The organism is Pseudomonas umsongensis (assembly GCF_002236105.1).
Classification (GTDB): domain Bacteria; phylum Pseudomonadota; class Gammaproteobacteria; order Pseudomonadales; family Pseudomonadaceae; genus Aquipseudomonas; species Aquipseudomonas umsongensis.
Map to the genome: position 1 here is coordinate 1 of NZ_NIWU01000012.1, position 44,176 is coordinate 44,176.

A 44,176-nucleotide genomic window follows, 5' to 3' on the forward strand; every position below is an offset into this window, starting at 1 on the left:
GGCGCTTCGATGAACTGAAGCAACCTGCTGCCGAAAACTGCGTAACTCATTGTTTACCAAGGAGTTTTCCGTTTCGACTGCGCCGGAAGTGGGGCGAATTATAGGCTTCCAGAATCTGCCGTCAACCGCTATTTTCACAAAACTGTCATATAGGTATAAAAGCCCACAAAACAAAAGGCCGACCCTATGGGTCGGCCTTCTTTACCCTTCTACTTACAAGCTAGGGAAAGCGAACTGCGAAGCTTCATGGCTCGCACGCTGCGGCCAGCGTTGAGTGATGGCCTTGCGACGGGTGTAGAAACGCACACCATCCGGACCGTACGCATGCAGGTCACCGAACAGCGAACGTTTCCAACCACCAAAGCTGTGGTAAGCCACCGGCACCGGCAGCGGTACGTTGACGCCGACCATGCCCACTTCGATCTCGTCGCAGAACAAGCGTGCCGCTTCTCCGTCACGGGTGAAGATGCAGGTGCCGTTGCCATACTCGTGATCGTTGATCAGCTGCATCGCTTCTTCCAGGCTGTTGACCCGTACGACGCACAGCACTGGCCCGAAGATCTCCTCCTTATAGATACGCATTTCTGGCGTGACGTTGTCGAACAGGCAACCGCCCAGGAAGAAACCTTCCTCGTGACCATCAACGGTCAAGCCACGGCCATCCACCACCAGTGTCGCACCGGCGGCTACGCCGTCTTCTACATAACCGCTGACCTTGTCGCGTGCCTGGCCAGTCACCAGTGGGCCCATGTCCAGGCCGCAGCTGGTACCTGCACCGATTTTTAGTGCCTTGATCTGCGGCACCAGCTTGGCAACCAACGCATCCGCCACCTGGTCGCCGACGCACACGGCTACCGAGATCGCCATGCAACGCTCGCCGCAAGAACCGTAGGCCGCGCCCATCAGTGCGCTGACGGCGTTGTCCAGGTCTGCATCCGGCATCAGCACCGCGTGGTTCTTCGCCCCGCCCAAGGCCTGCACGCGCTTGCCGCGCTTGGTACCTTCGCTATAGATGTATTCGGCAATCGGCGTAGAACCTACGAAGCTCAGCGCCTTGACTTCCGGTGCCTCGATCAAAGCGTCCACCGCCGTCTTGTCACCGTGCACCACGCTCAGCACGCCTTTAGGCAGACCAGCCTCCAGCAGCAACTGCGCGATCAGCAGCGTAGAGCTTGGGTCACGCTCGGACGGCTTGAGGATGAAGCAGTTACCGCAAACGATCGCCAGCGGGTACATCCACAGCGGCACCATGGCCGGGAAGTTGAACGGCGTGATACCGGCTACAACACCCAACGGCTGGAAGTCGGACCATGCATCGATATTCGGGCCAACGTTGCGGCTGTATTCGCCCTTGAGGATTTCCGGCGCCGCGCAAGCGAACTCGACGTTCTCGATACCGCGCTTCAGCTCACCTGCCGCGTCTTCCAGCGTCTTGCCGTGCTCTTCACTGATCAGTTGAGCAATACGTGCTTCGTTCTGCTCCAGCAGTTGCTTGAAGCGGAACATTACTTGGGCACGTTTGGCCGGCGGCGTGTTGCGCCAAGCCGGGAATGCAGCCTTCGCGGCATCAATAGCGCTCTGGATGGTTTCGCGGGTGGCCAGCGGCAGTTTGTGGATAGCCTGGCCGGTAGACGGGTTGAACACATCAACCGCGCGACCGTTCTCGGTGACCAGTTCGCCATTGATCAAATGCGGAATAACGCTCATGGAAGCTCCTGAAAAGTTGTCCACAGGCGCGCCCAAATCGCGCACCCGTTTCTTGTAGGTATATAGAAGAAGAAATCAGTCGATCTTGCCCAGCACTTCGCCGACTGCGTCGAACAGACGATCCAGGTCCTGCGGCTTGCTGTTGAACGTTGGGCCGAACTGCAGGGTGTCGCCGCCGAAACGCACGTAGAAACCTGCTTTCCACAAGGCCATGCCCGCTTCGAACGGGCGCACGATGGCGTCGCCGTCACGTGGCGCGATCTGGATCGCCCCCGCCAGGCCAAAGTTACGGATGTCGATGATGTTCTTGGTGCCCTTTAGGCCGTGCAGCGCGTTTTCGAAATGCGGTGCGACTTCGGCGACGCTCTGTACCAGGTTTTCCTTTTGCAGCAGGTCGAGTGCCGCCAGGCCCGCTGCGCACGCCACCGGGTGCGCGGAATAGGTATAGCCGTGGGGGAATTCCACCGCGTATTCAGGCGTCGGCTGATTCATGAAGGTCTGGTAGATCTCGGAGCTGGCAATCACCGCGCCCATCGGGATCGCGCCGTTGGTGACTTGCTTGGCGATGCACATCAGGTCTGGGGTAACGCCAAAGGTGTCGGCACCGAACATGTTGCCGGTACGGCCGAAACCGGTGATCACTTCGTCAAACACCAGCAGGATGCTGTGCTGATCGCAGATCTCGCGCAGGCGCTTGAGGTAACCCTGTGGCGGCACCAGTACGCCAGCGGAACCGGCCATGGGCTCGACGAACACCGCCGCAATGTTCGAGGCATCGTGCAGTTCGATCAGCTTGAGCAGTTCATCAGCCAGGGCGATACCGCCCTGCTCCGGCATGCCACGGGAGAACGCATTGCTGGCCAGCAAGGTGTGCGGCAGGTGATCGACGTCCATCATCGCCTGGCCGAAGAGCTTGCGGTTGCCGTTCACGCCACCGAGGCTGGTGCCAGCGATGTTCACGCCGTGATAGCCACGGGCACGGCCGATCATCTTGGTCTTGGTCGACTGGCCTTTGAGGCGCCAGTAGGCTCGCACCATCTTCACTGCCGTGTCGGCGCACTCAGAACCGGAGTCGGTGAAGAACACGTGGTTCAGGTTGCCCGGCGTCAGGTCGGTGATCTTTTCCGCCAGCTGGAACGACAGCGGATGGCCGTACTGGAAGCCTGGCGAGTAGTCGAGTGTACCCAGTTGCTTGGCCACCGCCTCCTGGATTTCCTTGCGGGTGTGCCCGGCGCCGCAGGTCCACAGGCCAGACAGCGAGTCATAGACTTTGCGGCCCTTGTCGTCGATCAGCCAACTGCCCTCGGCGCCAACGATCAGGCGTGGATCGCGCTGAAAGTTACGGTTGGCGGTGTACGGCATCCAGTGAGCATCGAGCTTGAGCTGGCTGGCCAGGGATGTCGGGGCGTTTTCAGGCAAGTTCATGGGTGAAACCTCGCAAGGCAATAAGCGCGTAGGGATTAAAAACCGCTGTTGCAGCTAAGTTGCCACGGGGATAAAGTCGGTGAAATCCAACTTTTGTAACCTTCAGTCAGCCAATCACTAAACTATCGAGTAAGCGCATGAGCACCCGTCGTCCCGATCCACTGGCACAAGTCAGCGACTTCGATATCCGTCTGCTGCGGATCTTTCGCAGCGTGGTCGAATGCGGCGGCTTCTCCGCAGCTGAAAGCGTACTCGGCATCGGTCGATCAGCAATCAGCCAGCAAATGAGTGACCTGGAACAGCGCCTGGGTTTGCGTCTGTGCCAACGCGGGCGCGCCGGATTTTCCCTGACCGAAGAAGGTCGCGAGGTTTATCAATCGGCGTTGCAACTATTGAGCGCACTGGAAAGTTTCCGCACCGAGGTCAACGGCCTGCACCAACATCTGCGCGGCGAGTTGACCATCGGCCTGACAGACAACCTGGTGACGCTGCCGCACATGCGCATTACCCATGCCCTGGCGCAATTGAAGGAGCGCGGACCGGATGTGCAGATTCAGATCCGGATGATCGCGCCCAACGAAGTGGAGCAAGGCGTTCTCGACGGTCGACTGCACGTCGGTGTGGTGCCACAGGCAAGTGCGCTGTCCGGGCTGGAGTATCAACCGCTCTACAGCGAACGCTCGCTGCTGTATTGCGCGGTGGGCCATCCGCTGTTTTATGTCGATGACAGGCAACTGGACGATGCACGCCTCAATAGCCAGGACGCGATTGCCCCGACCTTCCGTTTGCCGGCGGACATCCAGGCTCATTATCAAGCGCTCAATTGCACCGCCAGCGCATCGGATCGTGAAGGCATGGCCTTTCTGATCCTGACCGGGCGCTATATCGGTTATCTGCCGGATCACTATGCGAGTCTTTGGGTGCAACAGGGACGCTTGCGGGCGCTGAAAGCCAAGACGCGTTTTTATGACCTGAGTCTTGCCTCGGTCACGCGTAAGGGGCGTCGTCCGCACCTGGTGCTGGAAAGCTTCCTGGAGAGCCTGGCCGCGACACGCTGACAGGGGTTTTTCTTAACGGGACTTGTCTGGAACCTGTGGGTGCGCTATCAACGTCAAGGCCCGCAACCCCTCTTGATCGGAAGTGCCCATGACCTTTGAAGTCCCAGCTCACAGCGGCAAGCCCGCCAGCCGCATTCGTCAGAAAAACGAAGAGACCATCATCAAGGCCGCCGAGGACGAGTTCGCCCGTCACGGGTTCAAGGGCACCAGCATGAACACCATTGCCCTGAATGCCGGCTTGCCCAAAGCGAACCTGCATTATTACTTCACCAACAAACTCGGTTTGTATGTGGCGGTGCTGAGCAACATCATCGAGTTGTGGGACAGCACCTTCAATACCCTGACCGCGCAAGACGACCCCGCCGAAGCCCTGACCCGCTATATCCGCGCGAAGATGGAGTTTTCCCGGCGCCAGCCGCAAGCGTCCCGAATCTTCGCCATGGAGGTCATCAGTGGCGGCGAATGCCTGACCGAATATTTCAACCAGGACTATCGCACCTGGTTCCAAGGCCGTGCAGCGGTGTTCCAGGCGTGGATTGACGCTGGCAAAATGGACCCGGTCGACCCGGTGCACCTGATTTTCCTGCTGTGGGGCAGCACCCAGCATTACGCCGACTTCGCCACGCAGATCTGCCGGGTCAGTGGACGCAGCAAGCTGACCAAGCAGGACATGGAAGACGCCGGCAACAATCTGATCCGTATCATTCTCAAAGGCTGCGGCCTGACACCTTCCCTCTAAGACCACTATGCCTTTTACCCTCAGCGACTTTTGCGAATACCGCGAAGAGATTCGCAAAAGCCGCTTCATCACTTTTGCCACGCCGATCGGCAGCCCCGCCGACGCCCAGGCCTTCATCGCCCAACACAGCGATCCAAACGCTACGCACAATTGCTGGGCGTGGAAGCTCGGCGATCAATACCGCAGTACCGACGACGGCGAGCCTGGCGGCACGGCTGGCCGACCGATTCTGGCGGCCATCGAGGCCCAGGATTGCGATCAGGTCGTCGTGCTGGTCATTCGCTGGTATGGCGGCATTCAACTGGGCACCGGCGGACTGGCCCGGGCCTATGGCGGCGGTGCCAACAAGTGCCTGCAAGCGGCGCCAAAGGTTGAGTTGATCAGTCGGGTGCCGGTGCGATGCGCTTGTGCGTTCAGTGAGCTGGCGTTGGTCAAGCTGCGCGTCGCGGAACTCGACGCACTGGTGGTGCAGGAGGATTTCACGGCCAATGGCGTTGAATTGCAGTTGGCGGTGGGTGCGGGGCAGATCGCCACATTGCAATCTCTACTCGCCGACTTAAGTCGTGGACGGATTTTGTTGCAGCGCTAGCAAGATCAAAAGATCGCGGCCTGCGGCAGCTTCTACAGGGAGAACGCTATCCCGTGTAGGAGCTGCCGCAAGCTGCGATCTTTTGGAGCACTGCGCTTTTTGCACTTATCGCCTAGTTGCCCACATCTGCTGTGCACCCGCCTGTGGATAACCTGAGCACATACCGCTGTAACCCTTCTGTCATGCGGCTTTGCGGGCTTTGCTCATTTTTCGTCCATTTCCTCTTTAAAACTGCTAAATACAAATGAAAACAATCAGTTAGGTTGGTTTAGCACTTTTAGAAGAAAGCCGCCCCGCGCTTATGCCCACCCTTTGAGCTTGCGCACAAATACTGTGGAACAATCTGTGGATAACCCGTTCATGGCTGGCGCGGCTGCATATCGGGCATGGCTTGCGGTCATGTGCTCATTTTTTGATCAAAGGCAGATGCGCAAAACGGGAGCGGATCAACGGCGTTGCACTCAAGTGGTGCCTGGCTCGCGATCAACTCAAACCCGGCACCGAGCGCAATGCCCAGACACAAGGACTTCCAGAATATTTCCTGACCTGATGGCCAGAAAATTGCTTTATCCACAGGCATCAATTCAATCGAATCGAGCCTGTCATGCCCACCGCCGATCCAACGCCCCGTCTGCAACTGAGCAACATCAGTAAACGCTACCCCGGCTGCCTGGCCAACGATGCCATCGACCTGACTATCGCCCCCGGTGAAATCCACGCGTTGCTCGGCGAAAACGGTGCCGGCAAAAGCACCTTGATGAAAATCATCTACGGCGTCGTCCATGCCGATGCTGGCGAGATTTTCTGGCATGGCCAGCCCGTGAACCTGCGCAATCCGGCCCAGGCTCGCGAACTGGGGATCGGCATGGTGTTCCAGCACTTCTCGCTGTTCGAAACCCTGAGCGTGGCGCAGAACATCGCACTGGCCATGGGGGCGGCGGCAGGCTCGCCCAGCCAGCTTGAACGCAAGATTGATGATGTGTCACAACGCTACGGCATGTCGCTGGAGCCGCAGCGACTGGTGCACAGCCTGTCCATCGGCGAACGGCAACGGGTGGAAATTATTCGCTGCCTGATGCAGGACATCCGCTTGTTGATTCTCGACGAACCGACCTCGGTGCTGACTCCGCAGGAGGCCGAGGACTTGTTCGTGACCCTGCGTCGACTGGCCGCCGAGGGCTGCAGCATTTTGTTCATCAGCCACAAACTCGCCGAAGTGCGCGCGCTTTGCCACAGCGCTACCGTGTTGCGCGGCGGGCGAGTCGCCGGGCATTGCGTACCGGCCGACTACTCGGATCGGCAACTGGCGTGCCTGATGGTTGGCGAAGCGGCGGAGTTGATCGACGATTACACGAAGGTGGCCGGCAGCGATGTTTTTTTGAACATACAAGGTTTGTCGTGGCACAACCCGGACCCGTTCGGTTGCTCGCTCAAGGCCATCGACCTTGCCGTGCGCAGCGGTGAAATCGTCGGCATCGCCGGTGTCGCCGGCAATGGTCAGGACGAGCTGCTGGCGTTGCTCAGCGGCGAAGAACGACTGAGCCGCAATGAGGCTGCAACCATCAGCTTTGGCGGCGAACCGGTTGCGCATCTACGTGCCGATGCCCGTCGCCAACGCGGAATGGCTTTCGTTCCGGCCGAACGACTGGGGCATGGCGCCGTGCCGGATCTGAGCCTGGCGGACAACGCCCTGCTCAGCGCATTCCAGCACGGTCTGGTGAGCAAGGGGCTGATCCAGCGCAGCAAGGTCCAGGCGCTCGCGCAAGAGATCATTCGCCGCTTCGGGGTCAAGACTTCCGGCCCCCATGCACCAGCCCGCAGCCTATCTGGCGGTAACTTGCAGAAATTCATTCTGGGCCGGGAAATACTTCAACAACCGAAATTGCTGGTGGCTGCGCACCCGACCTGGGGCGTGGATGTCGGCGCGGCCGCGACCATTCACCGGGCGCTAATTGCTCTGCGCGATGCCGGCGCGGCAATCCTGGTGATTTCCGAAGACCTCGAAGAATTGTTCCAGATCAGCGACCGCCTCGGCGCCTTGTGCAGCGGCCAGTTATCACCGCTCAAGGCCACAGTCGACACTCGCCTGACCGATGTCGGTGGCTGGATGGCCGGCCAGTTCGACGCCCCTCAATTGCCCGCCTACGCCACACGCTAACGGAGTTCACATGCTGCTTTCTCTTGAACCACGTGGCCAGCAATCGAGCCTGATGCTGTGGTGCTCGCCGTTGTTGGCGGCGGCCCTGACCCTGGGCAGTGGCTCATTGCTGTTTATCGCCTTGGGCCACGATCCATTGCTGACTTTGCATACGCTGTTGGTCGCGCCGATCAGCGACCTGTACGGGCTCTCCGAGTGGCTGGTCAAAGCGTTACCAATTCTGCTCTGCGCGCTGGGCCTGGCCGTTGCCTACCAGGCGCGGATCTGGAACATCGGCGCCGAAGGCCAACTGCTGCTCGGCGCCTTGGCCGGCAGCGTGCTGGCGGTGAACTTCATCGAGGTGCAAAGCCGCTGGGCACTGTTCGTGATCCTGCTTGCCGGAACCCTGGCCGGTGCCGCGTGGGCAGGGCTGACAGCGTGGTTGCGAACTCGCTTCAACGCCAATGAAATCCTCACCAGCATCATGCTCAACTACATCGCGTTGAACCTGCTGTTGTATTGCGTCCACGGTCCGCTGAAAGATCCGCAGGGTTTCAATTTTCCGCAGTCGGCGATGTTCGGTGACGCCAGCCGCTTGCCACTGTTAATGGAAGACGGTCGAATTCACGCAGGCGTGTACTTCGCCCTGCTCGCCCTGGTGGCGGTGTGGGTGCTGTTGCACAAAAGCTTCGTCGGGTTCCAGATCAAAGTGCTTGGGCTGGACAAGCGCGCGGCTGGCTTCGCCGGCTTTCGAGAAAAACGCCTGGTCTGGCTGGTGCTGTTGGTCAGCGGTGGCCTCGCGGGCTTGGCGGGTGCATGTGAGGTGACCGGGCCGATCGGGCAATTGGTACCGCAAGTGTCCCCGGGCTACGGCTACGCAGCGATCACCGTAGCGTTTCTCGGGCGCTTGAACCCGGTTGGCATTCTCGTTTCCAGCTTGTTGATGGCGTTGCTTTACATCGGTGGCGAGAGTGCGCAAATGAGCTTGAACCTGCCGCAAGCGATCACCCAACTGTTCCAGGGGATGATGCTGTTTTTCCTGCTGGCCTGTGATGTGCTGATTCTCTACCGCCCCCGCTTGAACCTGCGCAGGAAACGCCGTGCACTCGCCACTGCCGTACAACAACAAGTAGGGGCCCTGTGATGGATATCGATCTGCTGAGTAACATTTTCTACGCCATGGTTCGCTGCGGTACACCGCTGTTGCTGGTGGCGCTGGGCGAACTGGTCTGCGAGAAAAGCGGCGTACTCAATCTGGGCCAGGAAGGGATGATGCTGTTTGGCGCGGTGATGGGGTTCATCATCGCGTTCAGCACCGGCAACCTGTGGCTCGGGGTATTGCTGGCGATGTTCGCCGGGATGCTGTTGTCATCGTTGTTCGCTCTGGTGGCGCTGGTCTTCAATGCCAACCAGGTCGCCACGGGGCTGGCCCTGACGATCTTCGGCGTGGGGTTGTCGAGCTTTGTCGGTGCGGCGTGGGTTGGCAAACCGCTAACGGGCTTCGAGCCGGTGGCACTCCCTTATTTGAGCGAGATACCGCTGATCGGACGAATGCTGTTCGCCCAGGATCTGCTGGTGTACCTGTCATTCGTGCTGTTTGCGCTGGTGGCCTGGGTGACGCTGCAGACCCGCGTCGGGCTGATCATCCAGGCGGTCGGGGAAAACCCGGATGCGGCCAGCGCAATGGGTTTGCCGGTGTTGGCCGTGCGCGCATTGGCGGTGTTGTTTGGCGGCGCGATGGCGGGACTTGCCGGCGCGTACCTGTCGCTGGCCTACACACCGATGTGGGCGGAAAACATGAGCGCCGGCCGCGGCTGGATTGCCCTGGCGCTGGTGGTATTCGCCAGTTGGCGGGTATGGCGCTTGCTGCTGGGCGCGTACCTGTTCGGACTCGCCAGTATCCTGCACCTGGTGGCGCAAGGGCTGGGGCTGGCGATTCCATCAAGCTTGCTGGCGATGCTGCCGTATGTGGCGACCATAGTGGTGCTGGTGCTGCTGTCCCGGGACAAGGTGCGCACACGATTGTATGCGCCGGTTTCATTGGGGCAGCCGTGGCAGGCTGGGCATTAGCAGTTGTCTGGTCTGGCCTCTTCGCGGGCAAGCCCGCTCCCACATATGCGCGTGCGCCGCTATTAATGTGTCTGGCGCAGTCCCTGTGGGAGCGGGCTTGCCCGCGAAGAGGCCCGCACTGGCAACACTTGAGCAATGCCCCACATCAATTCAAACACCAGAAAAATCACCAGCAGCGAACTCACACCATGGATCAGGGCATAAGCCTGCCAAGCCGAGAACAGGAATCTGGCCACGGCGTCATACCGCCCATAAACCTGCTGCGGATCACGAATGCGCAGCACCGCCCACACGCAGACTATCGAGCCCAATAGATTCGCCATCAACACGTGCATCGGTTCGAACGGCGGTAGCTCGCCTGATAGATTGAAAGCCTGGCTCAAGCTCAACAAAAGCCCGTGCACCGCGGCAAAACTCCATGGCGTGGCAAACGCTGCCATAACGATCAGGTCATACCAGGCACTGCCGCGAACCAAGCGGCGATATTGCATTGAAGTCCACATCGATATTGCTCCATCAATTTCCGGGAGCAACCAGGCTAAAGCCTGGAGTATGCTCCAGGGTCAAGCCCTCGAAGATACGTGATGATGCGCATCGGTGAATTAGCCCAGGCCAGCGCCGTCAGCCGCGACCCGGCAGACAGGGTGCAGCTGGTGCAGTACATCAAGACCGCTCAACGGCTGGGCTTTAACTTCGGCGAGATCGGCCACAGCGTCGGCGCCATCTGGCAGTCGCCCGATCCGGACAGTGCCATCACACGATTGCTGCAAGACAAGCTCAAACTGATCGAAGCGCGCATGTCCGAACTGGGCGCATTGCGCGATGAGTTGCAACAACGGCTTGGACAAGATTGTCCATTGAATCCACGTCCCTGAACCTCAAGGAAGCCACACATGTCCAGAACCGCACTGATCATCGGTGCCTCCCGCGGCCTTGGCCTCGGCCTGGTGAAAACCCTGCTTGCCGATGGCTGGCAAGTGACCGCCACTGTGCGCAATCCGCAAAACGCCGAGGCCCTCAAGGCATTGGGCAAGGTGCGGATCGAGAAACTCGACATGGACGATCAGCAAGCGGTGATCATGCTGAGCCAGAAACTCAAGGACGAAGTGTTTGACCTGCTGTTCGTCAACGCCGGGGTGAAAGGCCCTGAGGTGCAGACACCAAACGGCGGCGCGACCCTGGCCGAGGTTGGCCAACTGTTCTTCACCAATGCCGTTGCGCCGATCAACCTGGCGCAACGCTTTGTAGGGCAAATCCGCCCGGACAACGGCGTGCTGGCCTTCATGAGTTCGGTGTTGGGCAGCGTGACCATGCCAGACGCGCCGGAACTGGCGCTGTACAAGGCCAGCAAGGCTGCACTCAATTCCATGACCAACAGCTTCGTCACGCAGTTGGGCGAAACCAGCCTTACCGTACTGTCGCTGCATCCGGGCTGGGTGAAAACCGACATGGGCGGTGAAGGTGCTGACATCGATGTGGACACCAGCACACGCGGACTGATTGACCAGGTGAATGCGTATGCCGGCAAGGGCGGGCATCACTTCATCAACTACAGGGGTGAAACCATTCCCTGGTAACCACCGCCGTCCACTGTAGGAGCGAGCCTGCTCGCGATGGACGCCAAAGATGACGCGGGCTTTCTGGATGCCCGCGTTGTCTGGACGTTTTTCGCGAGCATGCTCGCTCCTGCAAGGGTTTTACGTTGTCTGGTCGGACCGGGCTTGCCCGCGACACCGTTTTGATTAAAACTTGGCACCTCGCCTCCCCGGCGACCCTGGATCAGCAGACAGGGCAACACTGAGCTGGCAACCCTGAACCCAACTTTCAGAGGAGCCGGCCAACATGCCTGCGACCCGTACCTGGTTAAAAAATCCCCTCGCCATTTTTACAGCCAACGACCTCGACGCCCGTGGCGGCCTGGTGCTGCAAGACGGTCTGATCGTCGAAGTACTTGGCCTCGGCCAACAGCCCTCCGCGCCGTGCAATGAAGTATTCGATGCCCGCGAGCATGTGATCCTGCCGGGGCTGATCAACACCCATCACCACTTCTATCAAACCCTGACCCGCGCCTGGGCACCCGTGGTCAACCAGCCTTTGTTTCCGTGGCTGAAAACCCTGTACCCGGTCTGGGCACGCCTGACACCGGAAAAGCTCGCCCTCGCCACCAAAGTCGCCCTGGCTGAACTGCTGTTGTCCGGTTGCACCACGGCCGCCGACCACCACTACCTGTTCCCCGAAGGCCTGGAAAATGCGATCGATGTACAAGTCGAGAGCGTTCGCGAACTGGGCATGCGCGCCATGCTGACGCGCGGCTCCATGAGCCTGGGTGAAAAGGACGGAGGCCTGCCGCCGCAGCAAACCGTGCAGGAAGGTGAAGTGATCCTGGCCGATAGCCAGCGCTTGATCGCCGAGTACCACGAACGTGGCGAAGGCGCGCAAATCCAGATCGCCCTGGCGCCCTGCTCCCCCTTCTCCGTCACCCCGCAAATCATGTCTGCCAGCGCCGAACTGGCGAACAACCTCGACGTGCGCCTGCACACGCACCTGGCGGAAACCCTCGACGAAGAAGATTTCTGCCTGCAGCGCTTTGGCCTGCGCACCGTCGATTACCTGGACAGCGTCGGCTGGCTCGGACCGCGTACCTGGCTGGCACACGGCATCCACTTCAACCCGGATGAAATCGCCCGCCTTGGCGCCGCCGGCACGGGTATTTGCCATTGCCCGAGCTCGAACATGCGCCTGGCCTCCGGCATCTGCCCGACCATCGAGCTGACCGATGCCGGCGCGTTGCTCGGTCTTGGCGTGGACGGTTCTGCCTCCAACGATGCGTCGAACATGATGCTCGAAACCCGTCAGGCGTTGTACATCCAGCGCCTGCGCTACGGTGCCGAGAAAATCACACCAGAGCGCGTACTGGGCTGGGCGACCAAAGGCTCGGCCAGTTTGCTTGGGCGCAGCGACATCGGTGAAATCGCCGTGGGCAAACAAGCTGACCTGGCGCTGTTCAAACTCGACGAGTTGCGCTTCTCCGGCAGCCACGATCCGGTATCGGCACTGCTCTTGTGCGGCGCGGACCGTGCGGACCGGGTGATGGTCGGCGGCAAGTGGCGAGTGATCGACGGGCAGGTCGAGGGGCTGGACCTGAAGGGATTGATTGCCGATCACAGCCAGGCGGCTCGGCAGTTGATCGCGGGCGTCTGACCCAACAACGACAACATGATGAACGTCGCAAACAGCACAAAGTGAGTCATCCCTTCGATGGCGTTGGTTTCGCCATCGTTGAGGTTGATCGCACTGACGATCAGGGTGATGAAGATCATCACCGTCTGCACCGGGGTCATCGCCATCTGGAACGGCTGCCCGGTATAGAGCGCCATTGCTTCCATCACCGGCACCGTCAGGATCACCGTCGACAGCGACGCCCCCAACGCGATGTTGACCACCGACTGCATGCGGTTGGCCAATGCTGCGCGCAATGCCGTCAGAATTTCCGGGGCAGCCGAAATGGCCGCCACCAGAATCGCCGTGATCACCGGCGGTGCGCCCGTCCCTTCCAGCCCCAGGTCGAGGGTCTTGGACATCACTTCGGCCAGGGCACCGATCACCACCACACCGAACACCAGGATGCCGATCGACAATGTCAGGCTGATCGGTGCCGGCTCCTGCTCCAGCGGTTCTTTCTTGCGGCGTTTTTCCGGGTAGCTGTAGCTGAAAAAGTAACTGTGCGGCCCGACCTGCATCCGCAGGAACAAGGCGTAAAGCACCACCATCGCGCCAATGGTGAACGCCGAATAGAGCTTCCAGTCGCCTTTGGGAATGAACTCCGGCACCACCATCGACACACCCATCGCGGTCAGGATCATCACGCTGTAGCTGCGCGCCGAATCGTCGTTGTAGGACTGTTCGCCATGCTTGAGCCCACCCATCAACGCCGCCAGGCCGAGGATGCCATTGATGTCGAGCATGACGGCTGAGTAAATCGTGTCGCGCACCAGCGTAGCCGACGCTTCGTTGCTCATCATGATCGCCAGGATCACCACTTCCACCAGCACCGCGGCCAAGGTCAGGATCATCGTGCCGTAAGGGTCGCCGACCTTTTCCGCGAGCAGTTCGGCTTGATGGGCGACACGCATGGAGGCGGCGACGATGAATGCGATCAGCACCAGCCCGCCAGCCAGCGCGATCGCCTGGCCGCTGTGCAGCAACCAGTGCTCAAGCGGGAAAGCCACGAGTGCGGCGATCAAGGCCAGTAGCAGAAAGGTTTCTTGCTTGAGAATCGTGAGCATGTCGGGCCTTTGCCGAGGAGGTGCGATATGCGACTGACTGCAACGCGGCGATAACGTTTCGTTTCACCTTAGCGCACCAGTGGATGGCGCCTCTTTAAGGTCATGCACTTTTTTCGACCTTGCAGCCCTCATCGCGAGCAGGCTCGCTCCCACAGGTAATCGCGTTTCCATGTGGGAGCGAGCCTGCTCGCGATAGCCATCACACGGTTTCCCTGGCATTTGTTGTCCGGTTGGTCAGGCTTTTGCATTGACCCTCTCCACACACAACAAAAGGGAGTTCGAATTCATGCAAATACGTCCACTGCACACACTGCTGTGCGCCGCCATCGGCCTCGGGATCAGCCTCGGCGCCTTTGCCGCTGAGCCACTGAAAGTAGGCTTTGTCTACATTGGTCCTATCGGTGACCACGGCTGGACGTACCAGCATGAACAGGGACGCCAGGCACTGGCGCAAAAGCTTGGCGACCGAATCACCACCAACTATGTGGAAAACGTTGCCGAAGGCGCGGACGCCGAGCGAGTGATCCGCAACATGGCCAAGGACAAGTACGACCTGATCTTCACGACCTCATTCGGCTACATGAACCCGACACTCAAGGTCGCCAAACAGTTTCCCAATGTGACGTTCGAACACGCCACCGGCTACAAGCAGGACAAGAACCTGGGCACCTACCTGGCGCGCACTTATGAAGGTCGCTACGTCGGCGGTTTCCTTGCGGCAAAGATGACCAAAAGCAAAAAGATCGGCTACGTCGCCTCGTTCCCGATCCCGGAAGTGATCCGCGACATCAACGCCATTCAACTGGCCCTGAACAAGTACAACCCGGGCACTGAAATCAAAGTGGTGTGGGTCAATTCCTGGTTCGATCCGGGCAAGGAAGCCGATGCCGCCAACGCGCTGATCGACCAGGGCGTGGACGTGGTGTTCCAGCACACCGACAGCCCGGCGCCGATCCAGGCCGCGGAACGTCGCGGCGTGTATGCGGTGGGCTACGCTTCGGACATGGCGCACTTCGGCCCCAAGGCGGTACTGACCTCCATCGTCAACGACTGGGCGCCGCATTACCTTCAAGCAACCCAAAGCGTGATCGACCACAGCTGGAAAACCCAGGATTACTGGGGTGGCCTCAAGGAAGGCACCGTTGAACTGCCGATCAGCGACCTGGTACCGGCGGCGGTGAAGACTGAAGCGGAGCAGATCATCGCCGACATCAAGAGCGGCACGTTGCAGCCGTTTACCGGGCCGATCAAGGACCAGGCCGGGGTCGAGAAAATACCGGCGGGTGTCAGCGCGACGAATACGGAACTGGCATCGATGAATTATTACGTGGAAGGCATGAAGGCGGAGATGCCCAAGTAGTACCCCACCCCGTGTAGGAGCTGCCGCAGGCTGCGATCTTTTGATTTTTATCAGATCAAGATCAAAAGATCGCAGCCTGCGGCAGCTCCTACAGGGATTTTCAACGCTCTCAGGATTGTGTATGAACAGTCTTCCCATCATCGACATCGCCCCGCTCTACACCGACGACCAAAGCGCCTGGGCAACCGTGGCAAAGCAAATCGACCACGCCTGCCGCGAATGGGGCTTTTTCTACATCAAGGGTCACCCGATCAGCGCCGCGCGCATCGACGCCGTGCTCGACAGCGCCAAGCGTTTCTTCGCCCTGCCAACTGCCGAGAAGCTCAAGATCGACATCACCCAGACCCGCCACCATCGCGGCTATGGCGCTATTGCCACCGAACAACTGGACCCGAGTAAACCCAGCGACCTGAAAGAAACTTTCGACATGGGCCTGCACCTGCCGCTCGACCATCCCGATGTGCTGGCAGAAAAACCGTTGCGCGGCCCCAACCGCCATCCATCAATGCCAGGTTGGGAGACGCTGATGGAGCAACACTACGTCGACATGCAGGCACTTGCGCAAACCTTGTTGCGGGCAATGACGTTGGCGCTGGGCATCGAGCGGGATTTTTTCGACACGCGCTTTCGTGAACCGGTCAGCGTATTGCGCATGATTCACTACCCGCCGCGACACACCGCCACTTCCCGGGAGCAACAAGGCGCCGGCGCTCACACCGATTACGGCTGTATCACCCTGCTCTACCAGGATGCCGCCGGTGGCTTGCAAGTCAGGAACGTAAAAGGTGAATGGATCGATGCCCCGCCGATCGAAGGGACGTTCGTGGTCAATCTCGGTGACATGATGGCGCGCTGGAGCAACGACCGTTACCTGTCAACGCCGCACAGGGTGATCAGCCCATTGGGCGTGGATCGTTACTCGATGCCATTCTTTGCCGAGCCGCACCCCGATACCCGCATCGAATGCCTGCCCGGATGCCAGGATGAACAGCAGGCGGCGAAATACCCGGCCACCACTTGCGCCCAGTTCCTACTCTCACGTTTCGCCGATACCTACGCTTATCGACGGGAACAGGAGGCGGTGGAATGAACCGCCTGGTCAGGTTTTATCAATTGTTGCGACGAGCATCTGTAGAATGGCGCCATTGCACCTGATGAGAACAGAATTATGTACGACTGGCTGAACGCCCTGCCCAAGGCCGAACTGCACCTGCACCTGGAAGGTTCGCTGGAACCCGAACTGCTGTTTGCCCTGGCCGAACGCAACAAGATCGCCCTGCCGTGGAGCGATGTCGAAACCCTGCGCAAGGCCTACGCCTTCAATAACCTGCAAGAATTCCTCGACCTGTACTACCAGGGTGCCGACGTGCTGCGCACTTCCCAGGATTTCTACGATCTGACCTGGGCCTATCTCTTGCGCTGCAAGGCGCAGAACGTGATTCACACCGAACCGTTCTTCGACCCGCAGACCCACACCGACCGTGGCATTCCATTCGAAGTGGTGCTCAATGGCATCGCCGCAGCGTTGAAGGACGGTGAGCAACAACTGGGAATCACCAGCGGTTTGATTTTGAGCTTCCTGCGCCATTTGAGCGAAGAGCAGGCGCAGAAGACCCTCGACCAGGCGCTGCCGTTCCGCGATGCGTTTGTCGCCGTGGGCCTGGACAGCTCCGAGATGGGGCACCCACCGAGCAAATTTCAACGCGTGTTCGACCGCGCCCGTGGCGAAGGTTTCCTGACGGTCGCCCACGCCGGTGAAGAAGGCCCACCCGAGTACATCTGGGAAGCCCTCGACCTGTTGAAAATCCAGCGCATCGACCATGGCGTGCGCGCCATCGAAGACGAGCGCTTGATGCAGCGCATCATCGATGAGCAGATCCCGCTGACCGTGTGCCCACTGTCCAACACCAAGCTCTGTGTGTTTGATCACATGTCGCAGCACAATATTCTCGACATGCTCGAGCGTGGCGTGAAAGTGACCGTGAACTCCGATGACCCGGCGTACTTCGGCGGTTACGTCACCGAAAACTTCCATGCCCTGTATACCGACCTGGGCATGACCCAGGACCAGGCCAAACGCCTGGCGCAGAACAGCCTGGATGCCCGGTTGGTCAAACCCTGATATCTACCGGGTCTCCTACAAGGCCATTTCCAGCTCGGTCTGCCTGGCGAAACGGTGAATTTCTTTCTGCCCGGCGGCGGTAAGCTGCAGGGCACGAGAATCCACGGGCAAGTTCAGCCAACCGGACTGCATGAACAGCTGCAGCAACGCCGCACCCAAGGCACCGCCCAGGTGCGGCCGTCTTTCGCTCCAGTCGGGACACGCACAGGCAACCTTGCCGTTGCGATGGGCCAGCGCCTGAATGAAGACACCGCGTGACGCCAGCTGCGTCGAGCCCTTGAGGGTGATCGTGACCCGCTGGTCGAACTGCTCGATCCAGCCGGCCTCCAGCAGGCGCTGGTACAGATCGGCGGCCAGGGTGCCACCCAAGTGGTCCTCACACAGCCGCGCACGCAACAGCGATGAACCCCTCGGCTGAGGTTTGGCCAAGGGGGCGGCGCGTTTGAATATGTCCGGGATATCCTGCGGTGTGCTGGCCAGCGTGGCGCTGGCCAGGGCTTCGATCGCGGCACCGATTTCGGGTGCTGTCAGGCGGAAGAAGCGCTTTCGCCCACGGGTTTCTACTTTCAACAGGCCTCCGGCGGACAACCGCGCCAGGTGCGCACTCGCCGAAGACGGTGACAGCCCGGCCATCAATGCCAATTCTTCAGTATGTCGAGCCGATCCGTCCATCAAGGCCCACATCATTGCGCTGCGCTTCGGGTCAGCCAGCAACGTGGCTATCTGGCTGATGCAAGGTGCATGTTCCATGTATTCACTCCCTGTTGAATCGTATCGTCCTGCTGCTCAGAGATATCTTGACCCGTCATGTGCTGTCGGCCAAACGTGGAAACTGCCATAAACCGGGCTCGCCCTTGCGATCGGTGGTGCGTTCACCAGGCAAGCATCAGTATAGGCCGGTTAGCCGCCAGATCCTGCCCCCCGCAAACCGCCGATGCTGATAGTTCCTGAGGGAAATTTCGCTTTTTGCCTGAGACTAATGATCGAAACCCGATAATCCCGGAAAATGACTACTCAAATGGGCGCATCGGCTGGCAAGCATTTCCCGCAAAAGGTTCACCGGCTTACTCAACTGTGCGCGATGGGCGCACAACAGATTCAGCGGTGCGCGCTCACAGAGCAGTTCCGGCATCAGCACTTTCAAGCGCCCCGCTAACACATCGTTGGCCACATCAAGCCAGGATTTGTAAGCGATCCCGGCCCCTGCCAGCGCCCACAGGCGCACGACATCGGCATCGTCACTGAAACGATCGCCACCGACGGTCAGGCCGACCTCGCGCTTGCCGTCATGAAAACTCCAGTGATCGTGAACCCGGCTGCCCAGCATGAACAGCAGGCAATTGTGCTGGGCCAGTTGCTCCAGTTGGCGTGGCTCGCCACGCCGGGCGAGGTATTCGGGCGCGGCACACAGCACTCGACGATTGTGTGGGGCGATGGGTAGCGCCACCAGGCTGGAATCTTCCGGCTCGCCGTAGCGCAGGGCGATGTCCACTGGCTGGCGGAACAGATCGGCGATGCGGTCGCCCAGCAGCAAGCGCACGGTTAGCTTCGGGTGCTCGCGCTGAAACTCATCCAGCCAGGGCAGCAGCAGGTTGCGCCCAAAGTCCGAAGGCGCGGACAACTGCAAGACGCCGCTGACCTGATCCTGACCGCTGGCCAACAGACGCCGGCCTTCGTCGAGATGACTCAAGGCCGCCCGAGCGTACTCCAGAAAACCTTCGCCTTCTGCGGTCAGGCGCAGGCTGCGGGTCGAGCGGGCCAGCAGGCGGGCGCCCAGTTGCTGTTCGATGCGCTTCAACGCCGCGCTCGCCACTGCTGCCGACATGTCCATGCCCCGTGCGGCCGCGGACAGGCTGCCCAGGTCCGCCGCACGGACGAACAACTGCAAATCATCGAACCGCAGCATGTGAGCCTTCATTATCAAAAAAACATTGAAAGAGACTGCTCTTTTAGCGGGTTTTATCTTCCTTAGAAATAGCCAATCATCCATCCCATCGAATCTTAATTCAGATAGTTATTTGGGAGCCTTCCAATGAAAGCCGTTGCCTACTACGCCTCGTTGCCGATCAGCGATGAAAACGCCCTGCAAGACATCGAACTGCCGGAGCCAGTCGCTGGCCCCCGCGACCTGCTGGTGGAGGTCAAGGCCATCTCGGTGAACCCGGTGGACACCAAGGTCCGGCAGAACGTCCAGCCTGAAGCCGGCGCGGCTAAAGTGCTGGGGTGGGACGTGGCCGGCGTGGTCAAGTCGGTCGGCAGCGAAGTGACATTGTTCAAGGCCGGCGACAAGGTCTTCTACGCCGGCTCCATCGCCCGTGCCGGCGGTAACAGCGAGCTGCACGTGGTGGATGAACGAATCGTCGGCCATATGCCGAACACCCTGGGTTTCGCCGAGGCCGCCGCCCTGCCGTTGACGGCCATTACCGCGTGGGAGTTGCTGTTCGAGCGCCTGCAGGTGCACGAAGGCAAGACCGTTGAAGGCCAGAGCCTGTTGATCGTCGGTGCGGCCGGCGGCGTCGGTTCGATCCTCACGCAACTGGCCAAACAGCTCACGGGCCTGAATGTGATCGGTACCGCTTCGCGCCCGCAGACCCAAAGCTGGGTGAAAGCGCTGGGAGCCGATCAGGTGATCGATCACAGCCAGCCACTGGCACAGGCCCTCAAACAGGCCGGCATCGATCAGGTGACCCATGTCGCCAGCCTGACCCAAACCGATCATCACCTGGATCAACTGGTCGAGGCGTTGGCACCACAAGGCAAGCTGGCACTGATCGACGACCCGAAAAGCCTCGACGTGACCAAGCTCAAGCGCAAGAGCCTGTCACTGCACTGGGAGTTCATGTACACCCGCTCACTGTTCGAAACCGCGGACATGATTGAACAGCACAAATTGCTCAACCGGGTAGCCGAGCTGATCGACGCCGGCACTCTGAAAACCACGGTTGGCGAACATTTCGGCATCATCAACGCGGCGAACCTGCGGCGTGCCCATGCACTGCTGGAAAGCGGAAAATCCAAGGGCAAGATTGTGCTGGAAGGGTTTTAAGCGACTGCAGGAGCTGCCGAAGGCTGCTCTCGGACTGCGATGTTTTTTGTTACAAACCGTCAGTCCGAGAGTTGAGCCTTGTCACAATCGCGCTCGTATTCAGGACTACAATCGAAGCCTCTGCGAGAAATCTTTTACTTGAGGAGGTCAGTAATGAAGATCCTGATAAAAGAATTGGCAAAGTCCCAGTGGCAGGTTCGCCTGGATCAACATGCCGTCACCTTCCGCAGCGAAGCCGAAGCCCGCGCCTTCACCAATACCCTTGAAGCGCGCCTACACGCCCCGCACCAGATACCCGACCGCCAACAGCGCGCTGTTGGCTGAGTCAGTCCTCAAACCTGGACTTGCACCAACGCCCGGGCATTTTGTATACGTCGGGTGAGCAGCGCCGCGCTCACCACCAGAATCCCGCACAGGCTGATGACCATGGCCATCGGCATGGCGGTGCCGTCGTGCAACACACCGACCAGCGCCGCAGCGCCTGCTGCGACACTGAATTGCAGGCACCCGAGCATGGCCGAAGCACTGCCGGCGCGGGCACCCTGGCCGTTCATCGCGCAGGCCGAGGCATTGGGAAGAATGCAACCGAGGCTGGCGATACAGACGAATAATGGAATCAGCAGCGGCCAAAGCTGTGCGGTGTGCAGCGCACTGACGGCGAGCAACGCCAGGCCGGCTCCGAGGTAGATCCACACTGTGCGTGTCAGCAGGAACGCCGGACCACGCTTGGCCAACAGTCGCGCGTTGACTTGGGCCACGAGGATGAACCCCGCCGCGTTGGCACCGAAGAACCAGCCAAAATGTTCAGCCGGAACGCCATAGAGCTTGATGAAGATGAACGGCGACCCGGCGATGTAGGAGAACATGCCGGCGATGGCGATACCGCCCGTCAGGGCATGGCCGAGGTATACCGGGTCCTTGAGCAAACGTGCGTACTGGCGCAACGCCCCCGCCAAGGGTTGGCGTGGCAAATGGGCGGGCATGCTTTCTGGCAGGCCCAGTGCCACGGCCAGCCCTGCCAGGGCACTGAACCCAGTCAGCGCGAGGAAGATCGACTGCCAGCCAGTGGTGTTGACCAGCAAACCGCCGAGCATCGGTGCAAGAATCGGCGCCAACCCCATCACCAGCATCAATTGCGAAAAGACTTTTGCCGAGCCCACCGCATCGCATTTGTCGCTGACCACAGCCCTCGAGATCACCATCCCTGCGCAACCACCCAGTGCCTGGATGAACCGCGCACCGATCAGCCACTCCAGGCTCGGTGCATACGCGCACGCCAACGAAGCGGCGGTAAACAGCCCGACCCCGATCAGCAACGGCATGCGTCGCCCGAAACGATCAGCCACCGGGCCGTAAGCCAGCTGACCAATGGACAAGCCGAGGAAATAGGCGGCCAATGTCAGCTGAACGTGTTTTTCGTCGGTGCCGAAGGCGAGCGCCATTGCCGGGAACGCCGGCAGATAAAAATCGATCGCCAGCGGACCGAAAGCGCTCAAGGCGCCAAGAATCAGGATTGTGCGAAAATTCATCAGGCATCCAATGGGACAGAAGTCGGCAGCCCGACAGTCTAGCCGCGCATGGACGCCTTGAACATTAAGTTAGCTCGCTAACTATTAAAAAATTCAGGCCAGCTTCACGCGGTAGCCTTCTTCACTGATGAGCTCGATCACTTGCTCGGCGCTCAATGCACTTTCTACGCCGACTTCCCTGGCCGCCAGGTCGACCCGCACACTCGCGGCCGGGTCCTTGGCCTGCACAGCCTGGGTGATCGCCTTGACGCAGTGACCGCAGGACATGCCTTCAACGTTAAACACTTGCATGGATGACTCCTTTACTGAGGTGTTTGAATGAGGTGAGCTACAGTCTCGAGCTTGCCCCCATGGCAAGGTCAAGTTCCGAAGTGACCTGCCGGGCTGGCAATCGGCTTCGCGCTCGGCCAAGCTGCGTGCATCTACGACTTGATTCCAGGAGATTCAGCCATGCGCTGGTCAGCTTTCAGCCTGTTAGGCCTGCTCAGCCTTTTCACCGCCACAGCCCCGGTCAATGCCGCCGGTGAGGATTATGGCGTGCTGATCATTTCCCGCGAGCGCCTGGAAGTCGCAACCAGCTGCGAAATCGGCGTGTACATCCAGGACCAGCTGGCGGCGCGGCTGTTCCAGGAGCAGAGCACCTCGTTCAACTTGCCACCGGGCAATGTGTCGCTGCGCTTGAAGTTGCTGCCGGGCCAGGCGCCGGGGTGTAACCCGGGCATGTTGGCGCCGGGTTCGCAAGACATCCAGCTCAGGGCCGGTGATATGTTGAAATACCGGATTGCGATGACACAGGATGGGATGTATCTCAAGCGCGCAGGCCTCGGATACTGAAACATCCCCCTGTAGGAGCGAGCATGCTCCGGGCGGCGTTCCGACGAAGGTCGTCAACGATAACGCTGGAAACCTGACACCCCGCGGCGCTCTCGGGTTCATCGCGAGCAGGCTCGCTCCTACAAGGTTGATATCGCACTTTGATCTTGGTGCTTGACCTTGCCAGCATGGCAAGGTTGATCCTGTAGGCAACTACTACAGGGAGCGTGACCGATGTCCGAATCCATTACTTTCGATCTGCCAATTGCCGGCATGACCTGTGCCAGCTGCGCCGGGCGTGTCGAGCGCGCCTTGAGCAAAGTCGTCGGCGCCAGTGCCGTCAGCGTCAACCTGGCCACCGAGCAGGCCCGGGTTCAAGCGCCGGTCGACAGCCTCCCGGCCTTGATGGAGGCCGTGCAAAAAGCCGGTTATAGCGTGCCGCAGCAGCGCCTGGAATTGAGCATCGACGGCATGACCTGCGCCTCCTGTGTCGGCCGGGTCGAACGGGCACTGAGCAAGGTGGCGGGGGTCAAGAGCGTCAGCGTTAACCTGGCCAATGAACGCGCTCATGTGGAACTGTTCGGGCAAGTCGATCCGCAAGCCCTGATCGGTGCCGTGACCAAGGCCGGTTACGTCGCCAGCGTCTGGCAAGACGATCAGCCACATATCGACACGCAGCAAACCCGACTGTACCGCGAGCGCTGGGCCTTGATCGCAGCCATCGCCCTCGCCTTGCCCCTGGTTTTGCCGATGTTGCTGCAACCGTTCGGCGTGCACTGGATGCTTCCGGCCTGGGCGCAGTTCGCCTTGGCCACGCCGGTGCAATTCATCTTTGGCGCACGGTTTTATGTAGCCGCCTGGAAAGCCGTGCGTGCCGGCGCTGGCAACATGGATCTGCTGGTCGCGCTGGGCACCAGTGCCGGTTATGGCTTGAGCGTGTACGAATGGGCCACCGCCGCCGGGCGCATGCCGCACCTGTATTTCGAAGCCTCGGCTGTAGTGATTGCCCTGGTGTTGTTGGGCAAGTACCTGGAAAGCCGCGCCAAACGCCAGACTGCCAGCGCCATTCGCGCCCTGGAAGCGCTTCGCCCGGAGCGGGCGATCCAGGTCGTCGACGGCCGTGAGCAGGAAGTCGCCATCAGCGCCTTGCGCCTCAATGACCTGGTACTGGTCAAACCCGGCGAACGCTTTCCGGTGGACGGTGAAGTGGTCGACGGCCAGAGCCATGCCGACGAAGCGCTGATCAGCGGCGAAAGCCTGCCGGTGCCCAAGCAACCCGGTGACAAGGTCACGGGCGGCGCGATCAATGGTGAAGGTCGCCTGCTGGTACGCACTCAGGCACTTGGCGCGGAAACGGTGCTGGCTCGCATCATTCGACTGGTTGAGGACGCTCAGGCGGCCAAGGCCCCGATCCAGAAATTGGTGGATAAAGTCAGCCAGATCTTCGTGCCGGTTGTGCTGCTGCTGGCACTCGCTACCCTGATTGGCTGGTGGCTGTACGGCGCGCCACTGGAAACCGCGCTGATCAATGCCGTGGCGGTGCTGGTAATCGCCTGCCCTTGTGCCCTGGGCTTGGCCACGCCGACGGCGATCATGGCCGGCACCGGGGTGGCGGCGCGGCATGGGATTCTGATCAAGGACGCCGAAGCGCTGGAACGTGCCCATGAAGTCAGTGCAGTGGTGTTCGACAAAACCGGAACCCTGACCTCTGGCACCCCGCGCATCGCCCACTTGAGCGCCATCGACGGTGACGAAACCGCCCTGCTGCAACTGGCCGGCGCCTTGCAACGTGGCAGTGAGCATCCGCTGGCCAAGGCTGTGCTGGATGAGTGCGCACAACGCGGTCTGATCGTGGCCGATGTCAGCGACAGTCAGTCCCTGACAGGGCGCGGCATTGCCGGCAGTCTTGAGGGCCGTAGGCTGGCACTGGGTAATCGACGTCTATTGGAAGAAAGCGGATTGCGCGCAGGTGAATTGGCCGATTCGGCAACTGCCTGGGAAGCCGAAGGCCGGACCCTGTCCTGGCTGATCGAGCAAAGCCCGGCACCGCGAGTACTGGGATTGTTCGCTTTCGGTGACACGCTCAAGCCTGGCGCGCTGCAAGCCGTGCAACAACTCAGCGCACGCCATATCAGCAGCCACTTGCTGACCGGCGACAACCGAGGCAGCGCCAAAGTGGTCGCCGATGCACTGGGCATCACGAATGTACACGCCGAAGTGCTGCCGGCAGACAAAGCCGCCGAAGTCGCCATGCTGAAGAAAACCGGTGTGGTGGCGATGGTTGGCGACGGCATCAACGATGCGCCGGCACTGGCCGCGGCGGATATCGGCATTGCCATGGGAGGCGGTACCGACGTGGCCATGCACGCCGCCGGGATCACCCTGATGCGCGGCGATCCGCGATTGGTGCCCGCGGCGCTGGAAATCAGCCGCAAGACCTACGCGAAGATCCGCCAGAATCTGTTCTGGGCCTTTGTCTATAACCTGATCGGCATTCCGCTGGCGGCCTTCGGATTCCTCAACCCAGTACTCGCCGGTGCGGCAATGGCGTTGTCGAGTGTGAGCGTGGTGAGCAATGCGCTACTGTTGAAAACCTGGAAACCCGAGGATCTGGAGGACAAGCGATGAACATCGGCCAAGCGGCCCGCCATAGCGGCCTGAGCGCAAAGATGATCCGTTACTACGAGTCCATTGGCTTGCTCAAGGCGGCGCATCGCACCGACAGCGGTTATCGGGTCTACAGCGACGACGACCTGCATACGCTGGCGTTCATCAAGCGCTCTCGGGACCTGGGGTTTTCCCTGGAAGAAGTCGGCAAGCTGCTGACCCTCTGGCAGGATCGCCAGCGGGCCAGTGCCGATGTGAAGGCCCTGGCCCGCCAGCATATCGACGAGTTGAACCAGAAAATCCGCGAGTTGGGGCAGCTGCGCGATACGTTGCAGGATCTGGTCGAGCATTGTCAGGGCGATCATCGGCCGGATTGTCCGATTCTCAAGAGCCTGGAGTCAGGGTGTTGTGCAGAACCGTCGAATATTTAAGCGCCTGTGACACACCGTATCGCCCACGATCGTTCCCACGCTCTGCGTGGGAATGCATCCCGTGACGCTCTGCGTCACATTCAGAAGCGGAACGCGGAGCGTCCCTGGCGGCATTCCCACGCAGAGCGTGGGAACGATCATGTGCACCTACAAAAAACCGATCACTGCATCCAGGGCGGAGGCGGCTCTTCGGTTTTGCCCGGTGGCGTGTCGTCTGCGGCACGCGCCGCTTGCTTGCGCTCTTCATCCAGGCGCGCGGCCTCGATCTCGCGCATGATGCCGCCGACGTCGGCCAGCTCTTCCGGCTCGTCGAATTCGCCAGTCAGGACGCTGGCCGGGTGCAAAGTGCCCGCCTCGTACAAAGCCCACATTTCCTTGGCGTACCGAGTCTTTTTCAACTCTGGCGCAAACCGTCCGAAATAGGACGCCATGTTGCCCACGTCCCGCTCCAGCATGCTGAACGCGTGGTTGTTGCCCGCCGCGTCAACCGCTTGCGGCAAGTCGATGATCACCGGGCCGGTCGGGGTCAACAGCACGTTGAACTCGGACAGGTCACCGTGCACCAGGCCGGTACACAGCATCAGCACGATCTGCGAAATCAGGAACGCGTGATACTCGCGCGCCTGATCCGGCTCCAGCACCACGTCGTTCAGGCGCGGTGCCGCATCGCCATACTCGTCGGCCACCAGTTCCATGAGCAGCACGCCCTCAAGGAAGTCATAGGGCTTGGGTACCCGCACACCGGCATTGGCCAGGCGAAACAGCGCCGCCACTTCGGCGTTCTGCCAAGCGTCTTCGGTTTCCTTGCGACCGAACTTGGAGCCCTTGGCCATGGCCCGGGCCTGTCGGCTGTTGCGCACCTTGCGGCCTTCCTGATACTCGGCCGCCTGACGAAAACTGCGTTTATTCGCCTCCTTGTAGACTTTCGCGCAACGTAACTGGTTGCCGCAGCGCACCACATAAACAGCTGCTTCTTTACCACTCATGAGTGGGCGCAGCACCTCGTCGACCAGACCGTCCTCGATCAGGGGTTCAATGCGTTTTGGAGTCTTCATCAGCTTTTATTGTGGGTCCTTTATTACCAAACACGCGAAAGTCCTTCGTTATACGGCAATCCATCCATTCGGGGGAGGGGGTGCCGACGTACCGTTCGTGTCATTTTTCAAAACAGCCCTCAATTTCCGCAGGCAACAGCCGAAGTCCTAAGTGACAAAGTGATTTGTCCGACAATCGTTTTTACAACAATAACGATGCCGCATTCAGGGAACAGGGATCCATTACGTTTACGGCTGCCAAAAAACCGCGAGTCATCTGCACTGCGTGGGCCTACAAGAAAATCTGGAGCGCGGATGAACATCAAACAGAAACTGACCTGGGCGTTTGCAATCATCGCCTGCTTGCCGGTGGTGCTGGTCGCCACCCTCGTCGTGCTGAACTTGCGCAGCGATGCCAAGGACGAATTCGTCGACAACAGCGGTCGCGAAATCCGTCAGGTCAGCAATGCGATGCAACTGTTTTTCGACGGCATCAGCCAGAACGTCGAATACCTGGCCAGGCAACCGCTGATCACGAACTCCGACGACAGCCTCAAGACCTACATGAACGCCAACGCCGCCAGCATTCCCCAAGGGGAAATGGACAAAAAAGTCTTCGGCTTCCTGCAGGACCTGGGCAACGCCCATCCGTCATACGCCTACGCCATCCTCGGCACCGCGGCCGGTGGTTACGTGTCGTGGCCGGACGATGCCAAACTGGCCAACTACGACCCGCGCCAGCGCCCCTGGTACAAGGCCGCCCAGGCCAAACCGGGCAAGCCATTCCGTACCGAAGCCTATTACTGGGCCGAAAACGATACGTCCTACGTCAGCACCGTGCGCACCATCGACAACAAGCTGGGCACCAACGGTGGCGTCGTCAGCATCGACGTGTCGCTCAAACAGCTCACCGAACTGGTCAAGCAGATCAAGCTCGGCGAGACCGGCTACCTGATGCTGCTGGAAAATTCCGGCACCGTGCTGGTCGACCCGAAACAACCGGAACATAACTTCAAAGCCCTGGGCAGCCTCGGCGAGGGCTACGCGCAACTGGCCAAGGCCGGCAAAGGCCTGGTCGAGGTTGAACTCAATGGCGAGCGCTACATGGCCAACGTCTGGCCGTCCGAGCAGTTGGGCTGGACCTTCATCGGCTTGATCAAGCAGAGCGATGTGATGAGCACCGCCACCCAACTGACCTGGTTGATCGCCATCATCGCCGCGGTACTGGCCGTGGTTTTCGCCGTTGTCGGCGCCAGTTTCGCCAGCGTCATCGTGCGACCGATCCGCAGCGTGGCCGACGGTCTGGAAGGCATCGCCCAGGGCGAAGGCGACCTGACCAAGAGCCTGCAAATCCGCGGCAGCGACGAAACCGCGCAACTGGCCAACTGGTTCAACCAGTTCCTGACCGCGATTCGCAACCTGATCCAGAGCATCGGTGGAGCCGCGACCAGCATCCTGGCCACCTCCAAGAGCTCGACCCAGGTCTCCAGCGACATGGCCGAAGCCGCTGGGCGCCAGCGTGAAGCGGTGGACATGGTGTCCACGGCATTCCATGAAATGGTCGCCACCGCCAACGAAGTGGCGCGCTCCTGCAGCCAGGCGGCCGAGTCCGCCGACAGCGGGCAGCGCCAGGCCCGCGAAGGCCAGCAACAGATTGACGCGGCCGTCAGCAGTGTCGATCGCCTGAGCCAGGAAATCGAACAGTCGGCGCAGTCGATGCAACAGCTGGAACGCGACAGCAATGATATCCAGTCGATCCTGGGGACCATTCGCTCAATCGCCGAGCAAACCAACCTGCTGGCACTGAACGCGGCCATCGAAGCGGCGCGGGCCGGTGAACAGGGTCGTGGTTTTGCGGTAGTAGCCGACGAAGTACGCGCGCTGGCCAAGCGCACGGCCGACTCCACCGCAGAAATCGACGGGCTGCTGGGCAACCTGGCCAAGCGAACCAGCCAGGTGACCCAGCAGATGCATGCGAGCCTGGAGGTGTCCCAGCAATCGGTGACGCGCATCGGCGAAGCGCGCAACAGTTTCGGGCAGATCCGCGAGTCGGTGGATGTGATCCGCGACATGAACACCCAGATTGCCACGGCGGCGGAACAACAGCATCAAGTGGCCGAAGACATCAACCGGCACATCAGCCAGATCCATGGCGATGCGCAATTGGTGGCGGAACTGGCGAACTCGGCGCGCCTGGATTCCCAGAGCCTGGCCGGGTTGTCGAATGAGCTGGATGGGTTGGTGCGCCGCTTCCGTACCTGATTGAAATCCCGGTGCCCGCTTCGCGACCATTCGCGAGCAGGCTCGCTCCCACAGGGTTTTGCACTGCCCTTGTGGGAGCGAGCCTGCTCGCGAAGCGGCCCTCACTGTCGGAACAGCTCTCCCGGGGTAAATCCGAACAGGCTCTTGAACGCCGCAATAAACGCTGACGTCGAGTCATACCCACAGGCCAGCGCGGCGTTGGTCACGCTGTCGCCCTCCTCCAGCAGACTTAACGACGACAACAGCCGCATGCGCTGGCGCCAACCGCGGAAACTCAACCCGGTTTCCCGCTGGAACAGGCGCATCAGGGTTTTCTCCGATGTACCCAGGCGCTCGGCCCACTCGTGCAAGGTCACATTGTGCTCGGGATTTTCGATCAGCTCGTTGCACAAGCCCAACAACCTTTCATGACGGGGCAACGGCAGGGAAAACCCGACTTCCGGCAATGTCGCCAACTGATCGAGCAATACACTCACCAGCCGCGCTTGCGGGCTGTCGCCCTGTGGATATTCCACTGGCAGCAGGCAAAAACTCTTGATCAGCTCCCGGGCCAGCGGCGTCACTTCCAGTACCCGGCAACGCCCGTCCGCCCACTCGCAATCTTCGCGGCGCACATACAGGCTGCGCATCTCGGCACGCATTGAGGTCACGACCTGATGATCGAGATCCGCCGGAATCCAGATTCCCCACTGGGGCGGCGCGAAGAAACTGCCCTCGGCGGTGTGCACCCCGAGCACACCACTGATGGCATAGGAAAACTGCACCCAGTCGTGTCGATGGGACGGCGTCCACGACCCGGCATTGAGGCTCTCCACCCGGGCATACAGCGGACGTGGCAGTGTGATGAGCGGTGGAATGCTGCGTTCGAGGGAAACCTGTCCGTTAGTCGGCATTGAACGGCCTTGTGTTGCGAGATGGCTGATGGGGCGACGTTAGGCCATGCCTCGGATCTATTCAACACTAAACCTATCTGTAGGAGCCGGCTTGCTGGCGATGGCGTCCGTGGGATCGCCATCGCCAGCAAGCCGGCTCCTACAGGTATCGTCAACGTTCGACGATGGCGGTTACCCCCTGGCCGCCTGCGGCGCAGATCGAGATAAGCCCACGCCCCTTCCCCGCCGCATCAAGCAACTTGGCCAGGTTGGCGAGGATGCGACCGCCCGTGGCCGCAAACGGGTGCCCGGCCGCCAGTGAACTGCCTTTGACATTGAGCTTGCTGCGGTCGATGGCCCCCAGCGGCGCGTCGAGGCCCAGGCGGGTCTTGCAGTACTCGGGGTCTTCCCAGGCCTTCAAGGTGCAGAGCACTTGCGCGGCGAACGCTTCATGGATTTCGTAGTAATCGAAGTCCTGCAAGGTCAGGCCATTGCGCGCCAGCAACCTTGGCACGGCATACACCGGCGCCATCAACAAGCCCTCGGCGCCATTGACGAAATCCACTGCCGCTGTCTCGCCATCGCGCAGGTAGGCCAGGATCGGCAAGCCACGTGCTTGCGCCCATTCCTCACTGCCTAGCAGCACTAGCGAGGCACCATCGGTCAGCGGCGTGGAGTTACCGGGAGTCAGGGTGCCTTTTGCGCTTTTTTCGAAAACGGGCTTGAGTGAGGCGAGTTTTTCGAGGGTCAGGTCAGGGCGCAAATTGTTGTCGCGAGTGAGGCCAAGAAACGGCGTCATCAAATCATTTTGCCAACCTTCGGCATAGGACGCGTCAAGATTCTGATGGCTCAGCAGCGTCAGCTGATCCTGCTCTTCGCGAGGAATGTTCCAGGTCTGCGCCATCAACTCGCAATGCTCGCCCATGGACATTCCGGTGCGCGGCTCGCCATTGCGCGGGAATTCCGGGATCAGGTGCCAGGGGCGCAACTGCAGGAAGGGCTTGAGTTTTTCAATGGTCGTGTTGGCCCGATAGGCTTGCAGCAGAATCTTGCGCAACCCGTCGCTGACACTGATCGGCGCGTCCGAGGTGGTATCGACGCCACCGGCAATGGCGCTGTCGATTTGTCCCAAGGCAATTTTGTTAGCCACCAGCAGCGCCGCTTCAAGTCCGGTGCCACAAGCTTGCTGGATGTCGTAGGCCGGAGTAGCGGGCGACAGTCGCGAACCGAGCACGCACTCGCGCGTCAGGGCCATGTCCCGCGGCAACTTGAGGACGGCCCCGGTGACCACTTCGCCAAGACGCAGGCCATGCAGGTTGTAGCGTTCGATCAGGCCTTCGAGCGTGGCCGTGAGCATGGCCTGGTTACTGGCGGTGGCGTACGGCCCGTTGGACCGAGCGAAGGGTATCCGGTTACCGCCGATAATCGCGACGCGACGCAGCTGAGTCATGAAAAGCTTCCTATTCTGTGAAGGCCATTACCCGCAAGCGTAGGCCTTTTCCAGTGAATCGAACGACTGATTGCCATTCATGGTCCACACTTTGAACCTCATCTGCTGGAGCGCGTTCCATGTCCGACCGCTATATCGACTTCGCCAATTCGTCCATCGGCCATCGACTGGTCGGTGCCATGGGCCTGCCTTCACCGGTACGCCTGGAACGCTGGCAAGCGGGCCGATTGCGCCCTGTCGAAGGCGCTTTGCTGATTGGCGGCGGCCCATTGGCGGAAAAGGTCAGCGCCTTCGCCAACCGCCTGACGGACGCGATCTACACCTACGGCACCGATCCCTCGATGGCGGCCGCGTGGATTCCCGGACACGGCCCGAAACTAAAGGCGGTGGTATTCGATGCCAGTGATCTTGTGCAAACCGACCAGCTCAAGCAACTGCGCGAATTCTTCCAGCCACTGATGAAAAATCTCGACCACAGTGCACACCTGGTGATCCTGGGGCGTGACCCGCGGACCTTGAGCGACCCATTCGCCGCCAGCACCCAGCGCGCCCTCGAAGGTTTCAGTCGCTCGCTGGCCAAGGAACTGCGCAGCGGTGGCACTTTGCAGCTGATCCACGTTGGCGAGGGTGCCGAGGATCAACTGGAAGGACCGCTACGGTTTTTCCTCTCACCGAAAAGCGCCTTCGTGTCCGGGCAAGTGATTGGCCTGCAGGCCTGCGACACCCAGGTGACGGACTGGACGCGGCCGCTGGCCGGGCGCAAGGCGCTGGTCACCGGCGCTGCGCGTGGCATCGGCGCCGCCATCGCCGAAACCCTGGCCCGTGACGGTGCCGAAGTCATCCTGCTCGACGTGCCCCCGGCCAGGACCGATCTCGACGCCCTCGCCGCACGCCTCGGCGGGCGTGGTATCACGCTGGACATCTGCGCCGAGAATGCGGCGACGGAGTTGGTGGAACAGTTGCCCGACGGCATCGACATCGTGGTGCACAACGCCGGCATCACCCGGGACAAAACCCTGGCCAACATGACGCCGGAGTTCTGGGACGCAGTGCTCGCCGTCAACCTCAACGCCCCGCAAGTGCTGACCAAGGCCCTGCTCGATAGCGGCACCCTGCGCGACAATGGCCGAGTGATCCTGCTGGCGTCGATCAGCGGCATCGCGGGCAATCGCGGACAAACCAACTACGCGGCGAGCAAGGCCGGGCTGATTGGCCTGGCACAGGCCTGGGCGCCGCTGTTGCATGGGCGGGGCATCAGCATCAACGCCGTAGCGCCGGGTTTCATCGAAACGCAAATGACCGCGCACATTCCATTCGGCCTGCGCGAAGCCGGGCGACGCATGAGCTCACTGGGCCAGGGTGGCCTGCCGCAAGACGTCGCCGAAGCAGTGGCCTGGCTCGCGCAACCGGGCACGGGCGCATTCACCGGCCAGGCATTGCGTGTCTGCGGGCAAAGCGTTCTGGGGGCCTAGGCATGATCATCGACTGGCACACACTCAACCGCGAACCCAGCCTGCCGGGGCTGTATGTGCAGGCGGCGACGCGGCGCAAAATCACCGGCACCACCCTGCCCCATTCGGGTTTGCGCTGCTGGCTCGATGTCGACCCAAAGCGCCTGGCGGCCTATCGCAAGGTCTGCGGCTTCGCCGACAACAGCCTGCTGCCACCCACCTACCCGCACATCCTTGCATTTGCCTTGCAGATGCAATTGCTCACCGCCCGGGACTTTCCGTTCCCGCTGCTGGGGCTGATTCACCTGAGCAATCGCATCCGCGTGTTGCGGCCCATGGGCGGAGTCCATCGGGTGCGGGCCAGCGTGTGCGTGGAGAACCTGCAACCCCATGCGAAGGGCGCGACCTTCGATCTGGTGACGACGCTGGATGATCAATTGGGACCGCTCTGGGAGGCGCAAAGCCAGATGCTGTGCCGGGGCGTGAAGCTTGAAGGCGAGCCCGTCGAGGAGGTACTGGCCTCGACGCTGGCACTGACGCAAGTTGCCCAATGGACAGCGCCCGCGGACATCGGCCGGCAATACGCCAAGGTATCGGGCGACTACAACCCGATTCACTTGAGTGCTGCCAGCGCCAAAATGTTCGGTTTTCCATCGGCGATTGCCCATGGTTTATGGAACAAGGCCCGCACCCTGGCCGCCCTCGCCGAGCATCTGCCGGCCGCGAACGTCGAGATCGTGGTGCAATTCAAAAAGCCGGTGCGCCTGCCCAGCGAGGTGACATTACTGGCCAGCGCCGCAGGTTCCAGTGGGGATCTGCAACTGGTCGGGGCTGGTGATCTGGAGCACATGGTTGGTCACTGGCGACCGATTGCCTGACCCTGGCGAATGTACCTCGCTCCTGTAGGAGCTGCCGCAGGCTGCGATCTTTTGATCTTGTTTTGCCCCCGGGAAGATCAAAAGATCGCAGCCTTCGGCAGCTCCTACAGGGCAATGCGTTTACCAAGCTACTTAGCGCCTGCCAAACTCCCCCAGCGGCTGCGGGAACAGGTTATTGAGCGTCTCCAGCAACCGCACGTGATAGATCGGCTTGCGAAACAGGTCCAGAACCTGCAACCGCAGCATGTCACTGACATCCTCCATGTCGGCATGCCCGGACATCACGATCACCGGCAAATGCTGGCGCGCCGTGTGCTCGCGCAAGCGCTTGATCAACGACATCCCGCTCTCCTCCGGCATGCGCAGGTCGGTGATGACCAGCGCTATATCCGGATTGCGCGTCAGGTGCTGCAGCGCCAGCTTGACCGAGGTCGCGGTGAAACAATTGAAACCTTCACCCTCCAGCAATTCCGCCAGCTCAAGCAACGCATCCTCTTCGTCATCGACCAAGAGAAGCTGTTGGCGCGGCAGTGCGGAAACGTTCATAGGCAACACCTGGAATAGACTAAGCGCTGACATTAGAACTCACTCGTTGCATTGGCAAGTTGCCGGTACGACCTCTGATAGTCACTCACAAGGCGTTTTTGATACTGGTGAACATCGCAGTCAGGTCGGTCCCGATGCCGCCACTGAGCCCGGCAATCACCACCGCGACCATGGCAGCGACGATGGCGTACTCGATACCCGACGCTCCCTCGGTATCCTTGGCCAGCCCTTTGTAAAAAGCGATTTCGGATTTGACCTTCTGAACCAGCTTGGCGAAAGACATGACGTTCTCCTCGACGACACCGAGTGTTGCACCGACGCAACATGATTCCCCTGTGCCAGCATCAGCATTGTCGGCATTCCTCCACCAAACAACTGTAAAAACGCATTAACACGAAAGTATTAATCGCTTTGTTGACGTCAAAAAACCTTTTAATTGAGCTGGTCGTCGATTTTTCGTTAGAAAATTTTCCCCGGGTAATGGCGTTTTGCTCTAGCTGCGCTACCTTCCAATAGCGAAATAGTTCCATGTTCATAGCTACCTGATTGCGAAGTTGTCTCGTTGCGGAAAACGACTTCTTGGTGCAGCAGGAAAGAAGGGAAGCGCCGTCATGAACAGTCGTGTCATTCTTGGCCTAGCGGGACTGTCCCTGGCGGGTGCGGTCATTGCCGGTTACTGGGGCTTCACCTTGACGCGTGAACCGACCGCCACTCCCGTTGCGCAAGCCGCCATCGCCCCCACGTCCCTCAGCAACCCTGCACCTGTTGTCCAACCAGAAGAGGACACGCGCCAACCGATCGTGGTGTTGCTGCATGACATCGCGCCGTTTGTGCAAATCACTGCCGCCGACGTGGTCGTGGAAAAACTGCGAACCGTCCCGGCCGGCAGCCTGACCCGCCTCGATCAAGCCATCGGCCGTACGCCTTGGCGCGCCCTGAGCGCCGGCAGCTGGCTCAACGACGAGAGTTTCGAAGGCGGCGGCAAGCTGGCGCGGATGATTCGGCCCGATGAGCGCGCGCTCGCCGTTGCCGTGGATGAAGTGATCAACGCTGGCGGTCAATTGACCCCGGGGGACTATGTCGACGTGCTGCTGTTCTTGCGCATGGACACCCTTAATCTCCAGCCCTCGGCCCAGCTCGCGGTCCCGGCCTTGCGTGTACTGGCGGTGGGCGAGCAAATGGGCCTGACCAACGACGGCCAGCCCTCCAGCCCGGCCCAGGGCAACGATGAAAAACTCCGGCAGGAGCAACAGCGCGCCAGTGCCCGTACCGTGCTGCTCGCCGTTCCCGAACCACTGGTGAGCCGCTTGATGCTCGCCACCCAGGCCGGGGTGCTGCGCCTGGCGGTGCGCAGCGCCGAGGAAAAACGCCTGGCGCGTTACTGGGCCGGTGAACGCGATTCCGCAGCCAACCTCGCCAACGCCAATCGCGACTTGATCCAGTTCAACCAACTGGCCATGACAGCACCGCCCAGACCCCTGGTCGCCAGTAACGCAGTCGCGCCGCGCCGGTCGGGTGTGGAAGTCATCCGCGGCAACGAAACCACGCCAAAGTCCCCCTGAATCGAGCAAGGAAACGCTTTAATGCGCAGACGTAGTACGCCGTTTTTGAACGGCTTGATCTGGGCCACCTTGCTGAGCGGCATGCCGGTGACGGCAGTCATGGCTGCCAACGGTAATTGTGCAGCGCTGGGCCCCTTGCCAGCGGTGCTGGAAGTGGGCGAAGGCCTGCAACAGGAAGTGCAATCGCCCGTGGCAATCACCCGGATCGCAGTGGGTGACCCGAAAATCGCCGACGTGCGAGTCAATGGCAACCAGGCATTCCTGCTCACCGGCATGGGCGCCGGTGCCACCAGCCTGATGGTCTGGACCGCCTGTGCCAGCGCGCCGCGCCAAAGCATGGTGTTCGTCCAGGGCCGGGCGACGGCAGCCATGACCAGCGCCAGACAGTCACCCTCCGATGACCCGCTGCTGCCATCGCAAGTGCAGACCGACATCCGCTTCGTCGAAGTCAGTCGTACCAAGCTGAAGGAAGCCAGTACTTCGATCTACGGCAAAAATTCGAATTTCCTGTTCGGCTCTCCCGGTACCGTCCCCAATACTGCAGTGACACCGCGGGTGTTCCCGCTGCGCAACCTTGACCCGCGGATTGCCGTGCCGAGCATTCCGCTGGCCAACGACATGTTCAACATCGTCGCCGGCGGCGGCAACTTCCTGGCCATCATCAATGCCATGGAAAGCAGTGGTTTTGCCTACACCCTGGCGCGACCGAGCCTGGTGGCGATCAGCGGACAAAGCGCAAGCTTCCTGGCGGGCGGTGAAATCCCTATCCCGATTCCCAGCGCCAACAGCAACAGCTACTCCATCGAATACAAGGAATTCGGCATCCGCCTGACGCTCACGCCAACGGTGGTCAGTAACGACCAGATCGCCCTCAAGGTCGCTCCGGAAGTCAGCGAACTGGATTACAACAACGCCGTGACCATCGGCGGCACCACAGTGCCGGCGTTCACCATTCGCCGTACCGACACCAGCATCTCCCTGGCCGATGGCGAAAGCTTCGTCATCAGTGGCCTGATCAGTACACAAAACACCTCGCAGGTGGACAAGTTTCCGGGACTGGGCGATATCCCGATCCTCGGCGCGTTCTTTCGCAGCTCCTCGATCAATCGCGAAGAACGGGAACTGCTGATGATCGTCACGCCGCACCTGGTGCAGCCGTTGGCGGCGAATGCGCAACTGCCGTCGCTGCCGGGGGAAAAACTCCGCAATTACGACCCCAACTGGTACCGCCTGTACTTCCTCGAAAACGGCGACTTCGATAAACGCAGCGGGCTATCGCAATGAGCCAGAACCTGAGCCAGACCTTCCTCGCGATCACGCGTAACAGCACCGACCTTGAATGGTTGCAAGGCGCGCTCGCCCCCTTGGGCCAAGTGGTCAGCGCCGGTGGCGGCAGCCTCGACGAACTGCTGGCGCTGGTGGACGTGACACTGGCCAGCCTGGTGTTCGTGGGCCTGGACCGTGAGCATGTGGTGGCCCAGTGCGCACTGATTGAAGGCGCTCTGGAAGCCAAGCCTAGGCTGGCTATCGTCGCGCTGGGCGACGGCATGGACAACCAGCTCGTACTCAATGCCATGCGCGCCGGGGCCCGGGACTTCGTGGCCTATGGCTCGCGCTCCAGTGAAGTCGCCGGGCTGGTGCGGCGCCAGAGTAAACGCCTGCCACCGGTGGTGCCCAATACTCACCTGGGCGGCCTCACCGTCCTGTACGGCGTGCAGAGCAATGCCGACGGCGCACTGTTGGCCAACCACATGGCACAGGTGGTGCAAAAAAGCGGTCAGCAAACGCTGCTGCTCGACCTCGGCCTGCCCCGGGGGGACAGCCTGGCCTTGCTGGGCCTGGAGAGCTCGTTTCATTTCGGTGATGCCCTGCGCAACTTGCGTCGTCTTGACGCCACCCTGATCGACAGCGCCTTCACCCGTTGCGAAGCCGGGCTGCGGATCCTCGCCTATGCCACCCAGGATGAACCGCTGGAACACACCAGCGCCGCCGAGCTGTACATGCTGCTCAGCGCGCTGCGCCAGCACTTCCAGCACATCGTCGTGAACCTCACCGGCCAGCCCGACAGCGAAGCCTTGCGCACCTTCGTCAGCCATTGCGACAAGCTGCTGTGGTACACCGACCAGAACGTGCTCGACTGCCGCCGCAACCTGGCGGTACTGAATCTGTGGCGCGAAAAAGGCATGAAACTCGATCACGCCACGCTGCTGGTGGATCGCTACCTGCGTAGCGTCGCGCCAGACTCCGAGGCCTTGAGCAAAAGCTTCGGCATGGAAATCATCGCCACCCTCGCCTACAGCCCCGAAGTCCGTTTGAACGCCAAGAACCAGGGCGTCACCCTGTTCGAACTGGCCCCCCGGGAAGTGCTCACCCAAAGCCTGCGCAACCTCGGCGAACGCTTGGCCAAACGCTCCGAAAGCCTGGCCAAGCCCAAGTCCTGGTTCAGCCGTTTGAGAGGTACGCCATGAGCGGCGAAAAACTGTTCGGCGCAACGCACCGCGGGGTGGCCGGCAATACCGACCACGACGGCCTTAAACTGGTGCTGCACCGCTACATCATCGATGCCATCGAGGAGTCCGGGAAAAACCTGCTGGAGGGCTCGCGCCAGGTGCTGGCGCAGTTCGTCATCGACAAAGTGGCCGAATACATCGCGCGCTTGCACCTGGCGATTTCGCGCTACGAGATGGAGCGCCTGGCCGAAGAAATCGTCGACGAACTCACAGGCTTCGGCCCGCTGGAAGTGTTGCTGCGCGATTCGGCCGTCACCGAAATCCTGGTCAACGGCCCGCACCGCGTGTTCATCGAGCGCGATGGCGTCCTGCATCAAAGCGACTTGCGTTTTATCGATGCGCACCATGTCGAGCGCGTCATCCAGCGCATCCTCGCGCCCCTGGGCCGGCGGCTCGACGAGTCTTCGCCGATGGTCGACGCGCGCCTGCCCGACGGCAGCCGGGTCAATGCGATCATTCCACCGATTGCGCTCGACGGCCCGTGCCTGTCGATTCGAAAATTCCGCCAGGACATGCTCAACAGCACCGACCTGATGGCCATGCAAACCATCGACCAGGCGATCTACGAATTCCTCCAGGAGGCCGTGGGCAAGCGTTGCAACATCCTGATCAGCGGCGGCACCGGCACCGGCAAGACCACGCTGCTGAATATTCTCAGCCAGTTGATCGACCCCCACCAACGGTTGGTGACCATCGAAGACGTCGCCGAATTGCAACTGGGCCACCCCCACGTGGTGCGTCTGGAAACCCGACCGCCGAATGCCGAAGGCCATGGCGAGGTGAAAGCCAGCGACCTGATTCGCAACGCCCTGCGGATGCGCCCGGACCGGATCATCCTCGGCGAAATCCGCGGTGTCGAAGTGGTCGACGTACTGACCGCGATGAACACCGGCCACGACGGCTCCATGAGCACCGTGCATGCCAACAACGCGCAAGATGCGTTGTTGCGCCTGGAAACCCTGGTCGGCCTGACCGGTCGCAGCATTGCCGAACGGACCTTGCGCCAGATGATCTGCGCGGCGCTGGACGTGGTGATCCAGTTGACGCGCATGCCCGATGGCCGCCGCTGTGTCAGCGAAGTAGTCGAGGTGATCGGCATTCGTGAAGACGTGTACGTCACCAATACCCTGTTTCGCCTCGACCGCCGCAGCGGTTTCGGTTTCATGCGCGAGGCGGTCAACCCCGCGGGTGACAAACTGCGCCGCGAATCGGCGCTCTCTTCCTCGGTGTATTGAAGGCCACGGCATGCTCAAACCGCTGCTGCTTATCTTTGTTTGCCTGGCGTTGCTGGGGCTCTCGGCCCACTTGTTCACTCGCGGCTTACGCGAGCCCGGCACCCGGCGCGTGCTGGAACGCCTGAGCCAGGGGCAACCGGAGCGGGTGGTGCGCAAAACATCCTGGACGGGACTGGATCGCGCCTTTTTGCGCGCTGGCCTCGGGCGGCCCACCGAACGCCTGGGTGTGTGGCTGACGCTGTGGGGCTTGAGTATCCTGCTCGGGTTTTTCGGCGGCGGCTGGCCGGGGTTGCTCGCCCTGTTGCTGTTGCCTCCCCTGCTCCTGCGCCTGTATGTCAACTGGCGTTACCAGCGTCGGCTCAAGCGCATGATCGAACAATTGCCCGCATTGCTCGATCACAGCGTGCGCAGCCTGAAGTCCGGGCGCACCTTGGCCGACGCGGTATTGGGCGCCATCGACGCCGCCGAAGATCCGCTGAAAGATGCCTTGGGCCGCGTGAAGCGCCAGGTGCACATGGGCATCAGTCTGCCGGACGCCACCTCGGACTTCGCAGAACTCTACGACAAAGACGAACTTCGCCTGTTTGCCCTCGGCTTGAAGGTCAACCACCGCTACGGTGGCAACGCCAGTGAACTGCTGGAAAACCTGATCAAGATCATCCGCGAACGGGAACAGGCTGCTCGCCAACTGAGCGCCATGACCGGTGAAACCCGAGTCACGGCGGTTGTCCTGGCGCTACTGCCGGTCACAGTCGCCGGCTATCTCCTGGTGTCCAATCCAAAGTACCTGATGACCATGTGGGACGACAGTTCAGGGCAATCGATGCTGATGGGAGCGCTCGCCCTGCAGGTGTTCGGCTGCCTGGCACTGTGGCGGATGTTGCGCAGCCTATGAACGCGTCCATGCTGCTGAGCTCGCTATTGTTCCTGCTGGCATCGGGATTGTTTATCTGCGTCATGGTGCAACTGCGTCATCGTGCTCGCCAGGTGGTGCAGCGCCTGGACGGCAAGGCGCCGGGCGAAAGCCGCTTGAGCCAATGGCTGCAGGCGCTGGGCACCAGCCGGGTCGGCCAGCAGTCGGTCAAGCTCGACAACGAAACCCAGACCCTGCTCAATTGCCTGGGCTGGCGTACCGCGCGGCAACGGGCGTTATTTGCCGCCTTGCAGGTTGGCGTCCCGGTACTGGCGCTGGCGTTGAGTGCATTGGTGCAGGGTCTGTTCTTCCCCCAGGTCATTCACCCATGGCTAGTCCCGGCGTTCGCCCTGGGTATCGGTTATCTGCTGCCCAAGCGTCTGCTGGCCGCTGCTGCGCACCATCGGCAGAAAAAACTGGCGATGGAAATCTCCACCTTCATTCCGCTGCTGCGCATCCTGTTCGAATCAGGCATGGCCGTGGAGCAATCGCTGCGAGTCTTGAGCAATGAAGGCAAACAACTGATGCCCACATTGACCCAGGAGTTGCGCCTGGTGCTGGCCCGTGTCGATTCGGGCCTGGAGCTGGGCGATGAACTGCACAAGGTCACCCGCTTGCTGGCGGTCGACGAGTTCACTGACACCTGCGTGATCCTGCAACAGCTGATCCACCAGGGCGGCGGTGCGATGAAATCCCTGCTGGCGCTCAAGTTGTTGCTCGATGACAAGCGCCTGGCGCGCCTTCAGGAATACATCTCCAAGATGTCCGCAAAAATGTCCGTCGTGATGATGCTGTTCCTCTTCCCGGCGTTGTTGATCGTACTGGCGGGCCCGGGCTTCACCGCCCTCGCCCGGGCTTTTGCTTCTTAGGGGAATCGTGATGAAAGCAATGTTTGCAGGTTTTTGTCTGCTGATGCTGGGGGGTTGCGCGAGCAACGGACAGACACCCTGGAGTGCCCTGACCCCCGTCAGTTGCGGAAAATTGAACGCCGAACAACAGCTGTCGCTGAACCTGGCCGACGACATGGCCAACGACGGCAAGTTGCACGCCAGCCTCGCCAACCTGCAGAGCCTGCCGGACAAAGTTGCCGACGTGCGCCTGCGCAAGGCCAAGGTGTATCGACTGCTGGACCGCAGTGAAGCCGAGCCGCTGTACCGCAGCCTGCTCGGCGGCTGCCTGGCCGCCGAAGCCGAACACGGCCTGGGCCAACTCGCCGCCGCCCGAGGCGACCATGGCCTGGCCCAGGCGCACCTGCAACGGGCCGCCCGGCTGGCGCCCACCGACGAAAAAATCCGTAACGACCTGGGCGTGGTCTACCTCAATCAACTGCGCATCGAAGACGCCAAATTCGAATTCCTCACCGCCATCGAGCTCAAGCAAAGCGACCAACTGGCCGCCGTGAACCTGGTGACCCTGTTGATCTACCAGGACGACTGGAACCGCGCCGCCGAGCTGGTCAGCCGCCTTGGCCTGAAACCGGCACAAGTCACCCAGGCCCAGGCCCGCGCCGAGAAACTCAAGTCACCCGGCAAGTCCGGGCCGACCGTCGCCGCTGTTCAGTAGGGAGCACCCTGATGAAACCGACCACCTTGTACTGCCTCGGCTTGCTGGCCTTGCCACTTGCCGCTCACGCCATCGACGCCGGCCCCGCCTCGCCACAACAACAGGAAACCGAAGGCTGGCTGCAACTGCAAAGCAGCAACACCGCCGCCTCCACCAAGCCGCAAACTGCCAGCGCAGCCGAGCGCGAACTGGCAATGCAGCGCTGGTTGAAAAGCTTCCAGCACGAGATCCCAGAGTTCTTTGATCAGGATGCGGGCGGATCGGTGAACAGCGGATCGCAGCAATAGCGCTAAACCACATCCTCCCCTGTTGGAGCGAGCATGCTCGCGATGGTCCTCAACGATAACGCGGGAAACCAGACGCCCCGCAGTGCCCTCAGTTTTTTCGTCGGAACACCACCCGGAGCATGCTCGCTCCTAAAGAGGGTTAGCGCTATTGCTGCGGGTAAATATTTAGGCTTCACCGAACAGTCTACATTCGATATTTTCCTCTTCGGCGAGCAAGAAGCGGATGTGGCGCCTCTCGATTCTCAGGGTTGGCAGGATTTCGCCTTTCTCGAAACGGGAACCTGTGCACCTTCGAGGCGCGAGAAAAGCTGGCCACCAATATCGGCTTTCCAGTAGCCAGTCTGCGGGCAGACTTGCCCGCTATAGCAGTACGGCGCCGATAAGTGAGCCTGGCTGAATGCAGGGGATCCCGGAAGACCACGGCCGGTGGCCGGGTCCAGGAGTTTGGCCTTGGACAGTTGGTTGATCAGAGCAGTGCTGGGCTTTTCTGGCGGGATATTGGCCAGGCGTTCTTCGAGCCATTGCAGCTTGCCGTCCCAGGCGGGCAGTTTGGCGGGAGGCAAGGGGAGGATTTCGTTGATTTCGGGGACGTTTGGTTTGGCGTAAGAGTAGTTGCCCAGCACTTTGCTTATTTTTTCGTAGCGTTCGGCACGTTCGAGGTCTTCCTGTTGGGCGAGATAATGAAGCTCATTGGTAGAGAGCGGATTACGAAAGCCTTGCTCTAACGCGTAAGCTGAGGTTTCGTCACCTGCAGCGACTCCAAGTTGATAGGCTTCGAGTGCTTCCTGGTATAGCTTTTTGTTCTTGAGATTTATCCCCAATTCAATCGCTGCCTCGCCATGGCCTTGCTCAGCAGCACAGCGGCGCATTTGCCGTGCAATGTCCGGAGCCATATCGCTCGGCGCCAATTTGTCTCCCACATAGTATTGTGCCTGGGCGTTGCCGTGATCAGCAGCCTTACGGTAGTAGCGCAGGGCCATTTCCGGATCCTGCTTCAGCCCCGCCGAACCTTGTTGCAGGAAGATCCCGACGAAGTAATAACCCGTAGCCACTCCTTCGCTGATCAATCGTTCGCTCAAACGCAAATGCTCGTCGCCCCGAAGCTGGAAATGGCCGCGCATGGCACCGTTCTGCAGGTTAATGTTGGCCTTGTAATGACCGTTTTCTGCCGCAATGCGGTACAGCCTTTCGATCTCCACATCGACGCTTTTGTCTTCTTTGAGCTGATTGTTTTTTTGCAGCCAGCGCGCGTACTGGAACAGCACATCGGACTCGGCGGAGGGCGTGGGGAATTGCTCGTGCACACAGCTAAACGCCAGATCGGCCTTGATCTCGTTAAGTGATTTCACCTGAGGGTCCTTCTTCATATAGGTAAAAGTGCTGCGGCTGTCGCAAGCAGTCAGCAGCAGGCATGACAACAAAAGAGCGAGACGCATCAGTCGATGTCCTTCAGCGTGGCTTTGTCGTAATAAAACTCGACGAGGGAGGCGTACGGTGTACCCATACCCTTTTCCTTCTGGCGATCTTTGTTTTCTTTCATGATGTCTTGCCACTCCTTGAACGCTAACCCCGGATCATCCTGCGCCCCCATCCCCCCCGTATGCATCTCCCACAGCCTTCGCCTCAACCCCCGCGTCACACTCGCCCACTCATGGGCAATGTTCAGTTCACTGTCGACCTGCATGCTGCGGGTG

42 protein-coding genes and 2 pseudogenes are annotated in these 44,176 nt (G+C 60.7%); 29 read left to right on the forward strand and 15 right to left on the reverse strand.

Annotated features, from left to right (window positions below):
- Positions 1–213: 213 nt before the first annotated feature.
- Positions 214–1,707 carry a CoA-acylating methylmalonate-semialdehyde dehydrogenase gene (locus tag PSUM_RS30465; RefSeq protein WP_020796322.1) on the reverse strand — a complete coding sequence of 498 codons (1,494 nt, stop codon included), beginning with the start codon at positions 1,705–1,707 and terminating at the stop codon, positions 214–216.
- 75 nt (positions 1,708–1,782) lie between these two features.
- A complete protein-coding gene (aptA, locus tag PSUM_RS30470; protein WP_083350094.1) occupies positions 1,783–3,132 on the reverse strand; it encodes an omega-aminotransferase AptA in 1,350 nt (449 codons plus the stop codon).
- Positions 3,133–3,269: 137 nt separating this feature from the next.
- Here aptA and PSUM_RS30475 point away from each other — a divergent pair, with 137 nt between their 5' ends.
- The 6 genes from PSUM_RS30475 (at position 3,270) to PSUM_RS30500 (ending at position 9,725) form a co-directional block, all read left to right on the forward strand.
- The gene (locus tag PSUM_RS30475) at positions 3,270–4,190 is read left to right on the forward strand and encodes a LysR family transcriptional regulator (protein ID WP_083350093.1); all 921 of its coding nucleotides are present in this window, start codon (positions 3,270–3,272) and stop codon (positions 4,188–4,190) included.
- 88 nt (positions 4,191–4,278) lie between these two features.
- The gene (locus PSUM_RS30480) at positions 4,279–4,929 is read left to right on the forward strand and encodes a TetR/AcrR family transcriptional regulator (RefSeq protein ID WP_020796325.1); all 651 of its coding nucleotides are present in this window, start codon (positions 4,279–4,281) and stop codon (positions 4,927–4,929) included.
- A 7-nt stretch (positions 4,930–4,936) separates the two neighbouring features.
- On the forward strand, positions 4,937–5,518 hold the full coding sequence (locus PSUM_RS30485; RefSeq protein ID WP_083350092.1) for an IMPACT family protein: 582 nt from the start codon (positions 4,937–4,939) through the stop codon (positions 5,516–5,518).
- 604 nt (positions 5,519–6,122) lie between these two features.
- On the forward strand, positions 6,123–7,676 hold the full coding sequence (locus PSUM_RS30490) for an ABC transporter ATP-binding protein (RefSeq protein ID WP_020796328.1): 1,554 nt from the start codon (positions 6,123–6,125) through the stop codon (positions 7,674–7,676).
- Positions 7,677–7,686: 10 nt separating this feature from the next.
- A complete protein-coding gene (locus PSUM_RS30495; RefSeq protein ID WP_020796329.1) occupies positions 7,687–8,799 on the forward strand; it encodes an ABC transporter permease in 1,113 nt (370 codons plus the stop codon).
- The gene (locus PSUM_RS30500; RefSeq protein WP_083350091.1) at positions 8,799–9,725 is read left to right on the forward strand and encodes an ABC transporter permease; all 927 of its coding nucleotides are present in this window, start codon (positions 8,799–8,801) and stop codon (positions 9,723–9,725) included. Before PSUM_RS30495 ends, PSUM_RS30500 begins: the two co-directional genes overlap by 1 nt.
- Positions 9,726–9,787: 62 nt before the next feature.
- Here the strand turns inward: PSUM_RS30500 and PSUM_RS30505 are convergent, their stop codons facing one another.
- The gene (locus PSUM_RS30505; RefSeq protein WP_020796331.1) at positions 9,788–10,228 is read right to left on the reverse strand and encodes a hypothetical protein; all 441 of its coding nucleotides are present in this window, start codon (positions 10,226–10,228) and stop codon (positions 9,788–9,790) included.
- A gap of 84 nt (positions 10,229–10,312) precedes the next feature.
- On the opposite strand from PSUM_RS30505, the gene PSUM_RS30510 reads away from it, so the two are divergent.
- The 3 genes from PSUM_RS30510 (at position 10,313) to PSUM_RS30520 (ending at position 12,926) form a co-directional block, all read left to right on the forward strand.
- Entirely contained in the window at positions 10,313–10,600 is a 288-nt protein-coding gene (locus tag PSUM_RS30510; RefSeq protein WP_081648141.1) for a MerR family DNA-binding protein, read from the forward strand.
- Positions 10,601–10,618: 18 nt separating this feature from the next.
- Positions 10,619–11,302, forward strand: coding sequence for an SDR family oxidoreductase (locus tag PSUM_RS30515; protein ID WP_020796333.1), 684 nt, complete (start codon positions 10,619–10,621; stop codon positions 11,300–11,302).
- Between the two features lie 265 nt (positions 11,303–11,567).
- Positions 11,568–12,926, forward strand: coding sequence for an 8-oxoguanine deaminase (locus PSUM_RS30520; RefSeq protein ID WP_020796335.1), 1,359 nt, complete (start codon positions 11,568–11,570; stop codon positions 12,924–12,926).
- On the opposite strand, the gene PSUM_RS30525 is transcribed toward PSUM_RS30520, so the two are convergent.
- Positions 12,887–14,011: a calcium:cation antiporter gene (locus PSUM_RS30525; RefSeq protein ID WP_083350090.1), complete on the reverse strand. Its 1,125-nt coding sequence runs from the start codon at positions 14,009–14,011 to the stop codon at positions 12,887–12,889. The genes PSUM_RS30520 and PSUM_RS30525 overlap by 40 nt on opposite strands.
- 286 nt (positions 14,012–14,297) lie before the next feature.
- Here PSUM_RS30525 and PSUM_RS30530 point away from each other — a divergent pair, with 286 nt between their 5' ends.
- The 3 genes from PSUM_RS30530 (at position 14,298) to PSUM_RS30540 (ending at position 17,493) form a co-directional block, all read left to right on the forward strand.
- Positions 14,298–15,371 (forward strand): BMP family ABC transporter substrate-binding protein, encoded by a 1,074-nt coding sequence (locus tag PSUM_RS30530; RefSeq protein ID WP_033044720.1) that lies wholly within the window; start codon positions 14,298–14,300, stop codon positions 15,369–15,371.
- 121 nt (positions 15,372–15,492) lie between these two features.
- Positions 15,493–16,461 carry a 2-oxoglutarate and iron-dependent oxygenase domain-containing protein gene (locus PSUM_RS30535; protein ID WP_033045076.1) on the forward strand — a complete coding sequence of 323 codons (969 nt, stop codon included), beginning with the start codon at positions 15,493–15,495 and terminating at the stop codon, positions 16,459–16,461.
- Positions 16,462–16,539: 78 nt separating this feature from the next.
- The gene (locus PSUM_RS30540) at positions 16,540–17,493 is read left to right on the forward strand and encodes an adenosine deaminase (RefSeq protein WP_020796340.1); all 954 of its coding nucleotides are present in this window, start codon (positions 16,540–16,542) and stop codon (positions 17,491–17,493) included.
- Positions 17,494–17,508: 15 nt separating this feature from the next.
- On the opposite strand, the gene PSUM_RS30545 is transcribed toward PSUM_RS30540, so the two are convergent.
- The gene (locus PSUM_RS30545; protein WP_020796341.1) at positions 17,509–18,243 is read right to left on the reverse strand and encodes an ArsR/SmtB family transcription factor; all 735 of its coding nucleotides are present in this window, start codon (positions 18,241–18,243) and stop codon (positions 17,509–17,511) included.
- 226 nt (positions 18,244–18,469) lie between these two features.
- Positions 18,470–19,399, reverse strand: a complete 930-nt coding sequence (locus PSUM_RS30550) for a LysR family transcriptional regulator (RefSeq protein ID WP_020796342.1) — start codon at positions 19,397–19,399, stop codon at positions 18,470–18,472.
- A 126-nt stretch (positions 19,400–19,525) separates the two neighbouring features.
- On the opposite strand from PSUM_RS30550, the gene PSUM_RS30555 reads away from it, so the two are divergent.
- Together PSUM_RS30555 and PSUM_RS31905 are read left to right on the forward strand one after the other, a co-directional pair.
- Positions 19,526–20,539 carry a zinc-binding alcohol dehydrogenase family protein gene (locus PSUM_RS30555; RefSeq protein ID WP_020796343.1) on the forward strand — a complete coding sequence of 338 codons (1,014 nt, stop codon included), beginning with the start codon at positions 19,526–19,528 and terminating at the stop codon, positions 20,537–20,539.
- 153 nt (positions 20,540–20,692) lie between these two features.
- A complete protein-coding gene (locus tag PSUM_RS31905; protein ID WP_008066222.1) occupies positions 20,693–20,863 on the forward strand; it encodes a hypothetical protein in 171 nt (56 codons plus the stop codon).
- 8 nt (positions 20,864–20,871) lie between these two features.
- Here PSUM_RS31905 and PSUM_RS30560 read toward each other — a convergent pair whose 3' ends face one another.
- Both PSUM_RS30560 and PSUM_RS30565 read right to left on the reverse strand, forming a co-directional pair.
- Positions 20,872–22,068: a multidrug effflux MFS transporter gene (locus PSUM_RS30560; RefSeq protein WP_020796344.1), complete on the reverse strand. Its 1,197-nt coding sequence runs from the start codon at positions 22,066–22,068 to the stop codon at positions 20,872–20,874.
- A 93-nt stretch (positions 22,069–22,161) separates the two neighbouring features.
- Positions 22,162–22,359, reverse strand: a complete 198-nt coding sequence (locus PSUM_RS30565; protein WP_020796345.1) for a heavy-metal-associated domain-containing protein — start codon at positions 22,357–22,359, stop codon at positions 22,162–22,164.
- 159 nt (positions 22,360–22,518) lie between these two features.
- Here PSUM_RS30565 and PSUM_RS30570 point away from each other — a divergent pair, with 159 nt between their 5' ends.
- From PSUM_RS30570 to cueR, 3 genes are all read left to right on the forward strand, one after another.
- Complete coding sequence (locus PSUM_RS30570; protein WP_020796346.1) at positions 22,519–22,902, forward strand: hypothetical protein; 384 nt, start codon at positions 22,519–22,521, stop codon at positions 22,900–22,902.
- 213 nt (positions 22,903–23,115) lie between these two features.
- The gene (locus tag PSUM_RS30575; RefSeq protein ID WP_033045079.1) at positions 23,116–25,509 is read left to right on the forward strand and encodes a heavy metal translocating P-type ATPase; all 2,394 of its coding nucleotides are present in this window, start codon (positions 23,116–23,118) and stop codon (positions 25,507–25,509) included.
- A complete protein-coding gene (gene cueR / locus PSUM_RS30580) occupies positions 25,506–25,919 on the forward strand; it encodes a Cu(I)-responsive transcriptional regulator (RefSeq protein WP_020796348.1) in 414 nt (137 codons plus the stop codon). The genes PSUM_RS30575 and cueR overlap by 4 nt, the downstream gene beginning before the upstream one ends.
- A gap of 161 nt (positions 25,920–26,080) precedes the next feature.
- On the opposite strand, the gene PSUM_RS30585 is transcribed toward cueR, so the two are convergent.
- Entirely contained in the window at positions 26,081–26,974 is an 894-nt protein-coding gene (locus PSUM_RS30585) for a PA4780 family RIO1-like protein kinase (protein WP_020796349.1), read from the reverse strand.
- Between the two features lie 294 nt (positions 26,975–27,268).
- Between PSUM_RS30585 and PSUM_RS32785 the strand changes: the two are divergent.
- A pseudogene (locus PSUM_RS32785) lies at positions 27,269–28,357 on the forward strand (HAMP domain-containing protein); the annotation flags it as partial.
- 129 nt (positions 28,358–28,486) lie between these two features.
- Positions 28,487–29,215 (forward strand): methyl-accepting chemotaxis protein, encoded by a 729-nt coding sequence (locus tag PSUM_RS32790; protein WP_370628334.1) that lies wholly within the window; start codon positions 28,487–28,489, stop codon positions 29,213–29,215.
- A 101-nt stretch (positions 29,216–29,316) separates the two neighbouring features.
- Here PSUM_RS32790 and PSUM_RS30595 read toward each other — a convergent pair whose 3' ends face one another.
- Positions 29,317–30,108 (reverse strand): AraC family transcriptional regulator, encoded by a 792-nt coding sequence (locus tag PSUM_RS30595; RefSeq protein ID WP_083350089.1) that lies wholly within the window; start codon positions 30,106–30,108, stop codon positions 29,317–29,319.
- A 151-nt stretch (positions 30,109–30,259) separates the two neighbouring features.
- Positions 30,260–31,537, reverse strand: coding sequence for an acetyl-CoA C-acetyltransferase (locus tag PSUM_RS30600; RefSeq protein WP_083350088.1), 1,278 nt, complete (start codon positions 31,535–31,537; stop codon positions 30,260–30,262).
- 119 nt (positions 31,538–31,656) lie between these two features.
- Between PSUM_RS30600 and PSUM_RS30605 the strand changes: the two genes are divergently transcribed.
- Together PSUM_RS30605 and PSUM_RS30610 are read left to right on the forward strand one after the other, a co-directional pair.
- Positions 31,657–33,009 (forward strand): 3-oxoacyl-ACP reductase, encoded by a 1,353-nt coding sequence (locus tag PSUM_RS30605; protein ID WP_083350087.1) that lies wholly within the window; start codon positions 31,657–31,659, stop codon positions 33,007–33,009.
- A gap of 2 nt (positions 33,010–33,011) precedes the next feature.
- Positions 33,012–33,866: a MaoC family dehydratase gene (locus PSUM_RS30610; RefSeq protein ID WP_083350086.1), complete on the forward strand. Its 855-nt coding sequence runs from the start codon at positions 33,012–33,014 to the stop codon at positions 33,864–33,866.
- Between the two features lie 132 nt (positions 33,867–33,998).
- Here PSUM_RS30610 and PSUM_RS30615 read toward each other — a convergent pair whose 3' ends face one another.
- Both PSUM_RS30615 and PSUM_RS30620 read right to left on the reverse strand, forming a co-directional pair.
- Positions 33,999–34,412, reverse strand: coding sequence for a response regulator (locus PSUM_RS30615; RefSeq protein ID WP_020799212.1), 414 nt, complete (start codon positions 34,410–34,412; stop codon positions 33,999–34,001).
- An 85-nt stretch (positions 34,413–34,497) separates the two neighbouring features.
- Positions 34,498–34,695, reverse strand: coding sequence for a Flp family type IVb pilin (locus PSUM_RS30620; protein ID WP_020799213.1), 198 nt, complete (start codon positions 34,693–34,695; stop codon positions 34,498–34,500).
- 328 nt (positions 34,696–35,023) lie between these two features.
- Here PSUM_RS30620 and cpaB point away from each other — a divergent pair, with 328 nt between their 5' ends.
- Genes cpaB through PSUM_RS30660 form a run of 8 tightly spaced genes read left to right on the forward strand, consistent with a single transcriptional unit; the run spans position 35,024 to position 42,482 of the window.
- Positions 35,024–35,974 carry a Flp pilus assembly protein CpaB gene (cpaB, locus tag PSUM_RS30625; RefSeq protein WP_083350085.1) on the forward strand — a complete coding sequence of 317 codons (951 nt, stop codon included), beginning with the start codon at positions 35,024–35,026 and terminating at the stop codon, positions 35,972–35,974.
- Between the two features lie 21 nt (positions 35,975–35,995).
- Positions 35,996–37,258 (forward strand): type II and III secretion system protein family protein, encoded by a 1,263-nt coding sequence (locus PSUM_RS30630; protein WP_020799216.1) that lies wholly within the window; start codon positions 35,996–35,998, stop codon positions 37,256–37,258.
- Positions 37,255–38,442 (forward strand): CpaE/TadZ family protein, encoded by a 1,188-nt coding sequence (locus PSUM_RS30635; protein ID WP_020799217.1) that lies wholly within the window; start codon positions 37,255–37,257, stop codon positions 38,440–38,442. The genes PSUM_RS30630 and PSUM_RS30635 overlap by 4 nt, the downstream gene beginning before the upstream one ends.
- Complete coding sequence (locus PSUM_RS30640; protein WP_020799218.1) at positions 38,439–39,719, forward strand: TadA family conjugal transfer-associated ATPase; 1,281 nt, start codon at positions 38,439–38,441, stop codon at positions 39,717–39,719. The genes PSUM_RS30635 and PSUM_RS30640 overlap by 4 nt, the downstream gene beginning before the upstream one ends.
- A gap of 10 nt (positions 39,720–39,729) precedes the next feature.
- Complete coding sequence (locus PSUM_RS30645; protein WP_020799219.1) at positions 39,730–40,614, forward strand: type II secretion system F family protein; 885 nt, start codon at positions 39,730–39,732, stop codon at positions 40,612–40,614.
- Entirely contained in the window at positions 40,611–41,501 is an 891-nt protein-coding gene (locus PSUM_RS30650) for a type II secretion system F family protein (protein WP_033044767.1), read from the forward strand. Before PSUM_RS30645 ends, PSUM_RS30650 begins: the two co-directional genes overlap by 4 nt.
- Before the next feature lie 10 nt (positions 41,502–41,511).
- Positions 41,512–42,195 (forward strand): tetratricopeptide repeat protein, encoded by a 684-nt coding sequence (locus tag PSUM_RS30655; protein WP_083350084.1) that lies wholly within the window; start codon positions 41,512–41,514, stop codon positions 42,193–42,195.
- Positions 42,196–42,206: 11 nt separating this feature from the next.
- Positions 42,207–42,482: a DUF3613 domain-containing protein gene (locus PSUM_RS30660; RefSeq protein ID WP_020799222.1), complete on the forward strand. Its 276-nt coding sequence runs from the start codon at positions 42,207–42,209 to the stop codon at positions 42,480–42,482.
- Positions 42,483–42,724: 242 nt separating this feature from the next.
- On the opposite strand, the gene PSUM_RS30665 is transcribed toward PSUM_RS30660, so the two are convergent.
- The gene (locus tag PSUM_RS30665) at positions 42,725–43,918 is read right to left on the reverse strand and encodes an SEL1-like repeat protein (RefSeq protein ID WP_020799223.1); all 1,194 of its coding nucleotides are present in this window, start codon (positions 43,916–43,918) and stop codon (positions 42,725–42,727) included.
- A pseudogene (locus PSUM_RS31910) lies at positions 43,918–44,176 on the reverse strand (phospholipase); the annotation flags it as partial. The gene PSUM_RS30665 and the pseudogene PSUM_RS31910, both read right to left, overlap by 1 nt.

Coding starts and splice junctions, on each gene's coding strand:
- PSUM_RS30635 (WP_020799217.1), top strand. CDS start 37,255: ATGAGCCAGAACCTGAGCCAGACCTTCCTCGCGATCACGCGTAACAGC.
- PSUM_RS30495 (WP_020796329.1), top strand. CDS start 7,687: ATGCTGCTTTCTCTTGAACCACGTGGCCAGCAATCGAGCCTGATGCTG.
- PSUM_RS30600 (WP_083350088.1), bottom strand. CDS start 31,537: ATGACTCAGCTGCGTCGCGTCGCGATTATCGGCGGTAACCGGATACCC.
- PSUM_RS30565 (WP_020796345.1), bottom strand. CDS start 22,359: ATGCAAGTGTTTAACGTTGAAGGCATGTCCTGCGGTCACTGCGTCAAG.
- cueR (WP_020796348.1), top strand. CDS start 25,506: ATGAACATCGGCCAAGCGGCCCGCCATAGCGGCCTGAGCGCAAAGATG.
- PSUM_RS30520 (WP_020796335.1), top strand. CDS start 11,568: ATGCCTGCGACCCGTACCTGGTTAAAAAATCCCCTCGCCATTTTTACA.
- PSUM_RS31905 (WP_008066222.1), top strand. CDS start 20,693: ATGAAGATCCTGATAAAAGAATTGGCAAAGTCCCAGTGGCAGGTTCGC.
- PSUM_RS30475 (WP_083350093.1), top strand. CDS start 3,270: ATGAGCACCCGTCGTCCCGATCCACTGGCACAAGTCAGCGACTTCGAT.
- cpaB (WP_083350085.1), top strand. CDS start 35,024: ATGAACAGTCGTGTCATTCTTGGCCTAGCGGGACTGTCCCTGGCGGGT.
- PSUM_RS30550 (WP_020796342.1), bottom strand. CDS start 19,399: ATGCTGCGGTTCGATGATTTGCAGTTGTTCGTCCGTGCGGCGGACCTG.
- PSUM_RS30640 (WP_020799218.1), top strand. CDS start 38,439: ATGAGCGGCGAAAAACTGTTCGGCGCAACGCACCGCGGGGTGGCCGGC.
- PSUM_RS30530 (WP_033044720.1), top strand. CDS start 14,298: ATGCAAATACGTCCACTGCACACACTGCTGTGCGCCGCCATCGGCCTC.
- PSUM_RS30570 (WP_020796346.1), top strand. CDS start 22,519: ATGCGCTGGTCAGCTTTCAGCCTGTTAGGCCTGCTCAGCCTTTTCACC.
- PSUM_RS30630 (WP_020799216.1), top strand. CDS start 35,996: ATGCGCAGACGTAGTACGCCGTTTTTGAACGGCTTGATCTGGGCCACC.
- PSUM_RS30525 (WP_083350090.1), bottom strand. CDS start 14,011: ATGCTCACGATTCTCAAGCAAGAAACCTTTCTGCTACTGGCCTTGATC.
- PSUM_RS30485 (WP_083350092.1), top strand. CDS start 4,937: ATGCCTTTTACCCTCAGCGACTTTTGCGAATACCGCGAAGAGATTCGC.
- PSUM_RS30665 (WP_020799223.1), bottom strand. CDS start 43,918: ATGCGTCTCGCTCTTTTGTTGTCATGCCTGCTGCTGACTGCTTGCGAC.
- PSUM_RS30505 (WP_020796331.1), bottom strand. CDS start 10,228: ATGTGGACTTCAATGCAATATCGCCGCTTGGTTCGCGGCAGTGCCTGG.
- PSUM_RS30615 (WP_020799212.1), bottom strand. CDS start 34,412: ATGAACGTTTCCGCACTGCCGCGCCAACAGCTTCTCTTGGTCGATGAC.
- PSUM_RS30575 (WP_033045079.1), top strand. CDS start 23,116: ATGTCCGAATCCATTACTTTCGATCTGCCAATTGCCGGCATGACCTGT.
- PSUM_RS30605 (WP_083350087.1), top strand. CDS start 31,657: ATGTCCGACCGCTATATCGACTTCGCCAATTCGTCCATCGGCCATCGA.
- PSUM_RS30645 (WP_020799219.1), top strand. CDS start 39,730: ATGCTCAAACCGCTGCTGCTTATCTTTGTTTGCCTGGCGTTGCTGGGG.
- PSUM_RS30515 (WP_020796333.1), top strand. CDS start 10,619: ATGTCCAGAACCGCACTGATCATCGGTGCCTCCCGCGGCCTTGGCCTC.
- PSUM_RS30595 (WP_083350089.1), bottom strand. CDS start 30,108: ATGCCGACTAACGGACAGGTTTCCCTCGAACGCAGCATTCCACCGCTC.
- aptA (WP_083350094.1), bottom strand. CDS start 3,132: ATGAACTTGCCTGAAAACGCCCCGACATCCCTGGCCAGCCAGCTCAAG.
- PSUM_RS30500 (WP_083350091.1), top strand. CDS start 8,799: ATGGATATCGATCTGCTGAGTAACATTTTCTACGCCATGGTTCGCTGC.
- PSUM_RS30660 (WP_020799222.1), top strand. CDS start 42,207: ATGAAACCGACCACCTTGTACTGCCTCGGCTTGCTGGCCTTGCCACTT.
- PSUM_RS30545 (WP_020796341.1), bottom strand. CDS start 18,243: ATGGAACATGCACCTTGCATCAGCCAGATAGCCACGTTGCTGGCTGAC.
- PSUM_RS30480 (WP_020796325.1), top strand. CDS start 4,279: ATGACCTTTGAAGTCCCAGCTCACAGCGGCAAGCCCGCCAGCCGCATT.
- PSUM_RS30620 (WP_020799213.1), bottom strand. CDS start 34,695: ATGTCTTTCGCCAAGCTGGTTCAGAAGGTCAAATCCGAAATCGCTTTT.
- PSUM_RS30650 (WP_033044767.1), top strand. CDS start 40,611: ATGAACGCGTCCATGCTGCTGAGCTCGCTATTGTTCCTGCTGGCATCG.
- PSUM_RS30490 (WP_020796328.1), top strand. CDS start 6,123: ATGCCCACCGCCGATCCAACGCCCCGTCTGCAACTGAGCAACATCAGT.
- PSUM_RS30655 (WP_083350084.1), top strand. CDS start 41,512: ATGAAAGCAATGTTTGCAGGTTTTTGTCTGCTGATGCTGGGGGGTTGC.
- PSUM_RS30560 (WP_020796344.1), bottom strand. CDS start 22,068: ATGAATTTTCGCACAATCCTGATTCTTGGCGCCTTGAGCGCTTTCGGT.
- PSUM_RS30535 (WP_033045076.1), top strand. CDS start 15,493: ATGAACAGTCTTCCCATCATCGACATCGCCCCGCTCTACACCGACGAC.
- PSUM_RS30465 (WP_020796322.1), bottom strand. CDS start 1,707: ATGAGCGTTATTCCGCATTTGATCAATGGCGAACTGGTCACCGAGAAC.
- PSUM_RS30585 (WP_020796349.1), bottom strand. CDS start 26,974: ATGAAGACTCCAAAACGCATTGAACCCCTGATCGAGGACGGTCTGGTC.
- PSUM_RS30540 (WP_020796340.1), top strand. CDS start 16,540: ATGTACGACTGGCTGAACGCCCTGCCCAAGGCCGAACTGCACCTGCAC.
- PSUM_RS30555 (WP_020796343.1), top strand. CDS start 19,526: ATGAAAGCCGTTGCCTACTACGCCTCGTTGCCGATCAGCGATGAAAAC.
- PSUM_RS30510 (WP_081648141.1), top strand. CDS start 10,313: ATGCGCATCGGTGAATTAGCCCAGGCCAGCGCCGTCAGCCGCGACCCG.
- PSUM_RS32790 (WP_370628334.1), top strand. CDS start 28,487: ATGGTGTCCACGGCATTCCATGAAATGGTCGCCACCGCCAACGAAGTG.
- PSUM_RS30610 (WP_083350086.1), top strand. CDS start 33,012: ATGATCATCGACTGGCACACACTCAACCGCGAACCCAGCCTGCCGGGG.